This window comes from Pantoea sp. YU22 (assembly GCF_003970755.1).
In the GTDB taxonomy this organism is placed as follows: Bacteria; Pseudomonadota; Gammaproteobacteria; order Enterobacterales; family Enterobacteriaceae; genus Pantoea; species Pantoea piersonii.
Genome location: NZ_RYDU01000001.1, coordinates 510844 through 568131 on the forward strand (window position 1 = coordinate 510844; position 57288 = coordinate 568131).

Here is a 57288-nt window from a genome sequence, read left to right on the forward strand (position 1 = left end):
ACCACAAAGCGCATCCAGGTAAGGAACAGCGGCGGCAGCTCCAGCAGCCCCCACTTTACCGCCACATTGTTGAATGCCCAGATGGAAACCACCATCAACACCAGAAAAAAATGCCGCAATGCCACAATCCTGTCCTTCGCTGTTATTTTTTCGCCACCTCTTAATGATGGCACGAAGCGGAGAGGCGCTGACAGGTGCCAGTAAATATTTTTATGTTATGACAAGTGCGGGAAAATCATAAGACAAGCTGCCGCTTTGCTGTCAGACTGGTTCACCGAGACGTTTATCTGTAAGGATCCGGTTCGGTATGACATCCACTTCTGCTTTGCCCCTTGCCCTGATTCAGTTAGAAGTTCCCCCTGCCGAGGTAACGGCACGCATCGGCGAACAGCCGCGCTGGTTTATTGAGGCGCTTGGCCTGCTGCCCGATGATTATGTGATTGTGCGTCCTCATCTGGGCGAGTCCCTGCCGCAGTTCGATCGGATCAGCGGCGCGATCCTCAGCGGCTCCTGGGCGATGGTCACCGATCACGCCGACTGGAGCGAGCGTAGCGCGGCGTGGGTACGGGCGGCGATAGAGGCTGAGCTGCCGCTGCTGGGCGTCTGCTACGGCCATCAGCTGATGGCCTACGCGCTGGGCGGCAAGGTGGCGGACAACCCCAACGGCTGGGAACGCGGTCTGCTGCCGCTGACCTGTGAAACGGCGGCGCAGCGCGACGAACTGCTTGCGGCGTTTCCGGGCCGGTTCAGCGCCTGGCTGTCGCACCGCCAGTCGGTGATTGCGCCGCCGCCGCAGGCGCAGGTGCTGGCGAAATCGGACAAAGATGGCTGTCAGATCCTGCGCTATTCGCCGCAGGCGCTGTCGGTGCAGTTTCACCCTGAATTTTCGCGCCGCATTATGCGCGCCTGTCTGCCGCAGGAGGTCAGCGACAGCGGCGCGGATATGGAGGGCACTGACTGGGCGCGACAGCTGCTGGTGGCGTTCTGGCAACAGACGCGCCCGCAGGCGGGTCAGGCGCAGGGAGCGTAACCGCGTCTGCAGCGGTAAACCCAGGCGGGCGGCACGTTTTTCAGCACCCGCTGGCGCTGCCAGGTAAAGTAGCGTGACAGATCGGGCTGAGTCATCGAGGTGTACTGAAACTGTACGAAGATGCCGTCCGGTCCGAGCGCATTAAATACCGCCCGTAAAATGTTGTCGCGCAGCGCGGGCGGCAGCGACAGCAGCGGCAGGCCGGAAATGATCGCGTCATACTCCCCGCTCAGATACTCCGCTGAACAGTGGCGAACCTGCATGCGACTATCCTCCAGCGCACGCAGCTTATCCGCCAGCGGCGCGCTAATCTCAAATACGTCCAGTTCCGCCTGCGGCTGCATGCGCGCCAGCAGGTGACGCGTCAGCACGCCGTCGCCTGCGCCGAGTTCGGCGACGCGCAGGGCGCTGCGCCAGCAGACGCTGTCGCTCATGGCGCGGCAGAGCGCTGCCGATGAGGGCGTAATGCTGCCCATCTTGCGCGGATGGCGAATAAACTGATGAATAAAGTCTGCTTTTGCGCGCATAAGGGTAAAAGCCGAAGCCAGCATGTCACTCTCCTGTTATTAATCTCCTCTGTTGACCCTGATACGGCCTGAAGTTTCGCTTTTTTTCCGCACCCCGGCCTGTTCTCAGAATTATCCGTGCGCCTGAGCGGTGCGCTTTTCCTTTGCGGCGGTCACAGTTTCCGACAGCAACATCTGACAGGCTAGGTTTGTTCATTCATTGTTAACAGCAAGTTTCATTGTTGTTTCAGTTCCTGACCTGTAAGGAGATTTACCATGCGTTACGCCTCTCCCGGAGAACAGGGTTCTCTGATTCACCTCCAGAAAACCTACGGCAATTTTATCAACGGCGAATTCGTGCCGCCGGTGAACGGGAACTACTTCACCAACACGTCGCCGGTTAACGGTTCGGTGGCAGGGGAATTCCCGCGTTCGGACAAGGCAGACGTGGACAATGCCGTCGCCGCGGCGCAGGCCGCAGCCGAAGCCTGGGGTAAAACGTCGCCGCAGCAGCGTTCGCTGGCACTGCTCAGGATCGCTGATCGGCTGGAGCAAAACCTCGAATATATGGCGGTGAATGAGACCTGGGATAACGGTAAGCCGGTGCGCGAAACGCTGGCCGCCGATATGCCGCTGGCGGTGGATCATTTCCGCTATTTCGCTGGCTGCGTGCGGGCGCAGGAGGGCACGGCCGCTGAGATTGATGAGTTTACCGCCGCCTATCATTTCCATGAACCACTGGGCGTGGTGGCGCAAATTATCCCCTGGAACTTCCCGTTGCTGATGGCGGCGTGGAAGCTGGCGCCGGCGCTGGGTGCGGGCAACTGCGTGGTGCTGAAACCAGCTGAGCAGACGCCGCTGAGCATTACGCTGTTTGTTGAACTGATTAAGGACCTGCTGCCGCCCGGCGTGCTGAACGTGGTGCACGGCTACGGCAAAGAGGCGGGCGAGGCGCTGGCCTCTCATCCCGACATCGCCAAGGTCGCCTTTACCGGCTCTACGGCGACCGGTGGTCATATTCTCGAACTGGCGGCGAAAAATTTGATCCCCTCGACCGTCGAGCTGGGCGGCAAGTCGCCGAATATTTTCTTTGAAGACATCATGCAGGCGGAGGAGAGCTTTATAGAGAAGGCTGCCGAAGGCGTGGTGCTCGGCTTCCTTAATCAGGGCGAAGTCTGTACCTGTCCGTCACGCGCGCTGGTGCAGGAGTCCATCTACGAGCCCTTTATGGCGGCGGTGATGAAACGCATCAAAACCATTAAGCGCGGCGACCCGATGGACAGCGAAACCATGGTCGGCGCACAGGCATCGCAGCAGCAGTTCGACAAGATCCTCTCTTACCTGGAGATTGCCCGTCAGGAGGGCGCAGAAGTGCTGACCGGCGGCGGCGTCGAGAAGCTGGAAGGGCATCTCGCCAGCGGCTATTACATTCAGCCGACGCTGCTGAAGGGCAACAACAGTATGCGCGTTTTCCAGGAGGAGATCTTCGGACCGGTGGTAGGCATCACGACCTTTAAAGATGAAGCGGAAGCGATCGCCATCGCCAACGACTCGATTTACGGGCTGGGCGCGGGCGTCTGGACGCGCGATATCAACCGCGCTTATCGCGTCGGCCGCGCCATTAAGGCGGGGCGCGTCTGGACCAACTGTTACCACCTCTATCCGGCGCACGCCGCCTTTGGCGGCTATAAAAAATCGGGCATCGGGCGCGAAACGCATAAGATGATGCTGGATCACTATCAGCAGACTAAAAACCTGCTGGTGAGCTACAGCGTGCAGCCGCTCGGTTTCTTCTGATTTACCGGCTGCGGCGCGTTGCTCTCTGGGCAACGCGCCGTTTTTATTTCATATTTATCTCAGTGCAATTAGCGTTTTTTCGACCCATTGTTAACTGTCATAACCGCGTAAGATTGCTGTGGCAAGGTCAGGAGAGTGCTTCCTGACAGGCCTGAGGCCGAAACGAATAAGGAATGTTGATGAACGAGATCTATAACGTGCTGAATGAACATGACGACGTGCTGGACGGTCTGGAGTACAGCATTATCGCCGTTAACCTGCCGGACCGTCAGGCAGCCAGTATGCGCGATGGCGACAACGCCGATCGGCGGCTGGCGGGCGAGGCGGCGGAGGTGCCGCGTTTCTGGTAACCCGCTACAGCGTTATACGCGCACAATGCGCCTGAAACAGCTTTTTGCAGGCAGCTCGAAAGTTTACTACGTGGCTGGCAGGCGTCGAGAAGTAAAACGGCCCGCGACAGAGATGTCGCGGGCCGGGTGAGCAGGGATGCGGTAAGCATCTTTGCCATCGAACCCTGCCAGCTGCGTGAGCGAAAAAAGTAACGCCCACTACAGGGTAGTTAGGTTGTTATTTCACGCAGCGCGCGCAGGTGCTGTCCTGGATCTGCTTAAAGAAGTCGTTGCCTTTATCATCTACCAGGATAAACGCCGGGAAGTTTTCGACCTCAATTTTCCAGATCGCCTCCATGCCCAGCTCGGCATACTCCACGCACTCCAGCTTCTTGATGCTCTGCTGCGCCAGGACGGCAGCCGGACCACCGATACTGCCGAGATAGAAACCGCCGTGCTTATGGCAGGCATCCGTCACCTGCTGGCTGCGGTTCCCTTTCGCCAGCATAATCATGCTGCCACCGTGCGACTGCAGCAGATCGACATAGGAATCCATGCGGCCAGCGGTGGTCGGGCCAAGCGAGCCAGAGGCGTAGCCTGCAGGCGTCTTCGCCGGACCGGCGTAGTAGATCGGGTGATCTTTCACGTACTGCGGCAGCCCTTCGCCACTGTCGATGCGCTCTTTCAGCTTCGCGTGTGCGATATCGCGCGCCACGATAATGGTGCCGCTCAGCGAAAGACGCGTAGAAACCGGACAGGCTGACAGCTGAGCCAGGATCGCTTTCATCGGGCGGTTAAGATCGACGCTGACCACGCCGCCTTCGCCCTGCTGGCGCAGCGCGTCAGGAATATACTGCGCCGGGTTATCTTCCAGCTTCTCAATCCAGATGCCGTCGCGGTTAATCTTCGCTTTGATATTGCGATCCGCCGAGCAGGAGACGCCCATCCCCACCGGACAAGAGGCGCCGTGGCGCGGAAGGCGGATCACGCGAATATCGTGCGCGAAATATTTGCCGCCAAACTGCGCGCCCAGACCCAGCTGCTGCGCCGCTTCCAGCAATTCCTGCTCCAGCGCCAGATCGCGAAACGCCTGGCCATGCTCGTTGCCGCTGGTCGGCAGGCTATCGTAATAGTGCGTCGAGGCGAGCTTCACGGTTTTCAGCGTGCTCTCCGCCGAGGTGCCGCCAATCACAAACGCGATATGGTAGGGCGGGCAGGCGGCGGTGCCGAGCGACATCATCTTGTCTACCAGATAGTTCTTCAGCCTGCCGGGACTGAGCAGCGCCTTGGTCTCCTGATAGAGATAGGTTTTATTGGCGGAACCGCCGCCCTTGGCGATGCAGAGGAATTTATACTCATCGCCGTCGGTGCTGTAGAGGTCGATTTGCGCCGGCAGGTTGGTGCCGGTATTCACCTCGTTGTACATATCGAGCGCGGCGTTCTGCGAGTAGCGCAGGTTATCTTCGATAAAGGTGTTATAGACGCCCTGCGACAGCGCGGCTTCATCGCCGCCACCGGTCCAGACGCGCTGGCCTTTTTTACCCATAATGATCGCGGTGCCGGTATCCTGGCAGGTCGGCAGTACGCCTTTAGCGGCGATTTCCGAGTTGCGCAGAAACTGCAGGGCGACATATTTATCGTTTTCGCTCGCTTCAGGGTCCGCCAGAATAGAGGCGACCTGCTGCTGGTGCGCCGGACGCAGCATAAAGGAGGCGTCGTGAAACGCCTGCTGCGCCAGCAGGGTCAGCGCTTTCGGATCGACCTTCAACACCTCTTCGCCCTCGAAGCTGGCGACGGAAACGTGCTCGCGGGTCAGCAGATAGTACTGGGTGTCATCATGGGACAGCGGAAAGGGTTCTTGATAGTAGAAAGGTTTATTCGACATCTCGGCTCACTTAACACGGCTTGTCGGCTCGCGCAGCGCGAGGCGAACAGCCGCAACTATTGTTGGTTGTTATTTCGTCAGCCGCGCGGGACGCGGCTGACGTAAGCAGAAGGAAAAAGATTTTACACTTTATTAACCTGTCTCGTCGCCTGCTTTAGAACATCATGACCATCCACGGGTAGGCGACCAGCATCAGCAGCACCAGGAACAGCAGGCCGAAAATGGTGCCCAGACGCCAGTAATCTTTCGTGGGCAGATAGCCGCTGCCGTAGTAAATCGGGCTGGGGCCGGTGCCGTAAGGGGTGATAATTCCCATCACGCCGAGTGAGGTACAGAGCATCAGACAGAACACCGGCATGTTGATGCCCGGAATCGCCGCGGCGATAGTGAGCATCGCAGGCAGCAGCGCAGTGGTATGCGCGGTGGTACTGGCGAACAGGTAGTGCAACAGATAAAAGGCGATCAGCAGCACCACGGCAGAGACCTGCGGATCGTAACCCTGCAGCAGCATGCCGCCCTCTTTGCCCAGCCAGGCGATAAAGCCGACGCGCGCCAGCCCGTCCGCCAGCGCCACCAGAGTGGCGAACCAGGCGAAGGTATTCCACGCTGCTTTGTTGCTGGTGATATCGGTCCAGTTCAGCACGCCGGTCCAGAGCATCAGCACGATAACCAGCAGCGCGGCCATTGCCGGTTCAATCCAGGCGGTGGCGAAAATCCACATCAGCAGCGCACACACTACAAAGATCAGCAGCAGAATCTCATTGCGCGACAGTTTGCCCAGCTTTTGCAGCTCGGCGGTGGCCCAGCGCGGCACTTCATCGTTAACTTTTACTTCCGGCGGGTAGAGCCAGTAGGCGAGCAGCGGCATCGTCAGGATCAGCAGCACGCCGAGCGGCAGGAACGCGATAAACCACATGCCCCAAGAGATATCGAAGCCAATGACGCTTTTCACCAGCGCCAGCGCCAGCAGGTTCGGCGCCAGCGCCGACAGGAACATTGAACTGGTGATACAGGCGGCGGTGATGGCGACCCACATCAGATAAGAGCCGATGCGGCGCGCGCTTGGGTCGTTGGGTTTAGAACCGTAGAGCGGCGGCAGGTTGGCGATAATCGGGTAGATGGTGCCGCCGCTGCGCGCGGTGTTTGAGGGAGTAAAGGGTGCCAGCAGCAGATCGGCGAAGGTAATGGCGTAGCCGAGCGTCAGGCTGCGGCGGCCGAGATACTTCACCAGGATCAGCGCCAGCCGGCGTCCAAACTGGGTTTTATCGTAGCCGGCGGCGAACATAAAGGCGCCGAAAATCAGCCAGACGGTGGAGTTGCCGAAACCGCTTACGCCCCACTTAAAGGACTCTGTGGCGATCTTAAAGCCGGGCTTCGCCAGCTCGGCGGGGCTGAACAGCACATACTGGCTAAAGAGGGCGATAATCACCACGCCGGTCAGACCGATCACCGCACCCGGCAGTGGCTCGAAGATCAGGCCGACAATCACGCCGACAAAGATGGCGAAAAAGTGCCAGGCGTAGGGCTCAAGGCCCGCTGGCGTCGGCACCAGCAGCAGCAGTACGGCGACCACGATGGGAAGGGCCAGCATAAGCCAGCGTTTATGTTGTCCCGGCGGCGGGACGGGCGCAGGTTGCGCGGCTTCGTTCAGCGGTTTTTTCATGTTCATAGTGAAGGTCTGCAAGTTATAAAGAAGAGAATGTCGGCTTTGCTGATGCGCTTTTGATAATTAACGTGCGCAGAATGCTTGCAGCAAAACCTTATTGAATAACGTCTTCAGATGACAACTTTATTAAATAAACCTTTGCGCTGTGACTATATGATGCGCCTGGCGAAATAGTAAATTTTGATCTGGATCAAAGAGTGAGTTCGGCTTTTTAAGCGCTCGCTTTCTTTAAAATTCATATCGCCGTCTTAAGAAAAATCCTTACCAAAAAGCAGCGTTATCAGCGCCTTTTTCTGTAAATCCGCTTCATTATAGATTATTGAAAAGATTATAGTATTTTTTAATCTTAACAATAATTTGATTTTCCCTGCGCTTTCGCTAACATTACTATAACTAAAATATCAAGCTTTGCAAAATAAATAACTCCGCTACTTCAAAAGTTTTATAACTATATTCATTTCTTTTGTATCTAAAGTAACTGGTATATTAGGGGTATGAAGTCGGACCTTTTAATAATTGCCAGCATGCCTCGTCCGCAAGAATTTTTCAGCTTTTAATTTCCGGAGTTAATCTAAATGAATACTCGCACCCCGCTTTTAAATCCGCTGACTTTGCCGAACGGCGCGGTATTAAAAAATCGTCTGGTCATGGCACCGATGACCACCTGTACAGGATTTTACGACGGCACCGTAACCAGCGAGCTGGTGGAGTACTATCGCGCACGCGCCGGTACGCTTGGCACGGTTATCGTCGAGTGCTGCTTCATCGACGCTAAAGGTCCCGCCTTTCCTGGCGCAATCGCCATCGACAACGACAATAAAATCGCCGGCCTCGCTCGCATCGCCGACGCGATCAAATCCCAGGGATCAACGGCCATTCTGCAGATCTACCACGGCGGCCGTATGGTCGAACCTGAGCTGATCGGCGGTAAAACGCCGGTCGGCCCCAGCGCTATCGCCGCGCCGCGCGAAGGCGCGACCACGCCGCAGGCGCTGACCGCTGATGAAGTCGACGTGATGATCACGAAATTCGGCGACGCGGTGAACCGCGCCATCAAAGCGGGCTTCGATGGCGTCGAACTGCACGGCGCCAACACCTACCTGATTCAGCAGTTCTATTCCCCAAACTCCAACCAGCGCGACGACAAGTGGGGCGGCAGCCGCGAAAATCGCGCCCGTTTCCCGCTGGCGGTGCTGGATATCGCCCATAAGATGGCGGAGCGCATCGCACACAACACCTTTATTATCGGCTATCGCTTCTCGCCGGAAGAGATCGAAGTGCCTGGCATTCGCTTTGCCGACACGCTCTATCTGCTGGAGAAACTGGCGGAGCGCGGGCTTGACTATGTGCACTTCTCGGTTGGTCAGCTGCTGCGTCCCTCCATCGTTGACACCCAGGATCCCACGCCGCTGATCGACAAATTTATTGCGCAGCGCTCTGAGCGGCTGGCGAAGGTGCCGGTGATTGGTGTGGGCGGCGTGGTGAATAAAGCGGATGCGGAGAAGGGGCTGGAGCATGGCTACGACCTGGTGGCGATCGGTAAAGCCTGCATCGCCTATCCGGACTGGGCGGATCGCGTCCTGAATAATGAGCATCTCGATCTCTATATCGACAGCACCCAGCGCGAAGCCCTGATGATCCCGGAGCCGCTGTGGCGCTTCTCGCTGGTGGACGCGATGATCCGCGAAGTCAGCGCGCCGGGCCGCAAATATAAGGCGGGCGTCTATCAGGAAAAAGTCGAGGCGGAAGCGCTGAAGCTGAAAATCAACGTCACGCTGGATACCGACCGTATCACTGACATCTCAATGGTGCCGGACGATACGCTGGACGTCGATTTCACCGAAACCTTTGAAAGCCTGCGTAACCGGATGCTGGTCGCCAACAGCCCGCACGTCGATGCCATTACCGGCGCGACTACCCAGAGCGAGGCGCTGAAAAAAGCGGTATCGCGCGCGCTTTCTACCTCCAGCAAAGAGTATGTGATTGAAGAGGGCGGCAACCCCGCCGCGCCGCAAAACTACGACGTCGTGGTCATCGGCAGCGGCGGCGCAGGCCTGGCGGCGGCCATCCAGGCGCATGACGAAGGCGCGCGGGTGGTGATTATCGAGAAAATGCCGACCATCGGCGGCAACACCATCAAAGCCTCGGTGGGCATGAACGCGGCGGAAACCCGTTTCCAGGCGATGAAAGGCATCAAGGACAGCAAAGAGCTCTTCTATCAGGAGACGCTGAAAGGCGGCCAGAACAAAAACAATCCGGTGCTGCTGCGCGAGTTCGTCGAGCTGGCGCCGGAGGCGATCGACTGGCTGGCCGACCACGGCATTGAGCTGAACGATATCACCATCACCGGTGGGATGAGCATCGACCGTACGCACCGTCCTGCGGATCGCTCGGCGGTCGGCGGCTACCTGATCAGCGGCCTGGTGAAAAACATCAACAAGCGCAACATTGAAGTGCTGCTCGATACCTCGGTCGCGGAAATTCTCACTGAGAACGGCGCGGTCACCGGCGTGAAGGTGGTGGATGAGTACTACGACAGCCGCATCCTCTATGCGAAAAGCGTTATTGTCGCCACCGGCGGCTTTAGCGCCAACCGCGAGATGGTCGTGAAATACCGCCCGGAGCTGGATGGTTTCGTCACGACCAACCATAAAGGCGCTACCGGCAGCGGTATCGCTATGCTGCAGAAGCTGGGCGCGGATACCGTGGATATGGGCGAAATCCAGATCCATCCTACCGTCGAGCAGACCACCTCTTATCTTATCTCCGAGTCGATTCGCGGCGGCGGCGCGATCCTGGTGTCGCAGGAGGGCAAACGCTTCTTTAACGAGATGGAGACGCGCGACAAAGTTTCCGCGCAGATTATCGCGCTGCCTGAGAAAAGCGCCTGGGTGGTTTTCGACGAGCAGGTGCGGGCGAACAACAAAGCGGCGGATGAGTATATCGCCAAGGGCTTTGTTATCAGTGCCCCAACCGTGGGCGAGCTGGCGGTGAAACTCAATATGGAGCACACCACGCTGGAAGAGACGCTGGCGCGCTACAACCAGTTCGTCGTGGACCAGAAAGATGAGGATTTCGGCCGCACCACGGCGCTGCGTCATCCGCTTAATCAGGGACCTTTCTACGCTATTCGCGTGGCGCCAGGGGTGCATCACACCATGGGCGGCGTGACCATTAATACCGATACCGCAGTGCTCGACAGCAATAAACAGCCGATCCGCGGCGCCTGGGCGGCGGGCGAAGTAGTCGGCGGCATCCACGGTGCCAACCGCATCGGCGGCAATGCCGTGGCGGATATCATTATCTTTGGTATCCTTGCCGGACGTAACGCGGCGGCCCTGGCGCGCAGCTAGTCTGCGGCTGGTAGCCGGAAGAGAAGTACCCGGCGTGGCGTAGCGGGCGTGGAAGGATCGCCCGCTGCGGCCTCGCCAGCCGCAGGTTCACTTTGACAGCCGAGGCGAGTATGTCAGCCGACGAAGGCGTTTACGCCTATTCCGCAGTGCTAATGGGCTCGCCCATTCTGCTTAAACTCTTTGACGATAACGCCAGCCTCGCCGCCCAGGTTTTCCGCCTGATCCGCCATTATGAAAATATTCTCACGGTCAACCGCGCCCAGTCAGAGGTGATGGCGGTCAACCATGCAGCAGGCAAAGAGGCGATAAGCGTCAGCCGCGAGGTGTTCGAGCTGATCCAGTGCGCCCATCAGGTCAGCCTGCTGCCGGAAAGCCTGTTTAATTTCACTATCGGCCCGCTGGTCAAGCGCTGGAAGATCGGCTTTCAGGGCAACAGCGTGCCGCCGCGCTCGGAGCTGGAACAGCGGATGACGTTAACCGATCCGCGCCAGGTCGAGCTGGATCCCAGCCGGCTCAGCGTTTTCCTGCGCCAGCCAGGCATGGAGATCGATCTGGGCGCTATCGCCAAAGGCTATATCGCCGATCGGGTGCGCAGCTTTCTGCGCCAGCAGGGGGTGGAAAGGGCGCTTATCAATCTGGGTGGTAACGTGCAGACGCTCGGCGCGCCGCCGCAGACCCGCGGCTGGTCTGTGGGGCTGAAAACGCCATTTGGCAATGCCGAAGAGCTGACTGGCGTTATTGAGGTGGCGGGCAAATCAGTGGTGACTTCAGGGATCTACGAGCGCTACTTCGAGCGAGACGGGCGCTGCTATCACCATATTCTCGATGCGCGCAGCGGCTATCCGCTCGATAACGAGCTGCTGAGCGTTACGGTGATCTCCGACCGCTCGCTCGACGGCGATATCTATACCACGCTGCTCTATGGGCTGGGCGTGGAGAAGAGCCTCCTGGCGCTGCGCGATACGCCCCATATTGAGGCGATATTCCTTACCCGCGACCATGAGGTGATCTGCTCCTCGTCGCGCCAGTTCAGGTTTCGCCTGCACGACCACAGCTACCGGCTGGTTACTGACAATACTGCCTGAGCAGCGAGTGATATTCCGGCTGCAGGCGGTAGCGATAGACCGGGCGGCCGGTCGCACCATAGTGAATGCTGGTAAAGAGGATATTGATCTGCGCCAGCCAGATAAGGTATTTGCGGCAGGAGACGCGTGAGATATTGACCTCCGCCGCCAGTTCGTCGGTCGAGAATTCGCTGCCGGGATGGGCGTCTATCCACTGACACAGGGTGCGCAGCGTCTGCGGCGTCAGCCCTTTCGGCAGCCGTTTGCTGTCGTTGCTGGTGGGGGGATTGCCGTGGATCAGCTGATCGACTTCAGCCTGCTGGTAGTAAAGATGGTTATCCATCAGCGATTTCTTTTGCCGCCAGTTGGTCAGGGCTTCTTCAAAGCGCGGGAACTGGAACGGCTTAATCAGGTAATCCACCACGCCGTAGTGCAGCGAGGTTTTGATGGTGGCAGCGTCAGCGGCGGATGAAATAATGATCACCTCGACAGGCTGTTTCGCCTCACGCAGCTCCGGCAGCAGATCCAGTCCGTTTTCATGCTGCAGATAGATATCAAGCAGCACCAGATCCACGGCGGGCTCGCTGTGGAGGATCATCTCTTTCGCCTGCTGCAGCGTCGACGCCGTACCGACGCAGTGAAAGCCCGGCACCTGCCCGACGTAAACGCGATTCAGCTCAGCGACCATAGCATCATCATCGACCACTAACACATTGATCATGCGGTTTTGTTGCCTCCATCCCAGGGAAGTTGTACAAAAAATTGGGTAAACACGCCGGGTTCCGACTCAACGCTGACGCTGCCGCCAAGGCTTTCCGTCTGCTGCTTCAGCAGATAAAGCCCGACGCCGCGATCTTCGCCTTTCGTCGAGAAGCCTTTGTCAAAGATAGCATCCAGCTGATCGGTTGCGATGCCCGGCCCGTCATCGCTGACTTCACACGCCAGCCAGCCGTTCTGATAGTGCAGCATCACGTGAATATCGCCGTTATTTTCCTCGCCGAGCGCATCAAGCGCGTTCTCGATAAGGTTGCCAAGCACGGTAATCAGCACGGCGATCTGCTGCTCGTTGCCGATATCCGGCAAAAAGCTGGCGTCGCTCAGCGTCAGACGATGGCCGCTGTCCGACGCGCGGTTGATTTTACTCAGCAGGAAACCGGCGATCACCGGCGACTTAATTTTGTCGAGCAGCGAACCGATCTCGGTCTGGTAGTTGTTCGCCGTCTTTAAAATATAGGCTTCGACCTGCGCATAGTTTTTCATATGCAGCAGGCCAAGAATGACATGCAGCTTATTCATAAATTCATGCGAGCGCTCACGCAGCGCGTCGACATAGTTTACCATGCCGCTCAGGCGCTGCAGAAGCTGTGCGATTTCGGTTTTATCCCTGAAGGTGCAGACTGCGCCGATCAGTCGCTGCTGGCTGTAGACCGGCACGGTATTGCTCAACAGCACATGACCGTTGAGGTTCAGCTCTTCGTCGCGCCGCGCGCGGCCGGTGCGCAGCGTCTCCTGCAGCTGCGTATGGATAACGCTGGCGTCGTCCATACTGCCGGCGCGGTTATCCGTCAGCAGCTTCTGCGCCGCCTCGTTGATCAGCGACACCTCCGCATGCGCATCCACCGCGATAACGCCCTCTTTGACCGAGTGCAGAATCGCCTGGCGCTGTTCAAACAGCGACGAGATCTCCCAGGGTTCCAGACCAAAGAGTATGCGCTTCAGGGTTTTTACCAGCGCCAGCGTGCCCAGCGTGCCCGCCAGGGCGCCGATCAGAATGGTCCAGATAATGCTCCAGCGGCTCTGGTTGATCTGAACGCTGACTGCCTCCAGAGAGATGCCTATCGAGACCACGCCAATCTGCCGCTGCTGCGCGTCATAGACCGGCGTAAAGACGCGCAGCGCCTCCGCCAGCGAGCCGCGGTTGACCGAGACGTTCTCTTTACCCTGCAGCGCAGGGTTAATATCGTCGCCGATAAAATGCTGGCCGATCAGCGCCGGATTAAGATGGGAGTAGCGAATACCCTGCATATTGGTCACCACCACGAACAGCAGATTATTGTGCTGCTGCGCCGCGCGGGCGATGGGCTGGATAATGTCGGCGTTCGGCGATGCGCGAAGCGCCTGCTGGATCGCCGGTACGTCCGCCAGCGTACGCGCAACGGCCAACGCTTTGTCTTCCAGCTGCTTTTGCGTGGCGTTGCCGATTTGAAAGAAGTAGAGCAGATGCACGCTCAGCAGTACGAAGGTCACGACCGCACCGATCATCAGCGTGACGAGCGTGCTCAGCTTCATATGTTTTTTGCGGGTCAGGTTGCCCTGCGGTGTGTCGCGCATCGTCGGTCCTTTGTCGGAAAGCGGTGGGGTATTATCCCTTTCTCTGCGGCTTTGCAAAGGCTTTTATTCGGCGCGTAACGCGGCCGGGCAGGGAGCGCAGGCTGGATTGTCACAGGTTGTGAGCCTGGTGCAGCCTGCTGACTTAGTTACAGCATACTTGAAAGGATTTATCACATCAGCACGGCTCCAGAGCAAGTATCGTCTGGCAGGAAGGAATCGCGGATGGTTGCTCAGGGTTGCCCTTGCATATTCCAGCGCGCCGATCCCATCATGTCGTAAATATGCTGGTCGGCAAAGGCGGGGAACCTGGCTCGCGTAGCCGCTTCGGCCAGAGCAAAACAGTAATCTTTATCGCCGCCCTTGATAATGAAATTTTGCAGGGTGCCATCGATTTTAAAATCCAGGTGCACATTGCATCGTTTACCGTTCCAGGCGTGCGGCTGTGTAAGCGCAGCATCCAGTGCTTTTTTAATGCCGGACGCCTGCACGCCATAACTATCCTTATCTGACACTTTGCCCGAGCGGTGGTAGGTGCAAGCATCAAGCGCACGGGTTTTATGGCAATCTTTCGGCGCGAGAGGCGCGCAACCGGCAACGGCTGCTGCGGTAAGTAGCGTTACGAGTAATTGAGGTTTCATCACTAAGTCCGTTTATGAAAGTCTGTCAAAGCCAGGCACGGCTGAATTTCAGTTAAAAAAAATCCACGCGCGCTGGCGTGGATTTTAAGGCGTTATCGCGCCGCAGGAGAAGCGATAACCGCAGTAAATTAAAAGGATTAGACGTTAAACAGGAAGTTCATCACATCGCCATCTTTCACGATGTACTCTTTCCCTTCTGAACGCATCTTGCCCGCTTCTTTCGCGCCCTGTTCGCCTTTATAAGCGATAAAGTCTTCAAACGCGATGGTCTGCGCGCGGATAAAGCCTTTCTCAAAATCGGTATGGATTTTGCCCGCCGCCTGCGGTGCAGTAGCGCCGACCGGAATCGTCCAGGCGCGTACTTCTTTCACGCCGGCCGTAAAGTAGGTCTGCAGGTTCAGCAGCGCATAACCGGCGCGGATAACACGGTTCAGGCCCGGCTCTTCCAGACCCAGCTCGGCCATAAACTCGTCGCGCTCTTCATCGTCCAGCTCGGCGATATCTGATTCCACCGCCGCGCAAACCGGCACGACTACTGAGCCTTCCGCTTCGGCGATCGCGCGCACCTGATCCAGGTAAGGGTTGTTCTCGAAACCATCTTCGTTGACGTTAGCGATGTACATGGTCGGCTTCAGCGTCAGGAAGCTGAGATAGCGGATCGCCGCTTTCTCGTCGGCATCAAGCTGCAGCGCGCGCAGCATCCCGGCGTTTTCCAGGTGCGGCAGACACTTCTCCAGCGCGGCCAGCTCGATTTTCGCATCTTTATCGCCGCCTTTGGCTTTCTTCTGCACGCGCTGAATGGCGCGCTCGCAGGTCTCAAGGTCGGAGAGCGCCAGTTCGGTATTGATGACGTCGATATCTTCCGCCGGGTTCACTTTGCCCGCGACGTGAATGATGTTTTCATTTTCGAAGCAGCGCACCACATGGCCGATCGCTTCGGTTTCGCGGATATTGGTCAGGAACTGGTTGCCCAGGCCTTCGCCTTTCGACGCGCCTTTTACCAGGCCCGCGATATCAACGAACTCCATGGTGGTCGGCACCAGGCGCTGCGGTTTGACGATCTCCGCCAGCTGATCAAGGCGCGGATCCGGCATCGGCACTACGCCGGTGTTGGGCTCAATGGTGCAGAAGGGGAAGTTAGCCGCTTCGATGCCCGCTTTAGTCAGCGCGTTGAACAGGGTGGATTTACCGACGTTCGGCAGGCCCACGATACCGCATTTGAATCCCATGGTTGATTACCCTTCTAACTTGAGGTGCAACGCCTGCTTGCAGGCATTGCCGGAAACGAAAAAAAGTTGGCGCATTATACACAGAAATCGCGCGGGCAGGGCGTTTAGCTCGCCTTGAACGCGTGCAGCCGGTTCATCGCCTTCAGACGATCCTCTTTCAGCCACACTTCGGTGCAGCGCGCCGCTTCATCAATAGCGTCGTCGATCAGCTTCTGTTCGCTGGCGGGCGGCCTGCCCAGCACAAAGCCGGTCACCTTATTGCGATCGCCTGGATGGCCGATGCCGATACGCAGGCGATGAAAATTATTGTTGTTGCCAAGTTTGCTGATGATGTCTTTCAGGCCATTATGGCCGCCATGCCCGCCGCCCTGTTTGAATTTCGCCACGCCGGGCGGCAGATCCAGCTCATCGTGCGCCACCAGAATCTCTTCCGGCGTGATGCGGAAAAAGGTCGCCATTGCCGCCACGGCTTTGCCGCTGAGGTTCATAAAGGTTGTCGGCACCAGCAGGCGCACATCTTCGCCCGCCAGGCTAATGCGTGCGGTATAGCCGAAAAATTTCGCCTCTTCCTTTAACGACTGATTATGGCGCTCCGCCAGTAAATCGAGATACCAGGCACCCGCATTATGCCGCGTCGCGGCGTACTCTGCGCCGGGATTGGCCAGGCCCACAATCAGTTTAATGCTGCTCACGATGATTATCCTGCTCAGGTATGGAAAAGGCGTTAGTGTACTTCGCGGCAGGAAAGAGAACAAACTTCGTCGGGAGAGTTGGTTACGCAGCGTGATTAACTAATTTATTTTGAAATCAAGCTGCTGCGCGTAAAGCTGCGTCAATGTTTGTGAACGTTGTGTGATCCTGGACGCAAATCCAGGGCCAGTCATTGCCTAAACTTATGTCAGGTTAACATTACGTGCGGTTTTAATTGCTTGTTCATATGGACAGAGGTGAGTTATGAAACATCAACATTGTCGGAAAGCAGGAAACGTCATGATGATTGTTGGGCTGATCGTGATGGTCTCCAGTATCTTTTTCTCTGTGCTTAATCAGTTGCCGAGCATCCAGATGCCCGCTCTGCTGGCACAGGCCGCTATTCTGGGCATCTTTATCGGCGCGCTGTTATGGCTGGCAGGTGCGCGCGTCAGCGGACGGGAAAAAATCGAAGATCGCTACTTCTGGCACCGTCACTATGACGAGCGCTGTCGCCGCACGCCGCATCATTAAACAGCCTGATTCGCACATAAAAAAACCGGGCGCATGGCCCGGTTTTTTATTTAGCAAAGAATTAATGCTCGAACATCGCCGAGATAGACTCTTCGTTGCTGATACGACGGATCGCTTCAGCCAGCATGCCGGAAAGGGTCAGGGTACGCACGTTTGGCAGCGACTTCATCTCTTCAGAAAGCGGGATAGTGTCGCAGACGATAACCTGGTCGATGACCGATTTACGCAGGTTCTCAACCGCGTTGCCGGAGAAGATGGGGTGCGTTGCGTAGGCGAAAACGCGTTTCGCGCCGCGCTCTTTCAACGCTTCCGCCGCTTTGCACAGCGTGCCGCCGGTGTCGATCATATCGTCGACCAGCACGCAGTCGCGGCCTGCCACGTCGCCGATGATGTGCATCACCTGAGAAACGTTAGCGCGCGGACGACGTTTATCGATGATAGCCATATCGGTATCGTTGAGGAGTTTAGCGATCGCACGGGCACGTACGACGCCGCCGATGTCCGGAGAAACCACAATCGGGTTTTCCAGACCAATTTGCAGCATGTCTTCCAGCAGAATAGGGCTGCCGAAAACGTTATCAACCGGGACGTCAAAGAAGCCCTGGATTTGCTCGGCGTGAAGATCGACCGTCAGAACGCGATCGACGCCAACGCTGGAAAGGAAATCCGCGACCACTTTAGCGGTGATTGGCACGCGCGCGGAACGCACGCGGCGGTCCTGACGGGCATAGCCGAAGTAGGGAATAACCGCGGTAATACGACCAGCAGAAGCTCGACGCAGCGCGTCGACCATCACAACCAGTTCCATCAGATTATCATTGGTGGGAGCACAGGTGGACTGGATGATGAAAATATCACCACCGCGTACATTTTCATTAATTTGTACACTCACTTCGCCATCGCTGAAACGGCCCACTGCGGCGTCTCCGAGGCTAGTGTAAAGGCGGTTGGCAATACGTTGTGCTAGTTCCGGGGTGGCGTTACCAGCAAATAGCTTCATATCAGGCACGAGAAGAACCTCAGGCTTTGCGTCCAGAGAATGAACGGCGTTACGGTAACCGGCGCATACCGCAGCGCATGTTCATACGGGTGTGTTAATGCACAGAGTGCAGCGTCTGGAACAGGGTGACACTGTCACACATGCGCTTACAGCCCGGAAAGGGTGCGATGCAGAGGCGAGACGTTAACGCCTCGCGCAACAAATCCGCATACCCATTTCGGGGCGAGTTCCAGCACCTGACGAGCGGCTGACTCCGTGTCAAATTCGGCAAACACGCAGGCGCCAGTGCCAGTCAGGCGCGACGGCGCGTATTCTAGCAGCCAGGAAACAAGCTCATCAACCTCGCGAAAACGTTTTCTTACTACTGCCTCACAATCATTGTGGAAGGGCGTCGATAAAAGCGCCGCCAGGGAACGCACTGGCGTGTCCCGCGTAAGCTGCGGATCGTTAAATACCAGCGGCGTCGGAATGCTCACGCCCGGATGTGCCACCAGATACCATTTCTCCGCCGGATCGGCGGGCTGCAGCTGTTCGCCGACGCCCTGCGCAAAGGCGGCGAAACCTCTGACAAACACCGGTACGTCTGCGCCGAGCTGAACCCCAAGCGCCGCCAGTGCCTCAAAAGAGAGGCCGATGCCCCACAGATAATTAAGCGCCACCAGCACCGTCGCGGCATTGGACGAGCCGCCGCCCAGTCCGCCGCCCATCGGCAGGCGTTTTTCAATGGCTATCTGCGCGCCGGCATCGGCAGGCAGTCTGTTCCCGGCCTGCGCCGCCTGACGCAGCGCCGTTGCTGCACGAATGATAAGGTTGTCGTCATGGGTGACGCCCTCAACCGGCGTGGTCAGCGTCACACGGCCGCTGCTGTCGGGCGTGATATGCAGCGTATCGCCGTAGTCGAGAAACTGAAACAGGGTTTGCAGATTGTGGTAGCCGTCCGCGCGACGGCCAGTGATATAGAGAAACAGGTTAAGCTTTGCCGGAGCGGGCCAGGAGGTGATCATTGCAGGGTCCAGCTATCCATACGCAGCTTGATGCGCTGGTCGCCTTCGCGCAGCTCCAGGTTCGCCGGCAGCGCCGGGGTCGTTTTGCTGTCGTAATCCTGAATGGTAACCTGCCACTTCTGGCCATTGCTGCTGTAGTTCAGGCTCTTCAGCTGGTAGCTGCTGTTTAGCTGATAGTCGCTGGCGTCGCCGGGCAGGCCCATCATCCACTGGCGCAGGTTGGCGAGCGGAATATCCATACCGGTGAGCTGGGCGATCATCTTCTCCGCGTCGTTGCTGACATAGCGCTTGCCTTTGTTGTCCACCATCTGCACGGTATTGCCCTGGGCGTCGAGCTGCAGTTCGGTGCTGCCGAGCGGATTGGTCAGCAGCAGGCGATAGCGGTCCGGAGCGGTCTGCTGCCAGTTAAAGCGCGCGTAGACTTTCTGCTTGTCAGAAAGATAGGCGAAGGCGCCGCGCGTCTGATAGTGCGTGACTTTCGCCACTTCCTGCTGATGTTGCTGCCACTGCGGCGCGGTCGTGCTCGGACCTGGCCCCTGCGGTTGATGGACGGCGCAGGCGGTGAGCAGGGCGCTCGCCAGCGGCAAAAGGCGCAACATAGTGCGTGGTGAAAAGGTCATCACGTGGTCATCTCCTCGGACACGTTTTTAATTCGTAACAGATAACGCTAGCGATCCGCTTATAAACCGTCAATGCTGATTAGAGGAAAATTGCGCACGATCAGTTTAATCTTATTACAGTCATAGCCTTTGTATGGCTTTTCATGATCTGCCGCATCTTGTAGAATGCGCCTCACAAAACCCTGACATTATTGGGACAACCCAACTTTTATCGCCATGACGCTGCTCGCTCTCGGAATCAATCATAAAACTGCACCTGTCGCGCTGCGCGAACGCGTTGCGTTCGGGCCGGACGTGCTGGAACAGGCGCTCGACAGCCTGCTGTCCCAGCCAATGGTGCAGAGCGGCGTCGTTCTCTCTACCTGCAACCGCACCGAACTCTACCTTAGCGTAGAACAGCAGGCGGATCTGCAGGAGCGCCTGGTGCGCTGGCTGTGTGATTATCACCATCTCAATGAAGAGGACGTGCGTCAAAGTCTTTACTGGCATCAGGACAATGCGGCGGTAAGCCATTTAATGCGCGTAGCGAGCGGCCTTGACTCGCTGGTGCTGGGCGAACCGCAAATCCTCGGGCAGGTGAAAAAAGCCTTCGCCGATTCGCAGCGCGGCCATGCGCTGAGCAGCGAACTGGAGCGCATGTTTCAGAAAACCTTCTCGGTCGCCAAACGGGTGCGCACCGAGACGGAAATCGGCGCCAGCGCGGTGTCGGTCGCTTTCGCCGCCTGTACGCTGGCGCGCCAGATCTTCGAATCCCTGTCGACGGTGAATGTGCTGCTGGTTGGCGCAGGTGAAACCATCGAGCTGGTGGCGCGCCATCTGCGCGAGCATAAAGTGCAGAAGCTGATAATCGCCAACCGCACGCGCGAGCGCGCCGAGCGACTGGCGGAAGAGGTAGGCGCAGAAGTGATCGACCTGGCCGAGATCGACGCGCGCCTGGTCGACGCCGATATCGTTATCTCCTCCACCGCCAGCCCGCTGCCGATTATCGGCAAAGGGATGATGGAGCGTGCGCTGAAAGCGCGCCGCAACAAACCGATGCTGCTGGTTGATATCGCCGTGCCGCGCGACGTCGAGCCGGAAGTGGGCAAGCTGCCTAACGCCTATCTCTACAGCGTTGACGATCTGCAGGCGATCATCGAGCAAAATATGGCGCAGCGCAAAGCCGCCGCCGTGCAGGCCGAAAGCATCGTGGTGCAGGAGAGCGGCGAATTTATGTCCTGGCTGCGCGCCCAGAGCGCGGTAGAGACGATTCGCGAATACCGCTCTCAGGCGGACAGCGTGCGCGCCGATCTTGAATCTCGCGCGCTGGCTGCGCTGCAGCAGGGCGCAGATCCGCAGAAAGTGCTGCAGGAGCTGGCGCATAAGCTGACCAACCGTTTAATTCACGCACCAACCAAATCTCTGCAGCAGGCCGCCCGCGACGGCGACACTGAACGCCTGCAATTGCTTCGCGACAGCCTCGGTCTCGAGTAGACTCCTGGGCTGTTGCCCTCTGTGACGAGAATCCCATCACGACATGAAAACCTCTATTGTTGCCAAACTGGAAGCGCTGCAGGAGCGCCACGAAGAAGTGGAAGCGATGCTGGGCGATGCCAGCGTAATCGCCGATCAGGACCGCTTCCGCGCGCTTTCGCGTGAATATGCCCAGCTAACCGACGTTACCCAATGTTTCCGCGCGTGGCAGCAGACGCAGGAAGATATCGAAACCGCCCAGATGATGCTGGACGATGCGGAAATGCGCGATATGGCGCAGGAGGAGCTGCAGCAGGCGCGCGAAGAGAGCGAGCGGCTGGAGCAGCAGCTGCAGGTCCTGCTGCTGCCGAAAGATCCTGATGACGAGCGCGCCTGCTTTATCGAAGTGCGCGCCGGCACCGGCGGCGACGAGGCGGCGATCTTTGCCGGCGATCTGTTCCGCATGTACAGCCGCTACGCCGAAGCCCGCCGCTGGCGTGTGGAGATCGTCAGTGCCAACGAGGGCGAGCACGGCGGCTATAAAGAGGTGATTGCGCGCGTGACCGGCGAAGGCGCCTATGGTCGTCTGAAGTTCGAATCGGGCGGCCACCGCGTGCAGCGCGTGCCGGAAACGGAATCCCAGGGACGTATCCATACCTCAGCCTGCACCGTTGCGGTGATGCCGGAGGTGCCGGAAGCGGAGCTGCCGGATATCAATCCGTCCGATCTGAAAATCGATACCTTCCGCTCATCGGGCGCGGGCGGACAGCACGTTAACACCACCGACTCCGCTATCCGTATCACCCACTTGCCGACCGGCATCGTGGTGGAGTGTCAGGATGAGCGTTCGCAGCACAAAAACAAAGCCAAAGCGCTGGCGGTGCTGGGCGCGCGCATTCACGCCGCGGAGATGGCGAAACGCCACGAAGCGGAGGCGAGCACGCGCCGCAACCTGCTGGGCAGCGGCGACCGTTCCGATCGTATCCGCACCTACAACTTCCCGCAGGGGCGCGTCACGGATCACCGCATCAACCTGACCATTTACCGCCTCGACGAGACCATGGAAGGCAAGCTGGACAACCTGATTGAGCCGATCGTGCAGGAGCATCAGGCCGATCAGCTGGCCGCGCTGGCTGGTCAGGAGTAATGGATTTTAAAAGCTGGATGAAACAGGCTGTCGCTGCTCTGCAGGGCGGCGACAGCCCGAAGCGCGACGCGGAGATCCTGCTCGGTTTCGTCACCGGTAAGTCGCGCAGCTGGCTGGTGGCGTTTGATGAGACCGCGCTGCTGCCTGAGCAGCTGGCGCGCCTCAACGTGCTGCTGGCGCGTCGCGTTCAGGGTGAGCCGGTGGCACATCTGATTGGCGAGCGCGAGTTCTGGTCGCTGCCGCTGCGCGTCTCCGACGCAACGCTAATCCCGCGTCCCGATACCGAAGTGCTGGTGGAACAGGCGCTGGCGCGTCTGCCTGCCGCGCCGTCGCGCATCCTCGACCTCGGCACCGGTACCGGCGCAATCGCGCTGGCGCTGGCGAGCGAGCGTCCCGACTGTCAGGTGCTGGGCGTCGATCGCATTGAGGCGGCCGTAACGCTGGCGCAAAGCAACGCCGAGCGGCTGGCGATAGCCAACGCCGAATTCGCGCTGAGCCACTGGTTCGACGCGCTGCCCGCCGCGCGGTTTGACCTTATCGTCAGCAATCCTCCCTATATCGACGCGTGCGATCACCATCTGTCACAGGGCGATGTGCGCTTTGAACCGCGCAGCGCGCTGGTGGCCGATGAGGCCGGGCTGGCGGATCTGCGCCTGCTGATCGCTCAGGCGCCGCAGTGGCTTGTGCCTGGCGGCTGGCTGCTGCTGGAACATGGCTGGCAGCAGGATGCGGCGGTGCGCGCGCTAATGCAGCAGCAAGGTTTTCTTCAGGTCGCGACCGTGAATGACTACGGCGGCAATCCGCGCGTCACGCTCGGTCACATTCCATTTTAAAAAGGACGTACCATGGCCGCTTACTATCCTCTTATTAAACAACTGCATCTGCTGACGGTATTTATCAGCATCGCGCTTTTTATCGTGCGTTTTTACTGGCTGCGCAGCGGTTCGGCGCTGCTGCAGCGCCGCTGGGTGCGCATTACGCCACACGTTAACGATACCTTTTTACTGCTTACCGGCGTGCTGCTGGTGGTCATTACGCACTTTTACCCCTTCTCGCCGCAAGGAAGCTGGCTGACGGAGAAGCTTTTAGGCGTTATTATCTACATCGCCTTAGGTTCCGTGGCATTGAGCCGTCGCCCGCGCACCAGCCGCACGCGCTGGATCGCTTTCCTGGTCGCGCTGGTCGCGCTGGTGACAGTGATTAAGCTGGCGGTGACCAAAATGCCATTATTGGGGATAGTATGACCTCCGCAGAACAATTAGATTTTAGCCAGACGCCGCTGTGTGAAGCGGTGATTGGCGCGACCCGAGCGATTCGCGCCGATTTTCCCGCCTCCTCCGTGCAGGAGCAGCTGGCCGCGCTGGTGATGGAAGCCCGCTGCTATGTGAGCGGCGAACAGGATGCCGATATGCAGCTGGAGAAGCTGCTGGAGCTTTTCTATCGTCAGTGGGGCTTCGGCGGTGCCAGCGGCATTTATAACCTTTCCGACGCGCTGTGGCTGGACAAAGTGCTGAAGACGCGCCAGGGAACGGCGGTCTCGCTGGGTGTGATCCTGCTGCATATCGCGCAGGCGCTGGAGATTCCGCTGATGCCGGTTATTTTCCCCACTCAGCTGATTTTGCGCGCAGACTGGATCGACGGCGATATGTGGCTGATCAACCCCTTCAACGGCGAGACGCTGGATACCCATACGCTGGAAGTCTGGCTGAAAGGCAATATCAGCCCCACGGCGAAGCTCTACGACGACGATCTGGAAGAGGCGAAGACCATTAGCGTCATGCGCAAAATGCTCGACACCATGAAAGCGGCGCTGATGGAGGAGAAGCAGATGGAGCTGGCGCTGGGCGTGAGCCAGGTGCTGTTGCAGATCGACCCGGACGATCCCTATGAAATTCGCGATCGCGGTTTGATCTATGCTCAGCTGGAGTGCGAGCATATTGCGTTAAACGATTTAACTTATTTCGTTGAGCACTGTCCTGAAGACCCGGTCAGCGAAATGATCAAAGTGCAAATTCACGCAATTGAACAGAAACAGGTGACGCTGCACTAAGCGCACCACACAGTTAAGGAAAGGGCATGACTCAGAAAGTCGTCACTATTGGTGATATCAAGGTCGCTAACGATCTGCCATTTGTGCTGTTTGGCGGCATGAACGTGCTGGAATCACGCGATCTCGCCATGCGTATTTGCGAACACTACGTTAAGGTCACCGACAAGCTCGGCATTCCGTACGTGTTCAAGGCCTCTTTTGACAAGGCAAACCGCTCTTCCATCAAATCCTATCGCGGTCCAGGCCTCGAAGAGGGCATGAAGATTTTCCAGGAGCTGAAGCAGGCGTTCGGCGTGAAGATCATTACCGACGTGCACGAGGCGGCGCAGGCGCAGCCGGTGGCCGACGTGGTAGATGTGATCCAGCTGCCGGCGTTTCTGGCGCGTCAGACCGACCTGGTTGAAGCGATGGCGAAAACCGGCGCGGTCATCAACGTGAAGAAGCCGCAGTTCGTCAGCCCGGGTCAGATGGGCAATATCGTGGATAAGTTCGCGGAAGGCGGCAACGATAAAGTTATTCTGTGCGATCGCGGCAGCAACTTCGGCTATGACAATCTGGTCGTCGACATGCTCGGCTTCAACGTGATGAAAAAAGTCACCAATAACAGCCCGGTGATTTTCGACGTGACCCATGCGCTGCAGACGCGCGATCCGTTCGGCGCTGCCTCTGGCGGCCGTCGCGCTCAGGTGGGCGAGCTGGCGCGTGCCGGTATGGCGGTCGGCATTGCCGGTCTGTTTATCGAAGCGCATCCGGATCCGGATCACGCGAAATGCGACGGCCCGTCCGCGCTGCCGCTGGATAAGCTTGAGCCGTTCCTGGTGCAGATGAAGGCGATTGACGATCTGGTGAAGAGCTTCCCGGAGCTGGATACCAGCAAATAAGTCGCGCTTCACTGAGCGAAATAAAAAAGAGCGAGAGATCGCTCTTTTTTTTCGTCGCTTTTCTGCCCGGGCGCGGCGAGTTGTTAAAGCATGATGGTGAGGAGATAGCCCGCAAATAAGGCCAGGTGCGCGGCGCCGTTCAGCACATTGGTGCGTCCAGTGGAAAAAGAGATCTGGCACAGGATCAGCACCGCTGACATCATGACCATCTGCGGCGGCTCAAGGCCAAACACCAGCTGCTGGCCGGTCAGCGTGGCGATAATCGTTACCGCCGGCACGGTCAGAGAAATCGTCGCCAGTACGGAGCCGAAGAAGAGATTCATGGCGCGTTGTACCTGATTCATCAGCACCGCCTTCAGCGCCCCCAGACCTTCCGGCGACAGGATCAGCAGCGCGACCAGGAAGCCGGTGAACTGCGCAGGCGCATTAAACTCCGACAGCAGTTGCTCCAGCGTAGTGGCGTTCATCTTGGTCACGCTGATAACCGCAATCAGATGCACAATCAGCCAGGCGGTGTGCCAGATGCTGCTGTGCGCAGAAGGCTTGCCGTGATGGGGGTCGCCATCGTCACTGTCGTCCTCATGCTCGTAGACAAACAGGCTCTGATGCGTGCGCGTCTGGATCAGTAGAAACACGCCATACATCGCCGCCGAAATCGCCGCAATCAGCAGCGCCTGGGTGGTGGTGAAGTTGCCGCCCGGCAGCGCGTTGGGAAACACCAGCACCAGAATCGCCAGCGGAAAGATGGCGATCAGATACTGCTTTACCCCGGCGAGATTCACATACTGGGTGGCGAACTTACGCCCGCCCAGCAGCAGCGAGAACCCGACCAGCCCGCCGGTGACGATCATAATGATGGAGTAGAGCGTGTCGCGCATCAGGGCTGGCGCGGCGTCGCCGGTCGCCATCAGCGCGGAGATCAGGCTGACCTCAAGGATAACCACCGACAGACTCAGGATCAGCGAGCCGTAAGGTTCACCCAGCCGGTGCGCCAGCACGTCAGCATGGCGCACCACGCTGAACGCGCTGCTCAGGATCGCGACCAGCGCCAGCAGGTTGATGCCGATAACCACGGGCAGGCCGTTTGCTCCGCCGAAGAAGAACAGGACACCAAGGGCGGCGAGGGGAAGTATCAGCGAGAACTCTTTGTGACGTGTTTTTTCATAGGTAGTCATTCACCATCCTCTTAAGAGAAAAACTTCGGCGAAACCCAAACGGGGCTTCACAAAAAGAGTAGAACTTTTATGTCGGCAAAGAGTGTAACTTTTCGCCGTTTGCTATGTGGGAAATTTACCACTTTTTACTTTAAGTAAAATAACCGTCAATTGCGGTAAAAGAAGAGGTAAATATAAATTATCTATTTAATTTCATTTCGTTAATAGTTTGATTAAAGCAAACTGTCATGCTTTATTTGCGTTTTTTTGGCGGGATAACCACGATTTTTATCGGCTTTACTCTACTTGCGCGTGGTACCGCAATGAAATCCAGGGTTGAAATTTTTAACGCATACGCCAGGCTTAGATAAGGCCCTGAATGGAGGAGATGCAATGCCGTATAAGAACCGTGAAGCGCTGCCGGACAACGTTAAACATGTACTGCCGCCGCACGCGCAGGAGATCTATCAGAAGGCTTTCAACAGCGCCTGGGATCAGTACAAAGACAAGGATGAGCGCCGCGGCGATGAGTCGCAGGAAGAGGTCGCCCACAAAGTCGCCTGGTCGGCGGTGAAAAAGGAGTACGAAAAGGGCGATGACGATAAGTGGCACCCGAAAAAGTAGCCCTCTACGAAAAGGCCAGTGATACTGGCCTTTTTCTTAAATTACTTTAAATTTGTTGCTTATTCCTGGCCTTGAAAGCGTTGCGGAAAATGCATAATGTCAGTTAACGCTGCGGCTCACCGCGTCGCCCGTATGTCGATTTAACCAGGGAGCACGTTCGACAGGATGTAAGAGAAGTCAGGAGGTCGCATTGTTAACCCGAGAATTTTTATTAAAAGCAGACTGCAAAACGTCATTCGGCGATATTGAAGAATCGCTGCTCTGGAGCTGCGAGCAGCGCGCAGCGTCGCTGGCAGCCACGCTGGCCTGCCGTCCCGACCAGAGCCCGGTCTGGATCTTCGGCTATGGCTCGCTGATGTGGAACCCCATTTTCGAAGCGGACGAGGTCGCATCCGGCACGCTGGAAGGCTGGCACCGCGCCTTCTGCCTGCGCCTGATCGCCGGACGCGGCACCTCGTCCCATCCCGGCCGCATGCTGGCGCTGAAAGAGGGCGGTTCAACCAGCGGGCTGGCGTTTCGCCTGCCGGAGACGCGCCTGCATGAAGAACTGGAGCTGCTGTGGAAGCGCGAGATGATCACCGGCTGCTATCTGCCGACCTGGTGCGAGCTGACGCTGGAGGATGGCCGCAGCGTGACCGCGCTGGCCTTTATTATGGACCCGCGCCATCCACTCTATGAATCTGACTCCTGCCCGGAGGCTGTCGCGCCGCTGATCGCGGCGGCAAGCGGCCCGCTGGGCAGCAACGCGCAATATCTCTTTTCGCTGGAGCAGGAACTGGCGAAGCGCGGCATGGAGGAGGAGAGCTTAAGCCGTCTGGCGCATCAGGTGCGCGCGCTACAGGCGGGCGTACGCTGCGCGCAGGGATAGAGGCTCGCGGCGTGCCAATCCACGCCGCGAAAGCGCATCAGTTCCCCGGATTCAGCAGCCAGGTGCCTGGCTTATCAATTACCAGCGACTGCGCACGCATGCTGGTTCCTGAGTGCACTTCGATACGATACTGACCAGCCGCCAGATTAAGCGCGGCGAAACCGTTGCTGCTGGTTTTCACCTCGACTGGCTGACCGTTCAGCACCACGTTGGCGCCACGTTCCAGTTTAAGGTAGACCGTCGCCAGCGCGGCGGGCGTGGCTGCTGCTGGCGGCGAGTTATTCACGCCAGAGTTGGTCGCAACGGATGGCGCTGCGTTTTCCGGCGTCGCGTCGCGCCTGTTGGTCAGCCAGGTTACCGCAATCACCGCCAGCAGCGCGACCGCCGCCAGCGCTACCAGACCCGGCGACAGACGGCGTACGTTGCGCGGCGTCACCGGCTCTACGCTGGCCGAGCCGTGATTCACCGCCATCACCACCGGCGCAGGCGTGACAATCTCCTCCTCCTCGACAATGGGCGGAGGGGCTGGCGCAGGCAGCGGTTCCGGCGCAGGCTGCAGACTATTGACCACCGCCTCCACGTCGCTGACGGGCAGGTCGATCAGCGCCGCAAAAGCGTCAATCGACTGCGGACGATCGGCGGGCTTCATCGCCAGCGCGCAGTCCACCGCATGCAGCAGCGGCAGCGAATAGCCAGCTGGCTTACGTTCGACCAGCGGCTGGTAGTTATCCTCGATGCAGCGCACCACGCTGACCGGCGGCGGATTGCTGGTGATCAGGCTGTGCAGCACCGCGCCGAGCGCGTAAATATCGGTCCAGGGGCCCTGTTCGTTTTCCCCCTCTTCGCTGTACTGCTCAATCGGCGCGAAGCCCGGCTTTAGCATAATCTCGGTTTCGTCTGACAGATTGCCGATCTCTTTGCGCGCCGAGCCGAAGTCGAGCAGAACCGGCAGCTGGTTTTCCTGAATCTGAATATTATCCAGCGAAATATCACGATGCAGATAGCCCGCCTGATGAATCGTGCTGATAGCGCCAAACAGCGGCGGCAGCAGGCGACGGATCCAGGCCTCGTTCACCGCATCCGGGCTGGTAAGCTGCCACTCTTTCAGCGTCATGCCGCTGTAGTAGAGCGTGCCCATATAGGCGGTGCCGTTCTGTTCCCAGAAGCGCAGCACGTGCAGCAGGCCGGGATGGTTGAAGCGCGCCAGCAGACGCGCCTCCTGAATAAAGCTGGTCAGACCGGCATTAAACAGCTTCTGATAGCGTTCGCCGCGCAGCTCCAGCGACATATCCTCTGCGCGTACCGCCAGCGATACCGGCATATACTCTTTAATAGCGATGGTGCGTTCGAGCTGATGATCCCACGCGCGGTAAACGATGCCAAAACCGCCGCCGCCAATCACTTCCTTGATTTCAAACTCGTTAAAACGGTAGCCCGCAGGGAGCGCGTTGGGCACCGCTTTCTGATTATCATTTGCCGACATAGTGAACTCTCTGAACACCGCCTGACAGACAGGCTGCGCTGTAATTAATTGATGTTACGCCACGCACCTATCGCCGGATCAACCAGATCGGCGTGCAGGGTGTCGATCAGTAACACATTCACTTTTTGCTGTGGCATAAACTGCGGTCCCCAAAGACCACGCAACGTTTCCACCCGCGATTTCACGGCGTCAGGATCCTGCTGCGCCGTATTCTTATCCATTTTGACCAGTAGCGCGCCGTTAAAGCGCCAGACGTGGCTCGCCTCGTCGAAAGGCAGCACCAGCCAGCTGTCCGCCGCATCGGCGCGCGTGACGATCATGCGCTCTTTATTGACGGCCACGATTTGCAGCGAGTTGCCGGAAATCGACAGATTCGCAACAGGGTAGCCCTGATAAAAGGTGACCGTCAGAGGCCTGTTTTTACCCTTATCCGCTAAGATTATCTCGCTTTTGCCTTCCAGCCAGCCATCATGCGGACACTGCGCTTTCGCGCTGTCAGGAATAAACAGCGACTGCCCGTCGGCGTCCCATGAGGTGCGGAAGCGGCAGCCGCCAGGCAGATCGAAATGCTGCAGCGGCGCGGTATTGGCCGGACGCGACAGATCGAGCGGCGCGGCGTTAGCCGCGCTGGCGCTGGCGGTGGCGTCAGCCATCACAATCGGCCGCCAGTTTTGCAGTTTGCTGGCGCTGCCGCTGGCGAGTACGCCGCCCTCTTTGTTGGTCATTTGCCAGGGCAGTTCGTCCAGCGTGCCGCACTGGTTCGCCAGCAGCGTGCCGACGCGCGGCAAAAATGACGTCAGCACGGCGGAATCGGTGCTTTTACCCGACACGATACGCAGCGGCAGCGACTCTTTACACCAGTCGTCAGGCGCCTTGCTTTTTACGCCGTCAATAAAGACCTCCAGCGCCAGGCTGGGTGAATAAACCACGCGATAATCTTCGGCCTGCGCGCTGAAGGCGATAAATAAGGTCGCAATGCCGGACAACCATAATTTCATAATGATCCCTGGTATCAGTCGCGGGGTGGCAGAAAGCGTGCCGAATCCGCCGCAGAATAAAGCAACGTGGCGTCCTGAGGTTCGCCGATCCACACAGAGAGCGCGCTGAGATTATCCTTCTTCACGCTGCGGCTGACCGCTTTTTCCATCAGGGCCAGCCACTCTTCGCAGGCATTGACCATGCGCAATGCCTGCTCCATCTCCCTGGTCGTCAGGTTTAGCCAGAATCCGTCAGTGCAGACCAGAAAGGCGTCGCCATCCTCCAGCGCCAGCTCGGCGGAAAAGGTGACCGGACGCGCCGGATCCGCGCCGAGCGCATTATAGAGTAAATTACTGTTAATGCCGGTATTTTCATAGCCCGCATCCTTTAGCTGCTGCGCCAGACTGTGATCGCGCGTGACGTCGAACAGCGCGCCGTGCCGAAAGTGATAAACCCGGCTGTCCCCGGCGTGCGCCCACCAGGCGCGCCGCTGCGGGCGGTCAATAAACAGGGCGGCCAGCGTGGTGCTCATCCGCGAAAATCCGGGCTGTTGCTCCTGCGCCTGCCGCAGCGCCGCGCGGCAGTGTTCAATCGCCGCGTGGGTATTCTCCGGCGTCAGCCGGGGCTGGCTATGCAGCTCGGCCAGCAGGGTGTCGCGCACCAGCTGCGCGGCGCGATCGCCGCCGGACAGGCCCGCCACGCCGTCGCATACCACAAAGCAGGCTTTCTCTTCGGTAATTTCCGCGCCGGTGCGGTCCTGGTTCTCATCGCGCAGCCCCTGCTGGCAGCGACTGGCAAAAACAATCTTCATGCTTCATCCGTCCGGGTCTGCGAATCTTTGTACTGGTTGACTTCCACATCGTAGGCGTGCAGGAAGGCCTCGCCGAACAGGGTATGGAAGTCATCTTCGATCTCGCCGGCGGTGCGCTGATAATTGCGCGTAAAGTAGTCCCAGAGCGCGGCTTTTCGGGCGACAGAGAAGGGGAGTTTGGGCAGAACGCCCTCGCTGCGCGCCTGCTCTTCCAGACGCTGCGGGTTAAACGACTGCAGCATGGCGGCGATAATCGCGCGAATACCGGCAATCATGCCGAGCTGATGCGCCTGCAGATCCACCAGCGCGTCGCGCACCGCCTGCTCAGGCGGCATAAAGCCGGGCATCTGGCTCTGGTACATCTGCATCAGCACCGTTTTCCCGGAGGGCAGGATCTTAAAGGGGTTATTCGCTTCGTTCAGGATCATCGTCATATCCGCCTTCACGCCGCGCTTCAGAATTTGGCGCGACGACAGCAGCGCAACCGTGCCCTGCGAGAAGAGGCTTAGCATACGTCCCGTAACGCGCATCTGCTCTTCGTCGATAGGGGTGGCGTGACCGTTGCTCAGCCCCATGCCGTCGAGCAGCGCGGCGATCAGTTTTTCCTGATCCTGTAAGGCGGCGCCCGTCAAACGCGGCGACTCGCTCTTTTGCGGCTCGATCGCCAGCCGCGCGTCGCTGTGGCGCGACGGCGAAGGCGTCGCAGAGACAACGCTTTCCACCGGCTCTGCATCGAGGCCCAGCGGATCGTCCTCCAGCTGCATCTCACTGACAAACAGCGCCAGCGGGTCATCTTTCGCCGCGTCAGCGCGCGCCGGGTCCTGTACCGCAAGCTGGTATTCGCCAATTTGCAGCGCATCGCCATGCTGCAGCCGAACCTGCATGCCCCGATCCAGCGCGACGCCGTTGTGCACCACCGCGGTTACGCTGCCCTGACTGGTCAGGCGACATTCGCCGTCGGCGGAAAGGTGCACCAGCGCCTGCAAACGCGAAATGGCGCGCGATTCATCCGGCAATACCAGATCGTTATCCTGGCTACGGCCAATAGTGCCGCCGGGCGGCTGAAACGCCACGGTTTTTACCGGAACATCCGTATTGCACTGCACAATGGTAAATTGCATGAGTCATCCCGTGTCTGATGGGCAAACGCAAGGCCGTTATTCGAACATTGGCGGATAGAGGCCGTTACGTCCCGGCTGTGTACCTGCCGCCGGGTTAAAAAGTAGTGAAAAAAGTTGCGCCGTCAGGTTGCCGCTGTGCTTGTGGGTCGCATGGGCGAATCCGTCGCAGCGATTGGTCCACCAGTAGCTGATATGCTGCTGCGGATCGAACCGGTCCGCCGCCTCGCGCCAGCTCAGGGTGCAGGGCAGATCGCTGAAGCCGATCACATCCATAATGTCGGAGCGCTGCTTCTCCGGCACCAGCAGCGGCGGCAGCGCCTGAATCTGTTGCTCCAGCTGCGCGGCGGCGATCTGCACCTGCACGGCTTGGTAGAGCGTGGCGCCTAAATCCTGAAACCAGTCGCCGGAGATGGCGAGCTGTGCCGGATGCCACTGGCTGAGCGGAAAGGTGCGCAGCGCCAGCAGCGGCCAGGCGCGCCCCACGCGGTCGCACGAGGGCATCAGGCAGCCCATCTGCACCTGCTGCACGCCCGGCGTGACCGGCAGGACGAAGTTCCACACTGGCGCCTGCAGAAACCAGCTGGTTGCCGCCTGCTCCTGGCTGTGCCAGTGCATCAGCCCTTGCTGAAACCAGTGGGTCCAGGGCGCGATATGTTTCTCACTCAACCGGTGGCGCAGGAAATCGCCGGTTGAGGGGAGCTTCCCGTACCAGCCGGGGGCAACGATCGCAGCCATCTCTCACCTCATCATTACTCGCTATGCGCGGTCAATCGCTTCGCAGCCACCGCAGGGGTGACGGCCAGCGCACTGCCTTCCCGACCCGCATTTTTAAGATTTTCCGCAAGTTTGCGCATCATCAACGCATTGTCACGCGCATAGGGCGAAGACTGAATCTGCTGATCCAGCAGCTGGCTGAGGTGCCAGTCGAGCTGCTGCAGGTCACGCGCGCTGACGTTCTCAGGCAGCGAGTGCTGCAAATTCTGCATCAGCCAGGCGCGCAGAAATTCACCGTCATAGTTGCGCGGCTGGTAGAGCATCTGATAGGCACGCAGCGCGTTACGGCTGTATTCATTATCATCGCCCTTGTCGTTTCGCAGCAGGTTAGTGATCTGCTGCGCGACGCGCGGTAATAGCAAAGACTTTAGCGCATTTTGATAAAGCGCCCAGGCCGCGTCGCTGACCTGGGTGCCGCGATACAGCCCGGCGCGCATAGTAACAGGCGGATTATCCAGAGAAAAATGGTCGGAAAGCGGCAATTTCACCAGGTTGTTCAAAAAGGGAAGCAGATCAAAAATATTATCGGCTGGCTGATGGATCACCTGCTGGCTCTGCTTCACGATGGTCGGCACGCGATCCGCCACCTGACTGAGATAGCGCTGGTTCTGGAAAAAGCTAATCAGCCAGAGTCCCGAGGCGATAGTCAGCGCGCCCGCGAGCACGCCGTAGCCAATCCAGTGAAACAGCTGATTGCGGTGCTCCCAGTGACGGTTGCTGCCGGCGAGGCCGCTTTCGCGAAACACCAGATCGCTGAGGAGATCGCGAATAAAAAAGCTCTGTCCCTTATTGCCGGGAATCGGGCTGTTGCGGTTAACGCTGTCCCAGGCGGCGATGGTCTGACCGCTCGCCTGCGGCAGCTGCAGCTTGCGGCTCAGCTCGCCCATAATGCGGTCAAAGGGCAGGCCCTCCTGGGTACCGCTGGTAAAGAAGAGCCCGCGGGCGCTCCAGGCGATTGACTCCTGCTGACCGGAGAAGACCACGTCGAGATACTCGTTCAGCAGCGGACGCAGCGAAGCGAACTCCTGCGGAAAGAGGAAACAGTCGGCGCGCTGGCTGAGGTCGCGCTCCTGCGCCATTTTGTGGCTCAGCTGCTGCTGAAGCTGACGCTCCAGACGGCGGAATTGCTGATTAAAGCTGCGATGCCAGTCATCTTTATGCGGCTTGCCCGGCTCCCAGGGGAAGGTAAAGCCCCAGATGGCGTCGCGCTGGCGTTTCTCCAGCGCGCCGAAATAGCCCATAAACCCCTTCAGCAGATCGGTCTTGGTCACCATCACATAAACCGGAAAGTGGATGCCGGTCTGCTGGTGCAGCTCGCTCAGGCGGTTGCGCATGGCGCTCGCCTGGGCATAACGCGCCTCGGCGGATTCGCTCAGCAGATCGGCCACGCTGAGCGTCATGATCACGCCGTTGATCGGCTGGCGCGTGCGGTAGCGCTTCAGCAGATTAATAAAGCTGTGCCACTCACCGGCGTCGCGCGCGCGCTGGCTCTCCTGCAGGGTATAGCGTCCGGCGGTATCGATCAGCACCGCCTGGTCGGTAAACCACCAGTCGCAGTGACGGGTGCCGCCGACGCCGCGGATCGCGGTTTTGCCGACGCTGTCGGTCAGGGGAAAATCGAGCCCGGCATTCAGCAGCGCGGTGGTTTTGCCCGCGCCAGGGGCGCCGATCACCAGATACCACGGCAGCTGATAGAGATAGCTGGAGTGCATGCGCGCCAGCCAGCGGCTGTTGCTCTTGCGGCTAAAGGGCATGCGTTTTAGCTGCGTTACCGCCTCGCTGAAGCGCTGGGTAAGCAGCTCTTCGGTCGCCTGCCGCTCAGAGAGATCTTCCGCGCTGGTCTGCTGCAGCGTAGTGAGCAGCTTGCTGTTAAACCAGGCGCGATAGAGCGAAGGGATAAACTGAAACAAAACCCAGATAAAAAAGAGTGCGCCTACCGTCAGCTGGCGCGGCAGCTCCGGCTCCAGCGGTCGGGTTTCTCCCCAGCTCCAGAGCGGGCCGAGGATCCAGACGAGGCAACTCAGCGCCGTAACGCCAATAAAGCTCCAGAGCAGGCGATGAGTCAAAACAGGGCGTAAGGATGCGCGCATTACTGAGCTCCTTGATGATTACCGAGCGTTTCCGGCGCGGCAAACAGAGTGATCTCAACGCGGCGATTGCGTGTCCGGTTTTCATTGCTGTCGTTGGGCAGCAGCGGATCGCTGTCGCCGCGTCCTTCAGAACGGATCGCGTGGCCGTCGGCGAGCTGCGTCTGCAACAGCTGCGTCACCGCGCGGGCGCGAGCGAAGGAGAATTCATAGCTGGAGGCAAAGCGGCTGTTGTCTACCGGGCGATTGTCGGTAAAGACCGACACCAGCACCGTACCTTTGACGTTCTTCATCGCCGTGGCGACGCGGGCCAGCAGCGCGCGGCCCACCGGATTAATGGCGGTGCCCTGTTCGGCGAACAGCTTGTCGGCGGGGATAATTACTTTACTGCCGAAGGCGCCGTCGCTGACTTCAAGCTGACCGGCGGCAATCACGTCGTTGAGGCGCTGACGCAGATCGAGCAGCGCCTGGGGCGAAGAGGGACGACGCCCGACGGTGATCTGCGGCAGCGGCGTCTGATAAATGGCGCGCAGCAGCGGTTCGGCGTCGTTGCCCAGCCGCCAGTTAAGAGCGCTGTAGAGCAGGCAGGCGATCAGTGCGGCGACGGTAGCGCAAGCCCAGAGCGGAATCATCGGGCGGGAGATGCTGCTGACCAGCGGATGCACCTCGACCAGTGGCCTGGCGTTCTCGCTTTGCGGTTGCCGCGTTTCCTCAATCAGCTTCGCGAGGCGCTTGCGGATGGCGTCGCACTGTACCCGTCCGCTGTCGCTGCCGCGATAGCGGCCTTCGTAGCCGAGCAGCAGACAGTAATGCACCATCTCCAGCAGCCAGAGATGCTGCGCCGGACTCTGCGATATGCGCGACAGCAGCTGGAAGAATTTTTCGCCGCCCCAGCTTTCGTTATGGAAGGTGACCAGCATGCCGTTGCCTGACCAGACGCCGCGCGTGCCCCATGGGGTTTGAGCGGCGGCCTCATCCAGCGCGCTGCACAGGCAGTAGCGCGCGCCGATAATCATCTCGAACGGCAGCCCGGCCTGTTTGCAGCGCTGCTCGAACTGACGGATTTCATCAATCAGCGACTGACGCAGGCCTGCGGGATCGTCGTGCGTGACCGCCTGGCGAAGCTGCACCACGGCATTCAGCAGCGGCGCCGCAGCCTGTAATAAAAGATTATCGTTGCCCGAGGCGTTCACCTCTGCGGCCTGCGATTCTTGTGTCATTAACGGGGATTCTTCCAGACAAGAACAAATCCCTGAGTGGCTAGCTCAGGGATTACGTACTGGCAATATGCGCCGGATTTCATTATCAGTCTAAGATCCAGGTCGCGGTATCGTTGGTGCGGCACGCTTTGCTGGCGCCGCCGACATCGACACAGACCTGCTTATTCTTACCGCGCGGGCGAGGGCGATCGCTGCGCAGGGTCGCTTCGTAGCGGCTGCTTTCCACGCCCGCTTTCAGCGGAACATAGCCAATCAGCGGGCCGTCCGCCTGGTCAGCGATCGCCAGCCAGTGGTTTTCGACGCTGCCCAGTACTTCGAACGGCTTACCGTTTTCAAGATAACGCACCACTTTGCCGCCATAATCGGGCGTGGTCATCACCGAAGCTGCGTAGAGCGCGCGCCAGGTCTCATTAACCGGGGTAAATTCGGCAGGCGCGGCGACCGCATGACGATGAACTAACTTAACGCCATTGACTTCGCTGGTGACCAGCGTGTCATCGGTGACAGACGGCGGCGGTGCTTTACAGCCCGCCAGGGTCAATGTCGCCAGCAGCATTAACGCAAGACTCTTTTTCACCATGTTCCTCGATTTCATCAGAGTAACTGCATAATACGCCGCCATCGTCATCCCTGTGACGACCTGCGCGCTGCATCATGCCTTCACAGCATCAGCTAAAAAAACGGACAAATTACATCAGGATAGTACTGCATCCAGTCTACCTAAGACTTTTGAGATTTCAAACCATTGCGCTCACGCTAAAGCCATGCTAGCAAGCCTGGCGCACGGCGCGCAAAAATGCCAAAAAACGTCGCTGAGTAGTTCAGTTAAACGAAATTTACTAATGAATAACGTAACGCGATGAATTATGAAGCAGCCTATTTTGTCATGCGCCTCAGGGAATAGGAAATTATTAAATTTTTTTAATTGCTTCTGGGACCTGGGGGACGTCCGGCGCTTTTTGAACGCATAACATTTTCAGAAAATCCGGGTGAGGGCGATCGCATTCTTTCCTTAAAGCGGCACGGCTTTTGCTTCATTTTGCCCTGAAAATGTGACTCAAAACACAAGGTGATCCCTATGACCGACGCGCTGGCATACCTCCAGGCATCGCGCGACAGCGATATCGCCAGCCTGCAACGGCTGCTGCATACCGGCCAGCTGATTGCGGCGCTGAGCGAACTGATCCACCAGCTTCAACGCGAGCGCGGCGCCAGCAATATCTGGATCTGCTCACAGGGCAGGCTGTTTAGCCAGGAGCGCCTGGCGCGCGAGCAGGAAGTGAGCGCCGCAATCCGGGACTTTACACAGGCGTTGCCGCCCGCCGCCGCCCATCCCGGCGACAGCCGCTTCTGCAATCTGATCGCCGCCGCGTTGCAAACGCTGGCGGCGCTGCCTGCGCTGCGCGCGCAGATGTTGTCGGGCAACCGCGATCAGGCGCAGGCGATGCAGGCGTTCAACCAGGTCATTCGTACCTTGCTGAACCTGGTGTTCGAGGCGGCCGATACCGCCAGCCATCCCGATATTTCCCGCGCGCTGATTGCGCTGTTCAGTTTTATGCAGGGTAAGGAGCTGACGGGGCAGGAGCGCGCGACCGGCTCGGCAGGTTTCGCCGCCGGCTGCTTCAGCGAGGAGCAGCGTCAGCGTATGGTGGCGCTTATTGCCGCGCAGGAGCAGAGCTTCGCCACCTTCAGCCAGTTTGCCGACGCCGACGCGCTGGCCCGCTGGCGTCCGCTCGCCGCCGCCAGCCGGGAAATCGAGCGGCTACGGCGCATCGCCTGCACGCTCGGCCAGGCAGAGGAGTCGGGCACGCTGCGCTGGTTCTCACTGCTCAGCGCCCGCATCGACCAGATGAAAACCCTTGAAGACCACCTTACCGCCACGCTGATGGCCCGCTGCCGTCAGGCTATCCATGCCGCGCAAAGCGAGGCCGCACAGCCGATTCAGGCGGCGGATCAGAGCTTCAGCCTCTATATCGCCGGCGCCGACTGGCTGCCGGAAGAGCAGACCCATCTGCACAGCGACGGGCTGGCGCATCAGCTTGGCCGCTCGGTTCTGTCGCTGGTACGCGAGCAGGCGCAGCGTCTGCAGCGTCAGGCGGACGAGCTGGCGACAATGCGCGCCACCCTGGAGGAGCGGCGGGTGATCGATCAGGCGAAAGCCTGGCTGATGCAGCAGCATGACTACAGCGAACAGGCCGCGTGGCAGGCGCTGCGCAAAAGCGCCATGAACCAGAATAAGCGCATTATTGACATCGCCCAGGCGGTGCTGGCGGTCGCCGCGATGGCGCAGCCGCCCGCAGGGCAATGAGATAAGCGCGAGCCAGAGAACAGCGCGCACAACCACTACCTCGTGAGAGGTAGATGCACAACGGCTGTGCGCGCGCTGCGTTAGCGAAGTGCATCCGTCTGGCTTAGCCGCGCCAGAAGCCGCGTCGCCGCGGGCTGTGCAAGCTGGCACGCTCTTTGCTCTGATTTAAATGAAGCTGGTTAAATGAATTCGCACGTGTTTCGCCAATGGCGGCGAAACACGTGCTCTGGATAAAGGCGTCCATCCGCATGCGCAGGCATGTCGGTCGGACGCCTTTTTTTATTCTCTTTTTTCAGGAAGCGAGCGATGAGCCACTCCTCTTTTTCCGCCTCACGGCGCAAGTTATTACTCGCCAGCGCCGCCGCTGGCGGCGCATATCTGCTGCCGGGTCTGCGCAACGCCGTCTGGGCCGCCGGGTCAGACGCGCCGGAAAAGGCCAGCCTGCGCGTCGGCTTTATCCCGCTCACCGACTGCGCGCCGGTGGTGATGGCGGCGGTGAAGGGCTTCGATAAAAAATATGGTCTGACGCTGCAGCCGAGCAAAGAGGCGAGCTGGGCGGCGGTGCGCGACAAGCTCACCTCCGGCGAGCTGGACGCCGCCCACGCGCTTTACGGCATGATCTACGGCCTGCAGCTGGGCGTGGCGGGGCCGCAGCATGATATGGCCAGCCTGATGACGCTCAACAACAACGGCCAGGCGATTACGCTCTCCAGCCAGCTAAAGGCCCAGGGCGTCACCGACGCCGCCAGCCTGAAGCGGGCGGTAGCGGCCCAGCCCAAAGGCGCTTTTACCTTCGCGCATACCTTTCCCACCAGCACCCATGCCATGTGGCTTTACTACTGGCTCGCCAGCGCGGGTATTCATCCCTTTGACGACGTGCGCACCCTGGTCGTGCCGCCGCCGCAGATGGTGATGAATATGAAGATCGGCAATATGAGCGGCTTCTGTGTCGGCGAGCCGTGGAACCAGCGCGCCATCAGCGACAACATCGGCTTCACCGTCGCGACTTCACAGCAGATCTGGCCGGATCACCCAGAGAAGATCCTCGCCACCCGCGCCGAGTGGGTCAAAACCTTTCCTAACAGCGCCCGCGCGCTGACCGCTGCGGTGCTGGAGGCGGCGCGCTGGATAGACGCCTCCGACGATAACCGCCGCGAAACCGCCGCGGTGCTGGCGCAGCGCGCCTGGATCAATACCCGGGTTGAAACCCTTGAAGGACGCATGCTCGGGCAGTATCAGGACGGTCTCGGCAAAAGCTGGCAGGAGACCCATCCGATGCGCTTCTTCCACGACGGCGCGGTGAGCTTTCCCTGGCTCTCCGACGGCATGTGGTTCCTGACCCAGATGAAGCGCTGGGGCATGCTCAGCGCCGAGCCGGACTACCTTGCGGTGGCGCGCCAGATCAACCGTATCGACATCTACAAACAGGCGGCGTCCGCCGTCGGCAACGTCGCGCTGCCGCAAAGCGAACTGCGCAGCAGCACCCTGATAGACGGCAAGGTATGGGACGGCAGCGATCCTGCCGCTTACGCCGCAGGTTTCGCCCTGAACCGCCAGGAGAAGCAGAAATGAAAAAAACCGCTCAGATAAGCGCGCCGACGGCCGTCGAGTCCGGCACCGTCGTCACCCTCAAGCTGACACCGAAACGCGCGGTCCGTACGCCCCGTCTGCGTCCGCTGATGCAGCGCCTGATCCCGGCGCTGTGTGGTCTGCTGTTGATGCTGCTGGTGTGGCAGATCGCCGCGCTGTGGAGCAGCGGCTTTCCGACGCCTTACGCCACCTGGCAGGCAGCGCTGACGCTGTTCGCCGATCCCTTTTATAACGCCGGGCCGAACGATCAGGGCATCGGCTGGAACGTGCTCGCCTCGCTGCAGCGCGTCGCCGTCGGGTTTGGGCTGGCGGCGCTGGTGGGGATCCCCGCGGGCTTTCTGCTGGGCCGCTTCACCTTTGTATCGCGCATGTTCAGCCCCATCGTCGCGCTGCTGCGTCCGGTCAGCCCGCTGGCCTGGCTGCCCATCGGCCTGCTGCTGTTTCAGCGCGCAGAGCCCGCCTCCAGCTGGACCATTTTTATCTGCTCCATCTGGCCTATGGTGATCAATACCGCCGAAGGGGTGCAGCGTATTCCGCAGGACTACCTCAACGTGGCGCGCGTGCTGCAGCTTTCAGAGTGGACGGTGATGCGCCGCATCCTCTTTCCCGCGGTGTTGCCTGCGGTGCTGACCGGCGTGCGTTTGTCGATCGGCATCGCCTGGCTGGTCATCGTCGCCGCCGAAATGCTCACTGGCGGCCTCGGCATCGGTTTCTGGATCTGGAACGAGTGGAACAACCTCAACGTGGAGAACATCCTCATCGCCATTCTGATTATCGGCGTGGTGGGGCTGTTGCTGGAGCAGGGCCTGATGCTGCTGGCCCGTCGTTTTACCTGGGACAAATAAGGAGCCGCTATGTCACCGATTATTCGCGTTCAGCAGGTCAGTCAGCGTTTCACGACGGCGGGCGGCGACTTCCTCGCCCTGGATAACGTTTCGTTCGACATTCACGAAGGAGAGACCCTCAGCCTGATTGGGCACTCGGGCTGCGGCAAATCGACGCTGCTCAACCTGATCGCCGGGCTGACCGCGCCGAGCAGCGGCGTGCTGCTGTGCGACAACCGCGAAATCGCCGGGCCAGGGCCGGAGCGCGCGGTGGTGTTTCAGAACCATTCGCTGCTGCCCTGGCTGACCGCCTGGCAGAACGTGGAGCTGGCGGTGCGGCAGGTGTTCAACGGCCGCATGGATAAAGCGGAAATGGCGGAGTGGATTGAGCACAATCTGAACCGCGTGCAGATGAGCCATGCGATGCACAAGCGTCCCGGCGAGATCTCCGGCGGCATGAAGCAGCGCGTCGGCATTGCGCGCGCGCTGGCGATGAAGCCGCGCGTCCTGCTGCTCGACGAGCCGTTCGGCGCGCTTGACGCCCTGACGCGCGCGCATTTGCAGGAGAGCGTGATGCGCATTCAGCAGGAGCTGAACACCACGATCGTGCTGATCACCCACGACGTCGACGAGGCGGTGCTGCTCTCTGACCGGGTGCTGATGATGACCAACGGCCCGGCGGCGAAGGTGGGCGAGATACTGAATATCGATCTCCCCAGGCCGCGTTCGCGGGTCGCGCTGGCGGATGACGCGCGCTACCACCAGCTACGCCAGCAGATCCTGCATTTCCTTTATGAAAAACAGACCTCGGCAGCCTGAGGAGCCGCATATGAAGCAACGGCTGCTGGTGGTGGGTAACGGCATGGCGGGAATGCGCATGGTGGAAAGCCTGCTGCGCCTCGCGCCGGATCGTTACGCCATCACGGTGATCGGACGCGAGCCGCACGGCAACTATAACCGCGTGCTGCTCTCGCCGGTGCTGGCGGGTGAGAAAAGCTTCGAGGAGACGCTGATTCACACGCGCGACTGGTACCGGCGACAGGGCATCACGCTGCTGGCGGGCGAAAGGGTGCAGGCGGTCGATCTCGCTGCGCGTCGGCTCCGCACCGATCGGCGCGCGCTGGCGTGGGATCGGCTGGTGTTTGCCACCGGATCGCGCCCGCGGCTGCCCGCCATACCCGGCATTGCGCAGCCGCAGGTCTACGGCTTTCGCACAAAAGAGGATGTCGATGCGCTGCTGGCCGGCGCGGGGCCGGTGGTGGTGCTGGGCGGCGGTTTTCTCGGTATCGAGGCCGCTGCCGCGCTGCGCGCGCAGGGGCGCGAGGTGACGCTGTTGCACCATAAAGCCTGGCTGCTGGATCGCCAGCTGGATGCCCAGGCGGGGGCGCTGCTGTGCAGGCAGCTGGAATCGCGCGGCCTGCGCGTGGAGCTTAACAGCGGACTGGCTGAGGTGACCGCAGCGGGCGTCGTACTGGCAGACGCCCGCACGCTGCCCGCCGCGCAGGTGGTGATCGCCATCGGCGTTGAACCAGAGATCGCCGTCGCGGCGGCAGCGGGTGTGCCCTGTCGGCGCGGCATCCTGGTGGATCGCCAGCTGCGCAGCGCATTACCCGACGTCTACGCGCTCGGCGAATGCTGCGAAATCAGCGGCGAAACCTTTGGTCTGGTGGCGCCCTGTCTGGCGCAGGCGGACGTGCTGGCGGCGCAGCTGGCCGATCGGCCGATCGCTGATTTCCGTTACCAGGAAAGCGGCACCCGCCTCAAGGTGAGCGGTATCTCGCTGTTCAGCGCGGGCGATATTCGCGAGGCGGAGAGCTGCACCAGCTTCGATCCTCTCTCCGGCGACTATCGCCGTCTGTTTCTGCGCGACGGTCGCCTGTGCGGCGTGCTGCTTTACGGCGACTGCCAGCAGGCCGCGCCGCTGCTGGCAAAACTACAGGCGGGCGATAACGCCGCTCTTCACACCCTTTTTGATAATCAACCCGAAGCGCAGCCGCAGGCTGCAGGAAGCCCGATGATGAGTAAACCGGTATTAGCCGTGGTCGGTCACGGCATGGTCAGTCACCATTTCCTTGAGCAGCTGGTGGCGCGCGCGCTGCATCAGCGCTATCAGATCGTGGTCTACGGCGAAGAGCGGCAGCCCGCCTATGACCGCGTGCATCTCTCCTCCTTTTTCGACGGCAAAAGCGCGGCGGATTTATCGCTGGTCGATGAGAACTTTTTTGCCGCGCACGGCATAGAACTGCGCAGCGGCTGTCAGGTCGTCGCTATCGATCGTCAGCAGCGCAGCCTGCGCGACAGCCGCGGCGACGAGCTGGCATGGGACAAGCTGGTGCTCGCCACCGGCTCACGCGCCTTCGTGCCGCCCATCCCCGGCCACGACGACGCGCGCTGCTTCGTCTATCGCACGCTGGACGATCTCGACGCCATCTCCGCCTGCGCGCGCGGCAGCCGTCGCGGCGTGGTAATCGGCGGCGGCCTGCTGGGGCTGGAGGCGGCCAACGCGCTGCGTCAGCTCGGGCTGGAGACGCATGTGGTCGAGTTCGCGCCGCGCCTGATGGCGGTGCAGCTGGATGAGGGCGGTGCGCAGATGCTGCGGCGGAAAATCGACGCGCTCGGCGTGCAGGTGCATACCGCTAAGCAGACGCAGCGCATCGACCGCCAGGCAGACGGCAGCCTGACGCTGCACTTCGCCGACGGCGAAACCCTGTCCACCGATCTGCTGCTCTTCTCGGCGGGCATCCGTCCGCGCGACGAGCTGGCGCGCGAGGCGGGATTAACCCTCGGCCCGCGCGGCGGCATTGAGATCAATGACCTCTGCCAGACCAGCGACGACGCGGTGTTCGCCATCGGCGAGTGCGCGCTCTGGAACGGGCAGGTCTTCGGCCTGGTGGCACCCGGCTACCAGATGGCGCGGGTGCTGGCCGGGCACCTCGCCGACGAGGCGAGCGCCTTTAGCGGCGCGGATATGAGCACCCGTCTCAAGCTGCTTGGCGTGGAAGTCGCCTCGTTCGGCGATGCGCATGGCCGCACTCCAGGCAGTCAGAGCTACTTCTGGACTGACGAACCTAAAGGCGTCTACAAGAAAATCGTCGTATGCGGCGACGGTAAGCGCCTGCTTGGCGGCGTACTGGTGGGCGACAGCGGCGACTACAGCACGCTGCTGCAGCTCATGCTGAATCAGATGGCGCTGCCCGATGCGCCGGAGAGCCTGATCCTGCCCGCGCTGGCGGGCGCGCCGGCCCGTACATCGGGCGTGGCGGCGCTGCCTGAGAGCGCCCAGGTCTGCTCCTGCCATAACGTCAGCAAGGGCGACATCTGCGCCGCCGTGCAGAGTGGCTGCGGCGATCTGGCGGCGGTGAAGCAGTGCACCCGTGCGGCCACCGGCTGCGGCGGCTGCTCAGCGCTGGTCAAACAGGTTATGGAGAGCGAGCTGGCGAACCTCGGCGTCGAGGTGAAAAAGGATATTTGCGAGCATTTCGCCTGCTCGCGTCAGGAGCTTTATCACCTGATCCGCGTCGGCGAGCTAAAAAGCTGGGACGCCCTGCTGGCGGCGCACGGGCGCGGCCACGGCTGCGAGGTCTGCAAGCCGCTGGCGGCGTCGCTGCTTGCCTCCTGCTGGAATGACTACCTGCTCAAACCGGCGCACCTGCCGCTGCAGGACACCAACGATCGCTATTTCGCCAATATCCAGAAAGATGGCACCTATTCCGTGGTGCCGCGCGTACCGGGCGGCGAGATCACGCCGCAGGGGCTGATCGCTATCGGCGAAGTGGCGGCGCGCTACGATCTCTACACCAAAATTACCGGCGGCCAGCGTATCGATCTTTTTGGCGCGCGGCTGGACCAGCTGCCCGCCATCTGGGAAGCGCTGCTGGCGGCGGGCTTTGAAACCGGTCACGCCTACGGCAAATCGCTGCGCACGGTAAAATCCTGCGTCGGCTCCAGCTGGTGCCGCTACGGCGTGCAGGACTCTACCGCCTTCGCCATTGCGCTGGAGCACCGCTACAAAGGGCTGCGTGCGCCGCACAAGATCAAGATGGCGGTGTCGGGCTGCACCCGAGAGTGTGCCGAAGCGCAGAGCAAAGATATTGGCGTGATCGCCACCGAGAAGGGCTGGAATCTCTACGTCTGCGGCAACGGCGGCATGAAGCCGCGCCATGCCGATCTCTTCGCCAGCGATCTCGACGACGAGACGCTGATCCGCTACGTCGACCGTATCCTGATGTTCTATGTGCGCACTGCCGACCGGCTGCAGCGCACCAGCGTCTGGATGGATAACCTCGAGGGCGGCCTCGACTATCTGCGTCAGGTGGTTATTGAGGATAGCCTGGGCATTGCGGCGACGCTGGAGACGGAGATGCAGCGCGTGGTCGCAAGCTACCAGTGCGAATGGCAAACCACGCTGGCGGATCCGTCGCGGCGCGCGCTCTTCACCGCCGCAGTCAACAGCGATCGGCCGGACGAGACGCTGCACTACGACCGGGTGCGCGAGCAGCGCCAGCCTGCGGCGCAGTCGCATATCCCGATACTACAAATGCCCGCCGAACCCTGGAGCGCGCTGTGCGATTTTACGGCGGTGCCGCCGCAGGCGGGCATTGGCGCGCGGCTCGGCAGTGAGCGCATCGCGCTGTTCCGCTTCGGCGACGCGCTTTACGCGCTGGAGGATCGCGAGCCGGGCAGCGACGTCAGCGTGCTGTCGCGCGGCATTCTTGGCGATGTGGCGGGTGAGCCGGTGGTGATCTCGCCGCTTTATAAACAGCGCGTGCGGCTGCGCGACGGACAGAGCCTCGACAACCCGCAGCACCAGCTGCGCTGCTGGCCGGTGAAGCTGGAAGCGGGGCGCATCTGGGTGGCGAACCGGCCGCTGAAGCTGATGGCGGAGGCCTCATGAATACCACCTGTCCCTACTGCGGCGTCGGCTGCGGCGTCAGCGTACGCGCCGACGGCACGGTCACGGGCGACGCCAGCCATCCGGCGAACCTCGGGCGACTGTGCGTCAAGGGTGCGGCGCTGGGCGAAACCCTGCACGCCAGCGGACGGCTGCTGTGGGCGCAGGTGGATGGCGAACGCGTGTCGCTCGATGCGGCACTGGAGAGCGCCGCTGTACGCCTGCGCGCCATTATCGATCGGCACGGCCCGGAAGCGGTAGCGATCTACGCCTCCGGGCAGCTGCTCACCGAGGATTACTACGTCGCCAACAAGCTGATGAAGGGCTATCTCGGCGCGGCCAATATCGACACCAACTCGCGACTCTGTATGGCCTCGGCGGTGGTGGGCTATAAGCGCGCCTTCGGCGCGGATGCGGTGCCCTGCTGCTATGAAGATTTCGCCGAGGCGGATCTGGTGGTGCTGGCAGGCTCTAACGCCGCCTGGACGCATCCGGTGGCGTATCAGCGGCTGGTACAGGCGAAGCAGCAGCGCCCGGCGATGCGCGTGGTGGTTATCGATCCGCGCCGCACCGCAAGCGCCGATCTGGCGGATCTGCACCTGCCGCTGCGGCCGGGTAGCGACGGCGCGCTGTTCAGCGGCCTGCTTAACTGGCTGGCGCAGCATAACGCCATCGACAGCGAGATGCTGCCGCACCTGAACGGCGTCGCGGAGACGCTGGAGGCTGCGCGGCCCTGGACGCTGGCGCGCGCGGCAGATGCCTGCGCGCTGGATCGCGACCAGCTCGCCCAGTTCTATCAGCTGTTTACCGGCAGCGATCGCGTGCTGACGCTCTGGTGCATGGGCATCAATCAGTCAGCGAGCGGCAGCGACCACAACAACGCTATCCTTAACGCCCATCTGCTGAGCGGCAAGCTGGGCCGCGCGGGCTGCGGGCCATTCTCGCTGACCGGTCAGCCTAATGCCATGGGCGGACGCGAGGTGGGTGGACTGGCAAATCAGCTGGCGGCGCATATGGGTTTCAGCGACGCGGAGTGTGACCGGCTGCAGCGCTTCTGGGGCAGCCCGACGGTGGCGCGTCGGCCTGGCCTGACCGCCGTCGCGCTGTTTGAGGCGGTGGCGCGCGGCGAGGTGAAGGCGGTGTGGATCCTGGGCACCAACCCGGCGGTATCGATGCCCGAAGGCAACCGGGTAGCGCAGGCGCTTGCCGCCTGTCCGCTGGTGATCGTCTCCGACGTGATGGCGCATACCGACACCACGGCCTTTGCCGATATTCTGCTGCCCGCCCTCGGCTGGGGCGAGAAAAACGGCACCGTCACCAACTCCGAACGACGCATCTCGCGCCAGCGCGCATTTGCGCCGCCGCCCGGCGAGGCGAAGCCGGACTGGTGGCTGCTGGCGCAGGTGGCGCAGCGGCTCGGCTTCGGCAATGCCTTTGGCTGGCAGCATCCGGCGGAAATCTTTCGCGAACATGCCGCGCTTTCCGGCTTTGAAAACCAGGGGCAGCGCGCCTTTGACATCAGCGGGCTGGCGCCGCTCAGCAACGAGGCGTGGGATCGGCTGAAACCGGTGCAGTGGCCGGTTAACGCGCGCTTCCCGCAGGGCTGCGCCCGGCTGTTCGGCGATCGCCGCTTTTTCCATGCCGACGGCAAAGCGCGGCTGCTGCCCTGCGCCGCGCCGCTGGATGATCTGACCAGCGAGGCGTATCCGCTGCTGATGAACAGCGGGCGCATTCGCGATCAGTGGCACACCATGACGCGCACCGGCAACGTGCCGCGTCTGATGCAGCATATCGACGAGCCTTTTATCGCGCTGCATCCCGCGACAGCGCGGAGCCGGGGCCTTGTCAGCGGCGAGCTGGCGCGGGTGCAGTCGACGCATGGCTGGATGATCGGGCGGGTGCGTTTCGACAGCGGTATGCGGCTTAACGAGCTGTTTGCGCCGATGCACTGGAACCGCCAGTTTGCGCTGCAGAGCAACGTCGATGCGCTGGTGACGGCGCGCTGCTGTCCTGCGTCGGGCCAGCCGGCGCTGAAGCAGACGGCGGTGCGTATCCAGCCGCTGCGTACCGGCTGGCAGGGCTGGCTGTGGCAGCGCGAAGTTGCTGCGCCGTCCGGGCTGCGCTACTGGGCGCGCGCGCCACAATCGGGCGCGCAGCGGCTGACGCTGGCGGGCGATGGCAACGCGAGCGACTGGGCGCAGGCGCAGCTGGCAACCCAGGGTATGCAACTCCAGTTGGCGCAGGGCGCGGCGGGAGAGTATCGGCTGCTGGCATGGCGCGCGGGCGAACTGCAGCTGGCGTTCTACGCCGCGCCGCGCCTGCCGCTGCTCGACCATGAACTTATCGCCGCCGCCTTTCGCGCACCGCCCGCCGACGCCGCCGGGCGTTTTGCGCTGCTGGCGGGCCGGGCGGCGCAGGGCAACAGCGCGGGGCGCATCATCTGCAGCTGCTTCGGCGTCGGCGAAACGGCGATCAGGCAGGCCGTGGCGCAGGGCTGCGACTCGCCTGCGGCGCTGGGCGCCGCGCTGAAGTGCGGCACCAACTGCGGCTCCTGCCTGCCTGAACTGAAACTGCTGTTATCAACGCCGGCGACGGCGTAACGGAGAACTCTATGACCAACGCGATCGATTCACTGAATAAACTTTTGTCGCCGGGCGAAGGAGAAGGGCGCGTCTGGCTGGTCGGCGCGGGGCCGGGCAACGTCGAGCTGCTGACGGTAAAAGCGCTGAGGCTGCTGCATCAGGCGGAGGTGGTGGTCTATGACCGGCTGGTGAGCGAGGCGGTGATGGCGGAGGTACCAGCCTCGGCGCTCTGTATCGACGTCGGCAAGCAGCCAGGCCGCCACGGGCTGAAGCAGGGCGAGATCAATCAGCTGCTGGCGGATCTGGCGCGCGGCGGCCGCGAGGTGGTGCGTCTGAAAGGCGGCGATCCCTTTATCTTCGGGCGCGGCGGCGAAGAGCTGGCTTTTCTGCAGCAGGCGCAGGTGCGCTGCGAGGTGGTGCCCGGCATTACCGCCGCCGTGGGCTGCGCCGCGGCCAGCAATATTCCGCTGACGCACCGCGACTGCGCCCAGTCGCTGCGCCTGATCACCGGCCACGGCAAACTCGGCGAGCCGCAGCTGGCGGATCGGGCGTTCAGCGACGCCCGCGAGACGCTGGTGTTTTATATGGGACTGCGCTGGAGCGCCTCGATCGCCGCGCAGCTTCAGCGCCAGGGCCGCGCGGGCGATACGCCGGTGGCGATTATCGAGAACGGCACGCGAGCGGATCAGCGGGTGTTGATCACCTCGCTGGCCGGGCTGGCGCAGACGGTAGAGGAGCAGCGGCCGGTCTCTCCGTCGCTGCTGATCGTCGGCGAGGTGGTGCGCTACGCGTCAGCCGCGCAGCAAAGCGCCGCCGTCGCTCAGGCTTAAACCGCCCGGCGCTGCGCCTGCGGCAGCGAGGCCACCAGCACGTTGACGCCGAGCGCTTCAAAGGCGGCGATCTGCGCCGCGCTGATGCCGTCATCGGTGATCAGATAGTGGATATGGCTCCAGTCGCAGGGCAGCGCGAACATCGACACCTTGTCGATTTTGCTGGAGTCCGCCACCACATAAACCGTACTGGCGGAGTTGATCATCGCCATTTTCACTTTGATATCGGTTTCGCTGGGAAAGCTGAGGCCCAGGCGCGGTGAAATGCAGGCGGTGGCGAGGAACAGCTTTTGCGCCAGCACGTTTTCAAAAAAGCGCGCCGCCTTTTCGCCAGAGGTAGAGAGCGTCGGGAATTTAAAGGTGCCGCCGGTGAGCAGAATGTTGATGCCCGGTTCGCCGCCCAGCTTCAGGGCGATATTGACCGCCGTCGTCACCACCGACAGACGGCGAATATGGCCGATCGCCTCGGCGATAGCGGTAGTCGTGGTGCCTGAATCGAAAATCACCGTGTCGCCATTTTCGATATGCTGCGCCGCCAGACGTCCAATCGCCTCTTTCTCTTCCAGATGAGTTTGCCGCTCCAGCAGCAGCGCGCCGGTATTTTGCTTGCCGGTCATCAGCGTCGCGCCGCCGTGATAGCGCTGCACAAAGCCCTGCTTTTGCAGCATTCTCAGGTCGGTGCGGATGGTGGCCTCCGTCAGGCCGAAGACTTCCGTCAACGCCTTAACCGTCACCGTACCGTCTTCGCGGATCATCTCCAGAATCTTTTCACGACGCTGCTGCATATCGGCAAGCTGCTCAATTTTGCTTTTCAATCGAAATGCTCCCTCTTCTCAAACCCGGTCTTTTCGGGCGAGTACACGCCTGTCGCTGAGTTTACCCCGCACTTTTAGCGAATGCGAGACGACCCATCGTTGTTTTTGTTTTCGAACGAAAATGATTTGGCCGCATGTTATTGAATGTGCTGGGTTCACGTAGCGTCTTTATCCATGCCGCGCCTGAGCTGTATACGCTATATCACGCTAAAACAAGGGGATAAAAATAATTACTACGAGGTGTATGAAATTTGATCTCACCCACATACCATTGCGTTTCGATAGCTTATATTTTTGTTCGAAAGTCAAATATCCCGTAAGCCCGGAAAAAATTCGTTTTTAACTGGACCGGTCGCCCGCATGAGACAAGAGAGGAACAGATGAGCAGCGAATATGACGTAAACCTGCGCTACGGCGTCGACAGCAACCTGGATCTTGGCGGCAAAGTGGCGGTGGTGACCGGCGGGTTAGGGGGCATCGCCATGGCGAGCAACGAGATGCTGCTGGCGAAAGGCGCACGTCTGGCGCTGCTCTATCCCCCTTTCGAAGCGGAAAAGGTGGCCAGCCTGCGCGACGCTTTCGACGCCGATAAGGTGCTGTTTGTCACCTGCGACGTCACCGATCCGGCCTCGGTGGAGCAGGCGTTTGATGAAGTGGCGCGCCACTACGGCCAGATCGACATTCTGATCAACTGCGCCGGCTACGTGATGCTGCAGCCGGTGCTGGAGACCGATTTCGCCGAATGGCAGAAGCAGATCGCCGTCAATCTGACCGGGCCTTTTCTCTGCGCACAGGCGGCGGGCAAACGCATGGTCGCGGCGGGCAACGGCGGCAAAATCATTAATATCGCCTCGCAGGCGGCTTCGATCGCTATCGACAATCACGTCGCCTATACCTCCGCGAAAGCGGGCCTGCTCGGCATGACCAAAGTGATGGCAAAAGAGTTTGCGCCGCACCGCATCAACGTTAACACCCTCTCGCCCACCGTGGTGCTGACGCCGATGGGCGAAAAAGCCTGGCGCGGCGAAAAGGGCGAACAGATGAAAAAGCTGATCCCCTTAGGGCGCTTCGCCTACACCGACGAAATCGCCGCTGCCGTGCTGTTTTTCGCCAGCAACGGCAGCGACATGATTACCGGCGCCGATCTGATGATCGATGGCGGTTTTACCATCTGGTAAGGCAACACCTCACCCCTGAAGCGTCACGACCCTACAACTAAAAGAGAGAACATCATTATGAAAATCCGCTCCCTGTTGTGCACCGCCATAGCCGCCAGCCTCTTCTCCAGTGCCGGTTTCGCGGCGGAAAAAGGCACCATTATGATCCTCGTTAACTCGCTGGATAATCCCTACTACGCCTCGGAAGCCAAAGGCGCCAACCTGAAGGCGCAGGCGCTGGGCTACAAAACCTCGGTGCTCTCCCACGGCGAAGATGTGAAGAAGCAGAGCGAGCTGATTGACGCCGCCATCGGTAAAAAAGTGCAGGGCATTATTCTGGACAACGCCGACTCTACCGCCAGCGTCGCCGCGATTAAAAAAGCCAAAGACGCCGGTATTCCGGTGGTGCTGATCAACCGCGAAATCCCGGTGGATGACGTGGCGCTGGAGCAGATCACCCATAACAACTTCCAGGCCGGTTCCGACGTCGCCACCGTGTTCGTCGAGAAGATGGGCGAGAAGGGCAAATACGCCGAACTGACCTGCAATCTGGCGGACAACAACTGCGTAACGCGATCTAAATCCTTCCATCAGGTGCTGGACCAGTATCCCGATATGCAGAGCGTGGCGCGGCAGGATGCAAAGGGCACCCTGATCGACGGCAAGCGCATTATGGACAGCATCCTGCAGGCGCATCCGGATGTAAAAGGGGTGATCTGCGGCAACGGTCCGGTGGCGCTGGGCGCGATTGCCGCCCTGAAGGCGGCGGGACGCGACGACGTGACCGTGGTCGGCATCGACGGCAGCAACGACGAACGCGACGCGGTGAAGGCCGGCACGCTGAAAGCCACGGTTATGTTGCAGGCGCAGGCCATCGCCGCGCAGGGCGTTACCGACCTGGATAACTTCATTCAGAAAGGCACTAAACCGGCGAAGCAGCGCGTAATGTTCCGCGGCATTTTGATTACGCCGGATAACGCCAGCGGCGTGCAGGACTTCAACTTTAAGTCGTAATTAATCGCAGCGGCGCCCATGCCCGGCGGGCGCCAGGAGAAACGAATGGACAGACGACTCTGGCTTCTGCTTCCCATGATGGTGCTCAGCGGTTGCCGCATTGTGTCGCAGCAGGAGCTGGCGGATCTGAAAAATCCGCCTAATCCAAAGATGGCGAACATCGCCCGGACGTGGCGTGAGCAGCTGGTGCCGCAGGTGCAGCACGACGCGAAACCGGCGGACGAGCTGTTGAAGGCGCTGCAGTCGGCGAAAGATTTCGATACCGCCTGTAGCACCCTCGGCTACCGCAGCCAGGCGGAAAACCCCTGCGTCTTTAGCGTCAGCGTCAGCGGCGAAGTAACAGCGGTCAATACCACGTCGCGCAACGGCCGCATGACGGTGAAAGATCGCTCCGGCGAAAACGTAACGGTGCAGACCGGCCCGATTATCCCCGGCACCGCGCTGCGCGACGCCTTTAAAGGGGCGAGCTATCAGGACTTCAACGATCAGGTGCTGTTCGGCGACTACGGCCGCGCCATCAATCAGCAGGCCTCCAGCATGATGACCGCCTTCAAACCGAAAGTGGGCGACAAGGTTCAGCTGACGGGCGTGTTCAGCAGCTGGGACGTGCCGCAGCAGATCCCTAACGTGACGCCTGTCGCCATCGCGCGGCAGTAAGGAGCGGTTATGCAGCATTCCCAGACGGACGCGGCCAGCGAGGTGATTATTGAGACGCGCGGCCTGTCGCGCATCTATCCCGGCGTTACCGCGCTCGATCAGGTCAACTACCGCGTCTACCGCAACAAGGTCAACGTGCTGATTGGCGAAAACGGCGCGGGCAAGTCCACCATGATGAAGATGCTGGCTGGCGTGGAGACGCCTTCCAGCGGCGAAATCCTGCTCGACGGTCAGCCGGTGTCACTCTCCTCGACGCATCAGGCGGAAAAACAGGGCATCAGCATTATTTTTCAGGAGCTGAACCTGTTTCCCAACATGAACGTGATGGACAACATCTTTATCGCCAATGAGTTCTTTCAGCGCGGGGTTATCAATGAGAAGTACCAGTACGCGCTGGCGAAATCGCTGCTTGAACGGCTGGAGCTGGATGTCGATCCTCGCGCGCCGCTGGGCGAGCTGGGCATCGGCCATCAGCAGATGGTGGAGATCGCGCGGGCGCTCTCCAAAGACACGCGCGTGCTGATTATGGACGAGCCGACCAGCGCGCTCAGCCAGTCGGAAGTCAAGGTGCTGTTCAACGTTATCGACCAGCTGAAGCGGCGCGGCGTCACCATTATCTATATCTCACACCGGCTGGAGGAGCTGATGGAGATCGGCGACCACATCACCATTTTCCGCGACGGCCGCTTTATCAGCGAGCGCGACGTGCGCGACGCCAGCGTGCCCTGGATTATTGAGCAGATGGTCGGCGACAAGAAAAAGCACTTCGACTATCAGGCGGCGCCGCAGGGCGAAACGGTGCTGGAGGTGGAGGGCCTTACCGCACTGCATCAGAACGGCGGCTACCGGCTGAACGACGTCAGCTTCTCGCTGCGCAAAGGCGAGGTCATCGGCATTTACGGCCTGCTGGGGGCGGGACGCACCGAGCTGTTTAAGGGGCTGATCGGTTTGATGCACTGCCAGGCGGGCAAGGTGCGGCTGGCGGGCAGCGCGCTGGAGCGATGCAGCTTTCAGCAGCGGCTGAAGCGCGGCATCACGCTGGTGCCGGAGGATCGCCAGGGCGAGGGCGTGGTGCAGCTGATGTCGATCACCGCCAACATGACGCTGACCGATCTCAGCCTGCGCGGTTTCCGCCGCGCGCTGCGCCTGCTGCATCCCGCGAAAGAGAAGCAGCGCGTGGACGAGATGATCCAGCACCTGGCGATTAAAGTCAGCGATCCTGAGCTGCCGATCACCTCCCTGAGCGGCGGCAATCAGCAGAAGGTGGTGCTGGGCAAGGCGCTGATGACCGGGCCGAAGGTGGTGCTGCTGGATGAGCCAACGCGCGGCATCGATGTCGGCGCGAAAACCGACGTCTATCACCTGATCGGCACGCTGGCGCAGCAGGGACTGGCGGTGATGTTCTCCTCTTCCGAACTGGATGAGGTGATGGCGCTGGCGGACCGCGTGCTGGTTATGGCCGATGGACGTATCACTGCCGATTTAACCCGCGCCGAAGCGACGCGCGAAAAACTGATTACGGCCTCGACGCCGCATGACTAGCCGCGGGTTTCCGCGGCATGACGGGCGGCTGTGACCGCCTGCAGGAGAGATGATGAACCAAAAATACCTGCTCTATATGTACCTGCTGAAAGCGCGCACCTTTATTGCGCTGCTGATTGTCATCGGCTTTTTCAGCGTGATGGTGCCGAACTTTCTTACGCCGTCGAACCTGCTGATTATGACGCAGCATGTCGCCATTACCGGACTGCTGGCGATCGGCATGACGCTGGTGATCCTTACCGGCGGCATCGATCTTTCGGTCGGCGCGGTGGCGGGCATCTGCGGCATGGTGGCGGGCGCGCTGCACACCAGCGGCGTGCCGCTGTGGCACGGCAATACCCTGTTTCTTAACGTGCCGGAGGTGATCCTCGCGGTGGCGCTGTTCGGCGTGATTATCGGGCTGGTGAACGGCGCGGTGATCACCCGGCTCGGCGTCGCGCCCTTTATCTGCACCCTCGGCATGATGTACGTAGCGCGCGGCGCGGCGCTGCTATTTAACGACGGCAGCACCTACGCCAATCTGGTCGGCATACCGGCGCTGGGCAACACCGGCTTCGCCTTTCTCGGCTCCGGCACGCTGCTCGGCGTCTATCTGCCGATCTGGCTGATGGTGGCCTTTCTGCTGCTCGGGCTCTATCTGACGCGCAAAACGCCGCTGGGCCGTTATATCTACGCCACCGGCGGCAATGAGTCGGCCGCACGGCTGGCAGGCGTGCCGATCGTAAAAGTGAAAATTTTCGTCTACGCCTTCTCTGGCCTCTGCGCCGGGCTGGTGGGGCTGGTAGTCGCGTCGCAGCTGCAAACCGCGCACCCGATGACCGGCAACATGTTTGAGATGGATGCTATCGGCGCCACGGTACTGGGCGGTACGGCGCTGGCGGGCGGCCGCGGGCGCGTCTCCGGCTCGATTATCGGCGCGTTCGTTATCGTCTTCCTTGCCGACGGCATGGTGATGATGGGCGTCAGCGACTTCTGGCAGATGGTGATCAAGGGGCTGGTGATTGTCACCGCCGTGGTGATCGATCAGTTCCAGCAACGGTTACAAAGCAAAGTGGTGCTGCTGCGTCGCCATGAAAAAAAGCAGCAGTCGACATCGGTATCTGAAGTCAGTCATGGATAAGCGGAGGGCAATATGACGCGTAATTTTCAAGGACAAACCGTAGTGATAACCGGCGCCTGTCGCGGCATCGGCGCGGGCATCGCTGAGCGCTTTGCGCGCGACGGCGCGAACCTGGTAATGGTGTCCAACGCCGAGCGGGTATTCGCCACCGCCGAGGCGCTAAAAGGGCAGTACGGCAGCGAGATCCTCGCGCTGCAGGTGGACGTCACCGATGAAGAGGCGGTGCAGCAGCTTTACCAGCAGGCGTTTGAGCGCTTTGGCCGGATCGATGTTTCGATTCAGAACGCAGGCGTGATCACGATCGATCGCTTCGACGCCATGCCGAAAGCGGACTTCGAGAAGGTACTGGCGGTCAACACCACCGGCGTCTGGCTCTGCTGTCGCGAAGCGGCGAAGTATATGGTGCAGCAGAACGGCGGCAGCCTGATCAATACCTCGTCGGGCCAGGGGCGACAGGGATTTATCTACACGCCGCACTATGCGGCCAGCAAGATGGGCGTCATCGGCATTACCCAGAGCCTGGCGCTGGAGCTGGCGCCCTGGCATATCACCGTGAACGCCTTCTGTCCCGGCATTATCGAAAGCGAGATGTGGGATTATAACGATCGCGTCTGGGGCGAAATCCTCAGCACCGGGCAGAAAAAATATGGCAAGGGTGAGCTGATGGCGGAGTGGGTACAAAATATTCCGCTGAAGCGCGCCGGCCAGCCAGAGGATGTCGCCGGGCTGGTGGCGTTCCTCGCCTCTGAGGATGCGCGCTATATTACCGGCCAGACCATCAACGTCGATGGCGGGCTGATTTTCTCCTGATTCGCTTTCTCTGCTGGATAAGCGGCGTGCTTATCCAGCCTGTTCTCGCCTTTCTCCGCTGTTTTTCCCGCTTTTCCTGCAAATAAATCCTGCTGTGTTAAAATAAATTTCATGCATTTTGTGAGACAGGTCTCGTTAATTAGCCGAAAAACGCCTTACTACGCTATGTTTTTTCACCCCAATACCCGGCTGTTTTTTCCTTTCTGTCTGGTCGCTGCGGCGATTCTTTCCAGCGTGCCTGCTGCTCAGGCGTTCACTGACAGCGCCTCCGTCGCGGATGCGCCATTCGACGATCCAACGCGCTTTAACCAGCAGCTGGCGGCGCTGCCGTCATTGGGCAACGCGCAGGGCGACGACGAGTGGAACAAGCGCCTCGCTGCTATCGCCAAAAGCATCGGCGAAGCGAGCCAGAACAGCGACAACAGCACCAGCTTCGGCCAGCAGGCGGGCGTGTGGGCCTTTAATCACTTTCGCGACGAGGTAGCGAACCGCGTCGAAAGCGAAGGGAAGTCGCTGCTGTCGCCCTACGGCAATGCGCAGCTCGATCTGATGGTGGATATGCAAGGCAGCTTTACCGGCACCGGCGGCGATCTCTTTACCGCGCTGGCGGACGAGCGCAGCCATCTGACCTTTAGCCAGGTGGGGGTGCGCGACACCAGCGACGGGCTGGTGGGCAATGTCGGGCTGGGCCAGCGCTGGGTTACCCCAGACTGGCTGCTGGGCTATAACGCCTTTCTCGATCGCAGCTTTGAGATTGGCCAGCAGCGCGCCTCGCTCGGCACCGAAGCCTGGAATGAAAATCTGCGCTTCTCCGCTAACTAC

The 57288-nt window shown here is 60.3% G+C and carries 50 protein-coding genes (2 of these 50 cut by a window edge); 28 read left to right on the forward strand and 22 right to left on the reverse strand.

Annotation, left to right across the window (positions count from 1 at the left end):
- Nucleotides 1-125, reverse strand: partial view of a DMT family transporter gene (locus EKL29_RS02480; RefSeq protein ID WP_126688775.1) — the 5' portion only. 760 nt of this gene lie to the left of the window's left edge; only the first 125 of its 885 coding nucleotides appear in the window; it begins with the start codon at nucleotides 123-125; its stop codon lies off the left edge, out of view.
- 182 nt (nucleotides 126-307) lie between these two features.
- Here EKL29_RS02480 and EKL29_RS02485 point away from each other — a divergent pair, with 182 nt between their 5' ends.
- The gene (locus tag EKL29_RS02485; protein WP_126688776.1) at nucleotides 308-1030 is read left to right on the forward strand and encodes a glutamine amidotransferase; all 723 of its coding nucleotides are present in this window, start codon (nucleotides 308-310) and stop codon (nucleotides 1028-1030) included.
- Here EKL29_RS02485 and EKL29_RS02490 read toward each other — a convergent pair.
- Nucleotides 1012-1581 (reverse strand): class I SAM-dependent methyltransferase, encoded by a 570-nt coding sequence (locus EKL29_RS02490; protein ID WP_126688777.1) that lies wholly within the window; start codon nucleotides 1579-1581, stop codon nucleotides 1012-1014. The two genes, EKL29_RS02485 and EKL29_RS02490, sit on opposite strands and share 19 nt — an antisense overlap.
- Nucleotides 1582-1812: 231 nt before the next feature.
- Between EKL29_RS02490 and EKL29_RS02495 the strand changes: the two genes are divergently transcribed.
- Together EKL29_RS02495 and EKL29_RS23185 are read left to right on the forward strand one after the other, a co-directional pair.
- Nucleotides 1813-3333 (forward strand): aldehyde dehydrogenase family protein, encoded by a 1521-nt coding sequence (locus EKL29_RS02495; RefSeq protein ID WP_120452245.1) that lies wholly within the window; start codon nucleotides 1813-1815, stop codon nucleotides 3331-3333.
- A 179-nt stretch (nucleotides 3334-3512) separates the two neighbouring features.
- Nucleotides 3513-3683: a hypothetical protein gene (locus EKL29_RS23185; RefSeq protein WP_167456949.1), complete on the forward strand. Its 171-nt coding sequence runs from the start codon at nucleotides 3513-3515 to the stop codon at nucleotides 3681-3683.
- A gap of 217 nt (nucleotides 3684-3900) precedes the next feature.
- Here the strand turns inward: EKL29_RS23185 and fumA are convergent, their stop codons facing one another.
- Complete coding sequence (fumA, locus tag EKL29_RS02500) at nucleotides 3901-5547, reverse strand: class I fumarate hydratase FumA (RefSeq protein ID WP_120452247.1); 1647 nt, start codon at nucleotides 5545-5547, stop codon at nucleotides 3901-3903.
- 154 nt (nucleotides 5548-5701) lie between these two features.
- Nucleotides 5702-7210 (reverse strand): anion permease, encoded by a 1509-nt coding sequence (locus EKL29_RS02505; protein ID WP_126688962.1) that lies wholly within the window; start codon nucleotides 7208-7210, stop codon nucleotides 5702-5704.
- 578 nt (nucleotides 7211-7788) lie between these two features.
- Between EKL29_RS02505 and EKL29_RS02510 the strand changes: the two genes are divergently transcribed.
- Nucleotides 7789-10566 (forward strand): flavocytochrome c, encoded by a 2778-nt coding sequence (locus EKL29_RS02510; protein WP_120452249.1) that lies wholly within the window; start codon nucleotides 7789-7791, stop codon nucleotides 10564-10566.
- A 110-nt stretch (nucleotides 10567-10676) separates the two neighbouring features.
- Nucleotides 10677-11651, forward strand: coding sequence for an FAD:protein FMN transferase (locus tag EKL29_RS02515; protein WP_120452251.1), 975 nt, complete (start codon nucleotides 10677-10679; stop codon nucleotides 11649-11651).
- On the opposite strand, the gene dcuR is transcribed toward EKL29_RS02515, so the two are convergent.
- The 5 genes from dcuR to pth all read right to left on the reverse strand — a co-directional run bounded on the left by dcuR (nucleotide 11632) and on the right by pth (nucleotide 16520).
- Nucleotides 11632-12351 carry a two-component system response regulator DcuR gene (gene dcuR, locus EKL29_RS02520; protein WP_120452253.1) on the reverse strand — a complete coding sequence of 240 codons (720 nt, stop codon included), beginning with the start codon at nucleotides 12349-12351 and terminating at the stop codon, nucleotides 11632-11634. The genes EKL29_RS02515 and dcuR overlap by 20 nt on opposite strands.
- Nucleotides 12348-13961 (reverse strand): sensor histidine kinase, encoded by a 1614-nt coding sequence (locus EKL29_RS02525; protein ID WP_126688778.1) that lies wholly within the window; start codon nucleotides 13959-13961, stop codon nucleotides 12348-12350. Before EKL29_RS02525 ends, dcuR begins: the two co-directional genes overlap by 4 nt.
- Before the next feature lie 230 nt (nucleotides 13962-14191).
- On the reverse strand, nucleotides 14192-14599 hold the full coding sequence (locus EKL29_RS02530; protein WP_126688779.1) for a cell envelope integrity TolA C-terminal domain-containing protein: 408 nt from the start codon (nucleotides 14597-14599) through the stop codon (nucleotides 14192-14194).
- 137 nt (nucleotides 14600-14736) lie between these two features.
- Entirely contained in the window at nucleotides 14737-15828 is a 1092-nt protein-coding gene (gene ychF, locus EKL29_RS02535; RefSeq protein WP_126688780.1) for a redox-regulated ATPase YchF, read from the reverse strand.
- 104 nt (nucleotides 15829-15932) lie between these two features.
- A complete protein-coding gene (gene pth, locus EKL29_RS02540; RefSeq protein ID WP_120452265.1) occupies nucleotides 15933-16520 on the reverse strand; it encodes an aminoacyl-tRNA hydrolase in 588 nt (195 codons plus the stop codon).
- A 262-nt stretch (nucleotides 16521-16782) separates the two neighbouring features.
- Here pth and ychH point away from each other — a divergent pair, with 262 nt between their 5' ends.
- Nucleotides 16783-17052 (forward strand): stress-induced protein YchH, encoded by a 270-nt coding sequence (gene ychH / locus EKL29_RS02545; protein WP_120452267.1) that lies wholly within the window; start codon nucleotides 16783-16785, stop codon nucleotides 17050-17052.
- 61 nt (nucleotides 17053-17113) lie between these two features.
- Here the strand turns inward: ychH and prs are convergent, their stop codons facing one another.
- The 3 genes from prs to lolB form a co-directional block, all read right to left on the reverse strand.
- Nucleotides 17114-18061, reverse strand: coding sequence for a ribose-phosphate diphosphokinase (gene prs / locus EKL29_RS02550; protein ID WP_006118899.1), 948 nt, complete (start codon nucleotides 18059-18061; stop codon nucleotides 17114-17116).
- A gap of 137 nt (nucleotides 18062-18198) precedes the next feature.
- A complete protein-coding gene (ispE, locus tag EKL29_RS02555; protein ID WP_126688781.1) occupies nucleotides 18199-19056 on the reverse strand; it encodes a 4-(cytidine 5'-diphospho)-2-C-methyl-D-erythritol kinase in 858 nt (285 codons plus the stop codon).
- On the reverse strand, nucleotides 19053-19676 hold the full coding sequence (gene lolB, locus EKL29_RS02560) for a lipoprotein insertase outer membrane protein LolB (RefSeq protein ID WP_126688782.1): 624 nt from the start codon (nucleotides 19674-19676) through the stop codon (nucleotides 19053-19055). Before lolB ends, ispE begins: the two co-directional genes overlap by 4 nt.
- Before the next feature lie 216 nt (nucleotides 19677-19892).
- Here lolB and hemA point away from each other — a divergent pair, with 216 nt between their 5' ends.
- The 6 genes from hemA to kdsA are packed head-to-tail and all read left to right on the forward strand — an operon-like array spanning nucleotide 19893 to nucleotide 25206.
- Complete coding sequence (hemA, locus tag EKL29_RS02565; protein ID WP_120452273.1) at nucleotides 19893-21149, forward strand: glutamyl-tRNA reductase; 1257 nt, start codon at nucleotides 19893-19895, stop codon at nucleotides 21147-21149.
- 43 nt (nucleotides 21150-21192) lie between these two features.
- A complete protein-coding gene (gene prfA, locus EKL29_RS02570; RefSeq protein ID WP_120452275.1) occupies nucleotides 21193-22275 on the forward strand; it encodes a peptide chain release factor 1 in 1083 nt (360 codons plus the stop codon).
- Nucleotides 22275-23108, forward strand: coding sequence for a peptide chain release factor N(5)-glutamine methyltransferase (gene prmC / locus EKL29_RS02575; protein WP_126688783.1), 834 nt, complete (start codon nucleotides 22275-22277; stop codon nucleotides 23106-23108). Before prfA ends, prmC begins: the two co-directional genes overlap by 1 nt.
- A 12-nt stretch (nucleotides 23109-23120) precedes the next feature.
- Entirely contained in the window at nucleotides 23121-23519 is a 399-nt protein-coding gene (locus EKL29_RS02580; protein ID WP_120452279.1) for a SirB2 family protein, read from the forward strand.
- Nucleotides 23516-24325 carry an invasion regulator SirB1 gene (gene sirB1, locus EKL29_RS02585; RefSeq protein ID WP_126688784.1) on the forward strand — a complete coding sequence of 270 codons (810 nt, stop codon included), beginning with the start codon at nucleotides 23516-23518 and terminating at the stop codon, nucleotides 24323-24325. Before EKL29_RS02580 ends, sirB1 begins: the two co-directional genes overlap by 4 nt.
- A 26-nt stretch (nucleotides 24326-24351) precedes the next feature.
- A complete protein-coding gene (gene kdsA / locus EKL29_RS02590; RefSeq protein ID WP_096073022.1) occupies nucleotides 24352-25206 on the forward strand; it encodes a 3-deoxy-8-phosphooctulonate synthase in 855 nt (284 codons plus the stop codon).
- A gap of 83 nt (nucleotides 25207-25289) precedes the next feature.
- Here the strand turns inward: kdsA and chaA are convergent, their stop codons facing one another.
- Nucleotides 25290-26381 (reverse strand): sodium-potassium/proton antiporter ChaA, encoded by a 1092-nt coding sequence (gene chaA / locus EKL29_RS02595; protein ID WP_120452283.1) that lies wholly within the window; start codon nucleotides 26379-26381, stop codon nucleotides 25290-25292.
- A 372-nt stretch (nucleotides 26382-26753) separates the two neighbouring features.
- Between chaA and chaB the strand changes: the two genes are divergently transcribed.
- On the forward strand, nucleotides 26754-26984 hold the full coding sequence (gene chaB / locus EKL29_RS02600; protein WP_033747642.1) for a putative cation transport regulator ChaB: 231 nt from the start codon (nucleotides 26754-26756) through the stop codon (nucleotides 26982-26984).
- A 190-nt stretch (nucleotides 26985-27174) separates the two neighbouring features.
- Nucleotides 27175-27852 carry a gamma-glutamylcyclotransferase gene (locus tag EKL29_RS02605; RefSeq protein ID WP_120452285.1) on the forward strand — a complete coding sequence of 226 codons (678 nt, stop codon included), beginning with the start codon at nucleotides 27175-27177 and terminating at the stop codon, nucleotides 27850-27852.
- A gap of 37 nt (nucleotides 27853-27889) precedes the next feature.
- Here the strand turns inward: EKL29_RS02605 and EKL29_RS02610 are convergent, their stop codons facing one another.
- From EKL29_RS02610 to EKL29_RS02645, 8 genes are all read right to left on the reverse strand, one after another.
- Complete coding sequence (locus tag EKL29_RS02610) at nucleotides 27890-29335, reverse strand: serine/threonine-protein kinase (protein ID WP_126688785.1); 1446 nt, start codon at nucleotides 29333-29335, stop codon at nucleotides 27890-27892.
- Between the two features lie 44 nt (nucleotides 29336-29379).
- On the reverse strand, nucleotides 29380-30333 hold the full coding sequence (locus EKL29_RS02615) for a hypothetical protein (protein ID WP_120452289.1): 954 nt from the start codon (nucleotides 30331-30333) through the stop codon (nucleotides 29380-29382).
- 14 nt (nucleotides 30334-30347) lie between these two features.
- Nucleotides 30348-31124 carry a PP2C family serine/threonine-protein phosphatase gene (locus tag EKL29_RS02620; RefSeq protein WP_120452291.1) on the reverse strand — a complete coding sequence of 259 codons (777 nt, stop codon included), beginning with the start codon at nucleotides 31122-31124 and terminating at the stop codon, nucleotides 30348-30350.
- Nucleotides 31121-32245 carry a type VI secretion system-associated FHA domain protein TagH gene (tagH, locus tag EKL29_RS02625; protein WP_120452293.1) on the reverse strand — a complete coding sequence of 375 codons (1125 nt, stop codon included), beginning with the start codon at nucleotides 32243-32245 and terminating at the stop codon, nucleotides 31121-31123. Before tagH ends, EKL29_RS02620 begins: the two co-directional genes overlap by 4 nt.
- Nucleotides 32246-32281: 36 nt before the next feature.
- A complete protein-coding gene (gene tagF / locus EKL29_RS02630; RefSeq protein ID WP_120452295.1) occupies nucleotides 32282-32980 on the reverse strand; it encodes a type VI secretion system-associated protein TagF in 699 nt (232 codons plus the stop codon).
- A 14-nt stretch (nucleotides 32981-32994) separates the two neighbouring features.
- Entirely contained in the window at nucleotides 32995-35109 is a 2115-nt protein-coding gene (gene tssM / locus EKL29_RS02635) for a type VI secretion system membrane subunit TssM (protein WP_120452297.1), read from the reverse strand.
- Nucleotides 35109-36326 (reverse strand): type IVB secretion system protein IcmH/DotU, encoded by a 1218-nt coding sequence (icmH, locus tag EKL29_RS02640; RefSeq protein WP_120452299.1) that lies wholly within the window; start codon nucleotides 36324-36326, stop codon nucleotides 35109-35111. The genes tssM and icmH overlap by 1 nt, the downstream gene beginning before the upstream one ends.
- Nucleotides 36327-36411: 85 nt before the next feature.
- Nucleotides 36412-36906 (reverse strand): SH3 domain-containing protein, encoded by a 495-nt coding sequence (locus EKL29_RS02645; protein ID WP_179256440.1) that lies wholly within the window; start codon nucleotides 36904-36906, stop codon nucleotides 36412-36414.
- Nucleotides 36907-37404: 498 nt separating this feature from the next.
- On the opposite strand from EKL29_RS02645, the gene EKL29_RS02650 reads away from it, so the two are divergent.
- From EKL29_RS02650 to cobA, 7 genes are all read left to right on the forward strand, one after another.
- Nucleotides 37405-38634: a nitrate regulatory protein gene (locus EKL29_RS02650; protein WP_126688786.1), complete on the forward strand. Its 1230-nt coding sequence runs from the start codon at nucleotides 37405-37407 to the stop codon at nucleotides 38632-38634.
- A 306-nt stretch (nucleotides 38635-38940) separates the two neighbouring features.
- The gene (locus EKL29_RS02655) at nucleotides 38941-40206 is read left to right on the forward strand and encodes a CmpA/NrtA family ABC transporter substrate-binding protein (RefSeq protein ID WP_126688787.1); all 1266 of its coding nucleotides are present in this window, start codon (nucleotides 38941-38943) and stop codon (nucleotides 40204-40206) included.
- Nucleotides 40203-41069, forward strand: coding sequence for a nitrate ABC transporter permease (ntrB, locus tag EKL29_RS02660; protein WP_126688788.1), 867 nt, complete (start codon nucleotides 40203-40205; stop codon nucleotides 41067-41069). Before EKL29_RS02655 ends, ntrB begins: the two co-directional genes overlap by 4 nt.
- Before the next feature lie 9 nt (nucleotides 41070-41078).
- A complete protein-coding gene (locus tag EKL29_RS02665) occupies nucleotides 41079-41867 on the forward strand; it encodes an ABC transporter ATP-binding protein (protein WP_126688789.1) in 789 nt (262 codons plus the stop codon).
- A 10-nt stretch (nucleotides 41868-41877) separates the two neighbouring features.
- Entirely contained in the window at nucleotides 41878-45942 is a 4065-nt protein-coding gene (gene nirB / locus EKL29_RS02670) for a nitrite reductase large subunit NirB (protein WP_126688790.1), read from the forward strand.
- Complete coding sequence (locus EKL29_RS02675) at nucleotides 45939-48539, forward strand: nitrate reductase (RefSeq protein WP_126688791.1); 2601 nt, start codon at nucleotides 45939-45941, stop codon at nucleotides 48537-48539. Before nirB ends, EKL29_RS02675 begins: the two co-directional genes overlap by 4 nt.
- 11 nt (nucleotides 48540-48550) lie before the next feature.
- Nucleotides 48551-49351 (forward strand): uroporphyrinogen-III C-methyltransferase, encoded by an 801-nt coding sequence (cobA, locus tag EKL29_RS02680; RefSeq protein WP_126688792.1) that lies wholly within the window; start codon nucleotides 48551-48553, stop codon nucleotides 49349-49351.
- Here cobA and EKL29_RS02685 read toward each other — a convergent pair.
- Nucleotides 49348-50166 carry a DeoR/GlpR family DNA-binding transcription regulator gene (locus EKL29_RS02685; protein ID WP_126688793.1) on the reverse strand — a complete coding sequence of 273 codons (819 nt, stop codon included), beginning with the start codon at nucleotides 50164-50166 and terminating at the stop codon, nucleotides 49348-49350. The two genes, cobA and EKL29_RS02685, sit on opposite strands and share 4 nt — an antisense overlap.
- A gap of 380 nt (nucleotides 50167-50546) precedes the next feature.
- Here EKL29_RS02685 and EKL29_RS02690 point away from each other — a divergent pair, with 380 nt between their 5' ends.
- From EKL29_RS02690 to EKL29_RS02720, 7 genes are all read left to right on the forward strand, one after another.
- Complete coding sequence (locus EKL29_RS02690) at nucleotides 50547-51344, forward strand: GolD/DthD family dehydrogenase (RefSeq protein WP_120452316.1); 798 nt, start codon at nucleotides 50547-50549, stop codon at nucleotides 51342-51344.
- Between the two features lie 57 nt (nucleotides 51345-51401).
- Nucleotides 51402-52337, forward strand: coding sequence for a D-ribose ABC transporter substrate-binding protein (locus EKL29_RS02695; RefSeq protein ID WP_120452318.1), 936 nt, complete (start codon nucleotides 51402-51404; stop codon nucleotides 52335-52337).
- A gap of 45 nt (nucleotides 52338-52382) precedes the next feature.
- Nucleotides 52383-52994: a DUF2291 family protein gene (locus EKL29_RS02700; protein ID WP_120452320.1), complete on the forward strand. Its 612-nt coding sequence runs from the start codon at nucleotides 52383-52385 to the stop codon at nucleotides 52992-52994.
- Nucleotides 52995-53003: 9 nt separating this feature from the next.
- On the forward strand, nucleotides 53004-54536 hold the full coding sequence (locus EKL29_RS02705; protein WP_126688794.1) for a sugar ABC transporter ATP-binding protein: 1533 nt from the start codon (nucleotides 53004-53006) through the stop codon (nucleotides 54534-54536).
- A gap of 52 nt (nucleotides 54537-54588) precedes the next feature.
- Nucleotides 54589-55656, forward strand: a complete 1068-nt coding sequence (locus tag EKL29_RS02710; protein WP_126688963.1) for an ABC transporter permease — start codon at nucleotides 54589-54591, stop codon at nucleotides 55654-55656.
- Between the two features lie 12 nt (nucleotides 55657-55668).
- Nucleotides 55669-56466, forward strand: coding sequence for a glucose 1-dehydrogenase (locus tag EKL29_RS02715; RefSeq protein ID WP_120452326.1), 798 nt, complete (start codon nucleotides 55669-55671; stop codon nucleotides 56464-56466).
- A 165-nt stretch (nucleotides 56467-56631) separates the two neighbouring features.
- Nucleotides 56632-57288, forward strand: partial view of a YchO/YchP family invasin gene (locus tag EKL29_RS02720; RefSeq protein ID WP_126688964.1) — the beginning only. 786 nt of this gene lie beyond the right edge of the window; the window shows 657 of its 1443 coding nt (coding positions 1-657); its start codon is at nucleotides 56632-56634; its stop codon lies beyond the right edge, outside the window.

What these genes read in the sequence shown, in the direction of transcription:
- EKL29_RS02610 (WP_126688785.1), bottom strand. Translation starts at nt 29,335, where the DNA reads ATGTCGGCAAATGATAATCAGAAAGCGGTGCCCAACGCGCTCCCTGCG.
- prmC (WP_126688783.1), top strand. Translation starts at nt 22,275, where the DNA reads ATGGATTTTAAAAGCTGGATGAAACAGGCTGTCGCTGCTCTGCAGGGC.
- lolB (WP_126688782.1), bottom strand. Translation starts at nt 19,676, where the DNA reads ATGACCTTTTCACCACGCACTATGTTGCGCCTTTTGCCGCTGGCGAGC.
- EKL29_RS02495 (WP_120452245.1), top strand. Translation starts at nt 1,813, where the DNA reads ATGCGTTACGCCTCTCCCGGAGAACAGGGTTCTCTGATTCACCTCCAG.
- EKL29_RS02665 (WP_126688789.1), top strand. Translation starts at nt 41,079, where the DNA reads ATGTCACCGATTATTCGCGTTCAGCAGGTCAGTCAGCGTTTCACGACG.
- EKL29_RS02515 (WP_120452251.1), top strand. Translation starts at nt 10,677, where the DNA reads ATGTCAGCCGACGAAGGCGTTTACGCCTATTCCGCAGTGCTAATGGGC.
- EKL29_RS02505 (WP_126688962.1), bottom strand. Translation starts at nt 7,210, where the DNA reads ATGAAAAAACCGCTGAACGAAGCCGCGCAACCTGCGCCCGTCCCGCCG.
- nirB (WP_126688790.1), top strand. Translation starts at nt 41,878, where the DNA reads ATGAAGCAACGGCTGCTGGTGGTGGGTAACGGCATGGCGGGAATGCGC.
- EKL29_RS02690 (WP_120452316.1), top strand. Translation starts at nt 50,547, where the DNA reads ATGAGCAGCGAATATGACGTAAACCTGCGCTACGGCGTCGACAGCAAC.
- sirB1 (WP_126688784.1), top strand. Translation starts at nt 23,516, where the DNA reads ATGACCTCCGCAGAACAATTAGATTTTAGCCAGACGCCGCTGTGTGAA.
- icmH (WP_120452299.1), bottom strand. Translation starts at nt 36,326, where the DNA reads ATGACACAAGAATCGCAGGCCGCAGAGGTGAACGCCTCGGGCAACGAT.
- tagH (WP_120452293.1), bottom strand. Translation starts at nt 32,245, where the DNA reads ATGCAATTTACCATTGTGCAGTGCAATACGGATGTTCCGGTAAAAACC.
- EKL29_RS02620 (WP_120452291.1), bottom strand. Translation starts at nt 31,124, where the DNA reads ATGAAGATTGTTTTTGCCAGTCGCTGCCAGCAGGGGCTGCGCGATGAG.
- EKL29_RS02615 (WP_120452289.1), bottom strand. Translation starts at nt 30,333, where the DNA reads ATGAAATTATGGTTGTCCGGCATTGCGACCTTATTTATCGCCTTCAGC.
- EKL29_RS02695 (WP_120452318.1), top strand. Translation starts at nt 51,402, where the DNA reads ATGAAAATCCGCTCCCTGTTGTGCACCGCCATAGCCGCCAGCCTCTTC.
- ychH (WP_120452267.1), top strand. Translation starts at nt 16,783, where the DNA reads ATGAAACATCAACATTGTCGGAAAGCAGGAAACGTCATGATGATTGTT.
- chaB (WP_033747642.1), top strand. Translation starts at nt 26,754, where the DNA reads ATGCCGTATAAGAACCGTGAAGCGCTGCCGGACAACGTTAAACATGTA.
- EKL29_RS02645 (WP_179256440.1), bottom strand. Translation starts at nt 36,906, where the DNA reads ATGGTGAAAAAGAGTCTTGCGTTAATGCTGCTGGCGACATTGACCCTG.
- EKL29_RS02510 (WP_120452249.1), top strand. Translation starts at nt 7,789, where the DNA reads ATGAATACTCGCACCCCGCTTTTAAATCCGCTGACTTTGCCGAACGGC.
- EKL29_RS02655 (WP_126688787.1), top strand. Translation starts at nt 38,941, where the DNA reads ATGAGCCACTCCTCTTTTTCCGCCTCACGGCGCAAGTTATTACTCGCC.
- kdsA (WP_096073022.1), top strand. Translation starts at nt 24,352, where the DNA reads ATGACTCAGAAAGTCGTCACTATTGGTGATATCAAGGTCGCTAACGAT.
- prfA (WP_120452275.1), top strand. Translation starts at nt 21,193, where the DNA reads ATGAAAACCTCTATTGTTGCCAAACTGGAAGCGCTGCAGGAGCGCCAC.
- EKL29_RS02580 (WP_120452279.1), top strand. Translation starts at nt 23,121, where the DNA reads ATGGCCGCTTACTATCCTCTTATTAAACAACTGCATCTGCTGACGGTA.
- ispE (WP_126688781.1), bottom strand. Translation starts at nt 19,056, where the DNA reads ATGATCACCTCCTGGCCCGCTCCGGCAAAGCTTAACCTGTTTCTCTAT.
- EKL29_RS02675 (WP_126688791.1), top strand. Translation starts at nt 45,939, where the DNA reads ATGAATACCACCTGTCCCTACTGCGGCGTCGGCTGCGGCGTCAGCGTA.
- hemA (WP_120452273.1), top strand. Translation starts at nt 19,893, where the DNA reads ATGACGCTGCTCGCTCTCGGAATCAATCATAAAACTGCACCTGTCGCG.
- dcuR (WP_120452253.1), bottom strand. Translation starts at nt 12,351, where the DNA reads ATGATCAATGTGTTAGTGGTCGATGATGATGCTATGGTCGCTGAGCTG.
- tssM (WP_120452297.1), bottom strand. Translation starts at nt 35,109, where the DNA reads ATGCGCGCATCCTTACGCCCTGTTTTGACTCATCGCCTGCTCTGGAGC.
- cobA (WP_126688792.1), top strand. Translation starts at nt 48,551, where the DNA reads ATGACCAACGCGATCGATTCACTGAATAAACTTTTGTCGCCGGGCGAA.
- ychF (WP_126688780.1), bottom strand. Translation starts at nt 15,828, where the DNA reads ATGGGATTCAAATGCGGTATCGTGGGCCTGCCGAACGTCGGTAAATCC.
- chaA (WP_120452283.1), bottom strand. Translation starts at nt 26,381, where the DNA reads ATGACTACCTATGAAAAAACACGTCACAAAGAGTTCTCGCTGATACTT.
- EKL29_RS02530 (WP_126688779.1), bottom strand. Translation starts at nt 14,599, where the DNA reads ATGAAACCTCAATTACTCGTAACGCTACTTACCGCAGCAGCCGTTGCC.
- EKL29_RS02710 (WP_126688963.1), top strand. Translation starts at nt 54,589, where the DNA reads ATGAACCAAAAATACCTGCTCTATATGTACCTGCTGAAAGCGCGCACC.
- EKL29_RS02485 (WP_126688776.1), top strand. Translation starts at nt 308, where the DNA reads ATGACATCCACTTCTGCTTTGCCCCTTGCCCTGATTCAGTTAGAAGTT.
- EKL29_RS02715 (WP_120452326.1), top strand. Translation starts at nt 55,669, where the DNA reads ATGACGCGTAATTTTCAAGGACAAACCGTAGTGATAACCGGCGCCTGT.
- fumA (WP_120452247.1), bottom strand. Translation starts at nt 5,547, where the DNA reads ATGTCGAATAAACCTTTCTACTATCAAGAACCCTTTCCGCTGTCCCAT.
- tagF (WP_120452295.1), bottom strand. Translation starts at nt 32,980, where the DNA reads ATGGCTGCGATCGTTGCCCCCGGCTGGTACGGGAAGCTCCCCTCAACC.
- ntrB (WP_126688788.1), top strand. Translation starts at nt 40,203, where the DNA reads ATGAAAAAAACCGCTCAGATAAGCGCGCCGACGGCCGTCGAGTCCGGC.
- EKL29_RS02490 (WP_126688777.1), bottom strand. Translation starts at nt 1,581, where the DNA reads ATGCTGGCTTCGGCTTTTACCCTTATGCGCGCAAAAGCAGACTTTATT.
- EKL29_RS02525 (WP_126688778.1), bottom strand. Translation starts at nt 13,961, where the DNA reads ATGCGCGACACACCGCAGGGCAACCTGACCCGCAAAAAACATATGAAG.
- EKL29_RS02705 (WP_126688794.1), top strand. Translation starts at nt 53,004, where the DNA reads ATGCAGCATTCCCAGACGGACGCGGCCAGCGAGGTGATTATTGAGACG.
- EKL29_RS23185 (WP_167456949.1), top strand. Translation starts at nt 3,513, where the DNA reads ATGAACGAGATCTATAACGTGCTGAATGAACATGACGACGTGCTGGAC.
- EKL29_RS02700 (WP_120452320.1), top strand. Translation starts at nt 52,383, where the DNA reads ATGGACAGACGACTCTGGCTTCTGCTTCCCATGATGGTGCTCAGCGGT.
- EKL29_RS02650 (WP_126688786.1), top strand. Translation starts at nt 37,405, where the DNA reads ATGACCGACGCGCTGGCATACCTCCAGGCATCGCGCGACAGCGATATC.